Origin of the sequence: uncultured Bifidobacterium sp. (assembly GCF_959020155.1) — a bacterium.
Lineage (GTDB): Bacteria > Actinomycetota > Actinomycetes > Actinomycetales > Bifidobacteriaceae > Bifidobacterium.
Genome location: NZ_CAUERC010000013.1, coordinates 1 through 45,364, shown reverse-complemented (window position 1 = coordinate 45,364; position 45,364 = coordinate 1). Strand labels below are relative to the sequence as shown.

Below are 45,364 nucleotides of genomic sequence, written 5' to 3'. Positions count from 1 at the left end.
GTGAAGATAGGCCCCATTTCGTGAAAACCGTACGCTTACGACGACTCAGCGTACGTTCTTCACGAGATGAGACCCCATTTCGTGAAAACCGTACGCTTACGACGACTCAGCGTACGATTTCCGCGACATGAGGCCATACCTCGTGAAAACCGTACGCTCAGAACAAGGCCGTCAGAAGGTCGACTAGACAACCTCTTAACTACCGAATGGTATCTAAAGAACGGCGATATTCCGCCAGAAACGCCGAGAGCGGAATAGTCCCCTTGCGTTTGTCATCGGACTGCGTTATTCTGAAACCGGTTTCAGAAAGAAGCCGATAAACAAAACTCAAAGCCCCAAGGTTTTGACCAACGAAAGGAAACATGATGTCTCTCAAGGATTCCATGATTCGCGGTCTGGCTGTGTACGGCCTGAGCTCCATGAGCCAGTGCGGTCGCGCCAACAGCAGCACGCTCGTCGACCTGATCAACGAAGCCAACAAGAACGCTCGCTGAGCCATCGGCTCCGGTCCGGCAATCCAATCAGATTAGCCACGGACCCCATAACAACAAAGCTTAAACAACAATCGCAAAGCCGCTCACGGCGATGCGCAAACGAAAGGTAATGATTATGTCTCTCAAGGATTCCATGATTCGCGGTCTCGCCCTCTCCGGTATGGATGCCATCGCCCGCGCCGGCTACGCCGACTCCAAGATGTTCGCCGACATCATCAACGCCGCCAACAAGGACGCTCGCTGAATCTAGCGAACAATCCCGTTCATGAGATTGCACGACACATACGAAGGCAATCCCCCTCAGGCCGCAATCGGCCGGCACACCACAATAATTGAATAACGCAATAATTCAACACAGTAAAACTGAACAATAACCGGGACAACGGGGTCCATATATTCTTTCTTTTCCCATCGTGCGTACGCCGCGCCAGCACAGGTTCACATACGATGCACACGGCCGCCAATACACGATGCGTCATCATCAACGCCCTCACCGCATCATGAGATACTCCCCCGCCCGTTGTCCACACTGTTGCCTCTACAATGCCTGTGATGCACGCCGAACGGCATCCTGCACAGTGACTGAAGAACGAAACACCAAGGGACGGAAATGGATAACGAACTCTTCGAAAAGGCGCCGATTCCGGAGGCGTATTTCTCGCTGGCGATGCCCGTGGTGCTCAGCATGCTGGTCACCTTGGTGTACAACATGGTCGACACCTATTTCATCGCGCATACGGGAAACACCGATATGGTGGCGGGCGTCTCCCTCACCGCGCCAGTGTTCACCGTGATGATCGCCCTCGGCGACATCTTCGGCCTCGGCGGCAGTTCGGTCATCTCGCGCTTGTTCGGCCAACACCGGTTCGCCGACGGCAAGCGACTCAGCGCGTTCTGCTTCTATGCCGCCATCGCCACCGGCCTGCTGATTCTGGTGCTGGGCCTGGCGTTCCGCGACCCGATGCTCGCGCTGCTCGGCGCCACTGACGACACTTGGCAGTATGCCTCCGACTTCTACACGCTGATCATCGTCGGCTCGCCGTTCATCATCGTGTCGATGACGCCGTCCAACCTGCTGCGCACCGAAGGCCACGCCGTGCAGTCCATGATCGGTTCGGTGGCCGGCACGGCGGTCAACATCGTGCTCAATCCCCTGTTCATCCACGGGTTCGGCTGGGGTGCTGCGGGTTCGGCCGGTGCCACCGTGATCGCCAACATCTGCACCGACGCCTATTTCGTCTGGTTCATGCTGCGTCACAGCAGCAACCTGTCCATCGACCCGCGGACCGTCATCGACCGCGCGCGCCGGCGTCTGGCGGTCACGGCCCGGGAGGTCGGGAGCATCCTCGCCATCGGCATCCCCTCGGCGATCACGAACCTCACGCAGAGCGTCGGCATCGTCATGATCAACCTGTTCCTGCTCCCCTACGGTACCGACGCGGTGGCCGCGATGGGCATCGCGCTGAAAGTCATCATGATCGCGGTGCTGGTTTTCGTGGGATTCGCGTTCGGCGCACAGCCGCTGATCGGCTACAACTACGGCGCCCGCAATATGCCTCGACTGCGCGGCATTCTGCGTTTTTCCTACCTGTTCCTGTCCCTGTTCGCCCTGGTGATGACCGTGGTGCTCAGCCTGTCCGACCGTCTGCTGATGGGATTCTTCATCGAGGACGCCACCATCATCACGCTGGGCGCCGGCATGCTGCGGGTTCAGCTGCTGAGCCTGGTGTGCGTAGCCGTCGTGATGGTCACGACCTGCACCTTCCAGTCCGCGGGCAAGGCGGTCGGCGCCTTTGTGCTGTCGATCAGCAGGCAGGGTGTGATGCTGGCGATTACCCTGTTCGTCGGCTCCCGGCTGGCCGGCTATCAGGGTGTAATCGCCGCGCAGGCCATCGCCGATCTGCTGACCGCGATTGTGGCGGTCATCCTGTTCGTCGTGATGTTGCCTGAGCTGCGCAGTCGGAAAGCTCGCTGATAGAGCAACACGAGGTTTAGCAGACACGCATTCGGAGAGCCAATACGCTGCGTAATATTGCGCGCGATATTGCGCAATGGGAGGCGGTGCCGTTTTGTTGGACTCATCGTTGATTCCATCACCACCAATCATGTCACAAGACCGAGCTCGCGTCGACGATCCATGATACCAGTTCCACGATGCCGGTGTCGCTGTCTTTGCGATACACGGCGGTCAGTTCGCCGCAGCTCACGGTTCCCAGTGTGGCGCGCACGTCTTCCTTTCCGGTACTCGCTCCCGCTGCGGGAGCTGTCTCGCATAGCGAGACTGAGGGTGGTTCTCAGCGCTGCCCCCCAGTCGGGCGAAGCCCGCCAGCCCCCGCCAGCGGGAGCCTGCTCACAGTTGTAGGGTTCGTACGATTTGTTCGGTGGTGCGGGTCACGTTGGCGGCCGCATCGGCCAACAGCTCACTAAGGCTGGCGGCTCCGGGCGCGATGCCGAATACCGCGTCGATGCCGACCTCATGCAGCTCATCGATGCCGGTGCCAATATGCCCGGCTACTGCGATGACCGGCTTGCCGTGGCGCTTGGCGGTTTCGGCCACGCCGGCCGGCGTCTTGCCGAACTTGGTCTGGAAGTCGATGGAGCCTTCGCCGGTGAACACCACGTCAGCCCATTGCGCGGCCGCATCGAGTCCGGATTGTTCGATGACGATGGCGATGCCCGGGCGGAATTCGGCGTTTAGGAAGCCCTTCAGCGCTGCACCGATGCCACCGGCCGCGCCGGCACCCGGCACGTCGTTCACGGCAACGCCGAGCTGGCTGTCGATTACCTGCGCAAAATGCGCGAGGGCGGCGTCCAATGTGGCGACATCATCTTTGGACGCACCTTTCTGCGGGCCGAACACGGCGCTGGCGCCGGTGGGGCCGGTCAGCGGGTTGGTCACGTCGCAGGCGGCGGTGATGGCGACGTTCTTGAGAGCCGGGTCCATCGTGCTGATATCGATGGTGGTCAGATTGGCGAGGGCCGCTCCCCCGTGTGCCAAGTCGTTACCGTTCTTGTCCAGAAGACGAACGCCGAGGGCCTGCAGAAGTCCGGCACCGGCGTCGTTGGTGGCGCTGCCGCCGAGCCCGACGATGATGCGCTTGGCTCCGGAACGGACGGCGGCGAGCATGAGTTCGCCGGTGCCGTAGGAGGAGGCGATCAACGGGTTGCGTTCTTTGGCTTCAAGCAGTGCCAGTCCGCTGGCTTCGGCTGTCTCGACCACGGCGGTCGTGCCGTCGGCGAGCAGACCGAAGTGGCCTTCGACAGGCCGGCCGAGCGGGTCGTGGACCGGCACGGCGCGCATCGATCCGCCGGTGGCGTCGACAAGCGCGCGTGCGGTGCCTTCACCGCCGTCGGCCATGGGAAGGCAACGGACCTCGGCATCGTGGTCGGCATTCTCAATCCCCTGAGCCATCGCCCGGGCCGCCTCCATGGCGGTCAGGCTCTCTTTGAAGGAGTCAGGGGCGCATAAGTATCGCGTCATGCTTCGAGCATACCGCACGACACGACGAAACGGTAAACGTTTTCCGTAATTCGCGTGATTATTTTTTTGTTCAGAATTCAGGCTTTCCAATCCACAATGCTACTATTGCAAGCAAAAATGCGATATCGTTGCGGTAAACGTTTAGACACGTTTTCCGTTTCAGGGAAGAAAAGGATCGATTCGATCGTGGCTGTACAGAACGATAAGGCGCAATCGCCAGCGACATTGATGGATGTCGCCAAAGAAGCCCAAGTCTCCATCGCCACCGCATCCCGCGTGCTCAACGGCAGCACCCGCAAGGTACGCAACCAATCGTATGTCAAGGTGATGGAAGCAGCCACCAAGCTCAACTATCGCCCCAACGCCTATGCTCAGGCAGTGGCCAAAGGCACCGCACCGAACATCGTGCTGCTGGTCTCCGATATCTCCGATCCCTACTTCGCATCCGTATCGCAAGGCGTGGTCAAGGCGGCGGCCGAACGCGGCATTTCCGTGACCATCGGCGTGGCAGCCACCCCGCACGAAGAGTTGGAGGCGGTGCGTAAGTCCGTATCCACCAGGCCGCGCGGCATCATCATCTCCGAAAGTGAATACACCGACGCGCCGGAACGCCAGGCGTTGCAGACGGAACTCACCCAGTACGAAGCATCCGGCGGACGTGCCGTGTTCGTGCTCAACCGCAACCTGCCCTTCCCGGCCGTGGACGTGGCGAACGATGTCGGCGCGCGCGCCATCGCAAAGCTGATCGTCGATTCCGGGTATACGCGCCCTGCGATTCTCAAGGGCGATGACGCACATCGCTCCTCCAAAGAACGACTGGCCGGCGTGATGGAAGTGTTGGACGAGGCAGGCATCACCGTGGATCCGAAAGCCGTGGCGAATGGTAAGTTCAGCCGTACCGACGGCTATGCGGCCGTCATGCAAATGGCCCGATCCGGACTGCTGAAGCCGGGCGAAGGCGCACTGTACGACGGCAAAGGCATCGATTCAATCATCGCGCTCAACGACGTGATGGCCATCGGTGCGATGACCGCGTTGCGCGCCAACGGCATCGAGCCGGGTCGGGAAATCGGCGTCACCGGTTTCGGCGACATCCCCTACTCCGCCGACGTGTTTCCGCCACTGACCACCGTGCATCTGCCGCTGGCCGAAATGGGCCAGGCCGCCGTGGACAGCATCCTGTCCAACCGCGATGACGGGGAGGCCACCGGCGGCACTGCCAACCGCCTGATCTACGTGCAAAGCGCCCCGGACGTAGTCCTACGCGGTTCCCTCCCCCGCCGGTAAAACAAAAATAGCTCCCTCTGACGGTGTAACCACAACTAGCGAACAGGTAATGGCGACTGCCGCGCACCATACCACCGACTCATACACCGACGAAATCGAAGAACTGTTCGATTACCGAGTCATTGAGCAACCGGCCACGACGAGTGGGCACCACTCGATGATTATCGGATACGGTAATCAGGCCTTCGCTGACCATTGGGGCGAGTTGGTCAAGGGAAACATTACGGAGAGTCTGGGGCGTGCTGCTCATACCCGCATCGTTGATGGCGCGGTTGATGCGGTCGAGGTCAAGGCCCTCGTGCAGGCGCAGCCCGAGCATGATGAGCTCTTCGAGGTTTTCCTCGGGAGTGATCGTCTCGCTATCGGCCCACGGCACACGGTTCTCGTTGATGGCCGTGCCCCACAAACGCGGGTGCGCGATGTCCCAGCTGCGCAGACCGTGTGAGACAGAAACCACCCCCAGTCCGGCATCCGCCGGACAACCCCCGCCAGCGGGGGCATGAATTTCTTGGGAGTTGTTCCCATGCGCGTTGATCATACCTAGTTCGGCGTTGGCCTGTCCATCAGCTGAGGCAGAGGCAATGGCTTCGGACTTGCCCCCGCCAGCGGGGGCTGTCAGCGAAGCCGACTGGGGGTGGTCAGCCTCGGTCACCGCGTTGTAGTGGGAGTGGGCACCTGGCCCTAGACCGGCCCAATCAACGTTGCGCCAGTAGCCGAGGTTGTGCTGGCTTTCGTATCCGGGGCGAGCCCAGTTGGAGACCTCATACCATTCGAGGCCGGCGGCGGCGAACAGGTCGTCAGCGATCTCGTATTTAGCGGCCTCGTCATCGTCATTGGGCTTGGGCAGAGTGCCGGCCGCGATTTGACGGCCCATTTTCGTGGTGGGTTCCACGGTCAATGCGTAGGCGGAGATGTGGTTTACGCCAAGATCGATGGCGGTCGTGACCGAGGTGCGCCAATCGTCAAGGCTCTCCCCCGGAGCGCCGTAAATCAGATCCACGCTTGAGCGCAGCCCAGCCTTGTTCGCCGCATTGACGCCTGCGGCCACGTTGGCCGGCGTATGCGTGCGGTCGAGGGTTTTGAGCACATGTGGTACGGCGGACTGCATACCGAAGGAAACACGGGTGAAGCCGCCGGCAGCGAGCTCATTGATGTAATACTCGTTGACCGTGTCCGGATTGGCTTCGGTAGTGATTTCCGCGTCGGGCGCGATGCCCCAGATCTTGCGGACGGCATCGAGCATGGCGACCAGATCGCGGGCGGCGAGAATTGTGGGGGTGCCGCCGCCGAAGAACACGGTGGAGACCGGCGGCTCCGCGATGCCGTGATCGAGCTGCCACTGCTTGGTCAATTTCATTTCCCGAATGACCATATTGGCATAGTTGCCGCGCGAGGCCCCCGCACCAAGATCCGTAGCCGTGTAGGTGTTGAAGTCGCAGTAACCGCAGCGCCGCAAGCAGAACGGGACGTGGATGTAGACCTCGAACACTAGCCCTCGGTCTTCTGAGCGGCACGAATCTTGTCTTTGGTGTCGCGGTCGTTGGAGTCCTCGCCGGTGGACAGGGCTGCGATGAACGCCTCCTGCGGCACCTCCACATGGCCGAGCATCTTCATGCGCTTCTTGCCAGCCTTCTGCTTTTCGAGCAACTTGCGCTTACGGGTGATGTCGCCGCCGTAGCACTTGGCGAGCACGTCCTTGCGTAACGCACGAATGTTCTCACGTGCGATGATGCGCGAACCAATCGCAGCCTGAATCGGAATCTCAAACTGCTGACGCGGAATCAGACTACGCAGTTTCTTGGTCATCATCACACCGTACGAATACGCCTTATCGCGGTGAACGATGGCACTGAACGCATCGACCTTCTCGCCCTGAATAAGGATGTCCACCTTGACCAAATCGGCGGACTGCTCGCCATCCTCATGGTAATCGAGGGAAGCGTAGCCCTTGGTGCGGGACTTGAGCTGGTCGAAGAAGTCGAACACGATTTCCGCCAGCGGAATGCGGTAGTGCATCTCGACACGATCGGTGGAGATGTACTCCATCGTGCCCATAATGCCACGGTGGTCCTGGCACAGATCCATCACCGCACCGATGAATTCCTTGGGCGTGATGATGTCGGCGGCAACCATCGGCTCGACAATCTTCTTGATCTTGCCGTCCGGGAATTCGCTCGGGTTGGTCACATGATGCTGGCTGCCGTCCTCGGCGGTCACGTCGTAGGTGACGTTCGGGGCGGTCTGGATCAGGTCGAGGCCGAACTCGCGGGAGAGTCGCTCGTTGACGATTTCCATGTGCAGCAGACCCAGGAAGCCGCAGCGGAAGCCGAAGCCTAGGGCCACGGAGGTTTCCGGCGTGTAGATCAGGGCGGCGTCGTTGAGCTTGAGCTTGTCGAGTGCATCACGCAGTTCGGGGAACTGGGCGTTGTCGATCGGGAACAAACCGGCGTAGACCATCGGCTTCGGGTCGCGATAGCCAGGCAACGGCTCGGCAGCCGGGCGGACGGCCGAAGTCAGGGTGTCGCCCACCTTGGACTGACTCACATCTTTCGCACCGGTGATGATGTAGCCAACCTCGCCGGCACCGAGTGCCTTGGTGCGGGTCATATCGGGGCTGATCACGCCGATTTCAATGGGATCGTGGGTCATGCCAATGCCCATCATGTGGACCTTTTCGCGGTCATGCAGTTCGCCGTCCTCCATACGGATGTAGGTGACGATGCCGCGGTAGGAGTCGTAGACGGAGTCGAAGATCAGCGCGCGGGCGGGGGCCTCGGGGTCGCCGTGCGGGGCGGGCACGTCCATGACGATCTGGTCGAGCAGGTCGGCCACGCCTTCGCCGGTTTTGCCGGAGACGCGCAGCACGTCGCTCGGCTCGCAGCCGATCAGACCTGCGATCTCCTCGGCATGCTTGTCCGGCTCGGCGGACGGCAGGTCGATTTTGTTGAGCACGGGGATGATGGCCAGATCATGGTCGATGGCCATATACAGATTGGACAGGGTCTGCGCCTCGATGCCCTGGGTGGCGTCGACGAGCAGCACCGCGCCTTCGCAGGCGGCCAGTGCGCGGGACACCTCATAGGTGAAGTCCACGTGGCCGGGGGTGTCGATCATACCGAGCGTGTATTCGGTGCCGTCAAAGGTCCATGGCACGCGCACGGCCTGGGATTTGATGGTGATGCCACGCTCCTGCTCGATATCCATACGGTCGAGGAAGCGATCGCGCATCTCTCGCTCTGGCACAATGCCGCTCAACTGCAGGATGCGGTCGGCCACGGTCGACTTGCCGTGGTCGATGTGTGCGATGATACAGAAGTTGCGAATCACCGACTGATCCGTGGAACCCGGCTGATTGTGTTGGACGACCAACGCATTCCTCCTCTTGGCATATACTCAAACTTCACCTAGTGTAGCCGAGGGACTGTATTCGGCGTGGCATTGCGCGGGTTTTTCCGGGGTTCATGCTATCCTCTAACTTTTGTATGTCCTTATAACACACATCGTTTGGAGTAAACGTGGCAAACATTAAGTCGCAGAAGAAGCGCGTGCTCACCAATGAGAAGGCGCACCTTCGCAACGTGGCTGTGAAGTCCGGCCTGAAGACCGCCATCCGCGCCACCCGCGAAGCCATCGCCGCCGGTGACAAGGCTGCCGCCGAGGCCGCCTACAAGGTTGCCGCCCAGAAGCTCGACAAGGCTGCTGGCGCTGGCGTGATCCACAAGAACCAGGCCGCCAACCGCAAGTCCGGCCTCGCTGTTGCGATCAACGCTCTGTGAGCATAAGCCTCTTAAGGTTTTAGAAAGTCCCGCAAGTCATCTGGCTTGCGGGACTTTTTGTATCTCCGTTCAAAGAGGTACATTGGCGGTCTTGCGAAATGACATCTCCGTTCAGAGAGGTACCGAATACGGGAAAAACCAACTATAAACGCCATCATTGCAACACTTATACTCAGCGTTTCGTGCTTCAGGTACCTCTTTGAAAGCAGTTAGCATTCTGCAGAAGGCCAGATGTACCTCTTTGAAGACAGTTAGCCCTGAGACGGCCTTGAACCATCCTGAGGCTTGTCTTCTTCGTCCTTGGTGGTATCGCCGGGATCGACGGTATCGGCGTGCGGATGGATGACCGGGCGCTTGAGATATCGGCTTTCGCTGGGCAGGTAGACGCGATGACGTTCGACGGCTCCGGGCAGAGTGACGTTGAAGCCTACCGAGAGCAGTCGCAGCGCCACCACGATGATGACGATCAGCACGTCGAGCAGCATTTCCGAGCGCATGTCGAACCAGCCGTAGCCTACGCCGCGCCATACCAGCACGGTCAGGATGCAGCCGATGAACGAAGGCACAGCATAGAGGTGTTTGTCTCGAATAATCATTGGCACGTCGCCAATGAAGATGTCACGAATGAGGCCGCCGGCCAGTGCTGTGAACATGCCAAGGAATACGGCTGTCATGCCTGAGGAACCGTAGGCCAGAGCTTTTGCGGTGCCGCTGACTGCGAATAGTCCGAGGCCCAGAGCATCGATGACAGTCATCGTCCATTTGAGTTTGGTGATCTCCGGATGGGCCACCACCACGATAATGCCGGAAAACAGCGTGGTGAGCACATAGCCTTTGTCGGTGATGCCGACCGGCGGCAGGGCACCGAGCATCACGTCGCGCACAAGACCGCCGCCGAGTGCGGTAAGCCATCCGCACAGCATGATGGTGAAGATGTCGTAGCCCTTGCGAATGGCGGCAAGTCCGCCCGATAATCCCCAACACAGGATTGCTAAATACTCGATGACCACAAAAACGATGTTGTTCTCCAACGCCACCTGCATGAGCCACTCCCCTCTGGTACCGCTTCGGTTCGTCTCAGTCCGTCTTCGTTCTGTTCCCGTTCATCCTTATTCGGCGCTACAGCCCGTCGTACCCGAGCCTACAACAGGCCTTGCCTGAGTAGTATGGCCGGGGAGGAAGGGGCCACTAAGACGTGAATAGGATGGCAATGACGCCAGCTTGCCGGTAGTCGTTGGCAACTCAGCCCCTCTAGGTTTTACGATCTGTAATCAAAAAACATGTATGGACTTAATCGTTGTTGATTTCTGATTCAATCAAGGCGACTTTTTCTTCGACGTCACGCAAGCGATTGCGCAGTGCGGACTCGATATCGATGCCGTCAACGCGGGCCTTGCGCACGACGGCGAGGATTTCATCGGCGTAGGCATCGGCCTTCTCCCGTTCAGCGGAATTGTCGCCGCTTGATTCGGATTGGTTCGCCGCTTGAGGATGTACATCATCTCGCTGAGCATCAGCCGCAGCCGGCTCATCAAACGCCGCGAACAATCTATCAGCATTCGGCGATTTGGAGATGCGAGAAACGACTTTGGCCGCGCGAGGCAACGCACCTTGAGCGCGGGAAATGCCCTCAAGCACGGATTTACGATGCTTTTCCTGCTGTTTCATCTTTTCCCATAGAGCCAGCACAGCTTCCGGGGATTCGGGTTGGGCAGCTTCTCCCCCGTCGTTACTGTCAGCATCAAAAGCATCAGAAGAATCAGAGGAATTGCCGGCATCATCAGCCGCAAACACATGCGGATGCCGAGTGATGAGCTTGTTCACCAACCGATCGGCGACCTCATCAATACCGAACGGGTCCTCAGTATCCGATTCGCAGACCCGCGCCTGAAACACGGATTGCAGCAACACATCACCCAGTTCCTCGCGCATGTTGTCACGGTCGTGAGTCTCCACCGCGTCGACGTATTCGTAGGTTTCCTCGAGCAGATTCTTGAGCAGCGACTTGTTCGTCTGCTTGCCGTCCCACGGGCAGCCGCCCGGCGAATACAGCACATCCACCACGGCCTTGACCCGGTCCAGCGCCGTCGCTGCCTCAGCCACCGGCTTCAATTTCGAGCAGTGTTCGAAGCCTGACGGCAAACGGTAGGCTGAAGCATGGTATTCCGTCATGTCACTCATCTTGCTCATAGGTTTGCTCCTGTTCTCATCTGGATGAACCATAACCACCCCCCGCAACGTGCAGAAGACCTAGATCATATTATTTGTTGCGGAATGTTGCTAAATCCATCTGTATCTCTCTAGCCAAGAACATTTCCAATACGCCAAGACCCCTTGGAATTGTTGCTGTTCCAAGGGGTCTTAGTCAGAAACAAAAGGTGCTAGTTCAGCACACCTTCCACATCCAGTTGTGCGGGTCCTCGACTTCGCCGAGCTGGATGCCGAGCAGCTCGTCGCGCAGTTCGCAGGTGAGCTTGCCGGAGCCGCCGTCGGCGACGGTGACATCGAACTTCTCGGACTTGAAGCGACCGATCGGGGTGATGATGGCGGCGGTACCGCAAGCGAACACCTCGGTGACTTCGCCGGACTTGATGTCCTCGAGCAGCTGGTCGAGGGCAATCATGGTCTCGACTACGTCGTGGCCCTTGTCCTGCAGCAGCTGAATCAGGGAGCGACGGGTCACACCCGGCAGAATGTTACCGGTCAGGGACGGGGTCTCCACGTGGCCATCCTTGTGCACGGCCATCATGTTCATGCCACCGAGCTCTTCGAGGTAGGTCTTGGTGGCGGCGTCCACGAAGCACACCTGCTCGCAGCCATTCTCAACACCCTTGTACTCGCCGAGCAGAGAGGCGGCGTAGTTGCCGCCGCACTTGGCGAAACCAGTGCCGCCAGGGCCGGTGCGGAACCACTTGTCTTCAACCCAGATGCTCACCGGCTTGACGCCGCCCGGGAAGTACGGGCCGGACGGGGAGGCGATCACGCAGTAGTCGACCTCCTGCGGGGCGCGCACGCCGAGGAACGGCTCGGAAGCGAACATGAACGGACGCATGTACAGCGTGTACTCGCGGCGGGACGGCACCCAGTTGGCGTCGCGCTTGACCAGCGCGGCCACGGAACCGAGGAAGTCGTCAATCGGCAGCTCAGGCAGGTACAGACGCTTGGCGGAGTTCTGGAAACGCTCGGCGTTCGCATCCGGGCGGAACAGCCAGGTGGAGCCGTCGGCATGACGGTAAGCCTTGAGGCCCTCGAAGCACTCCTGTGCGTAGTGCAGCACGGAAGCACCCGGATCCATCTTGAGCGGTGCGTACGGTTCGACGCGGCGGTCGGACCAGCCTTCGCCCTTGGTCCAGGTCATGTGGGTCATGTTGTCGGAGAACACCTGGCCGAAAGCCGGCTTGTCGATGAGGGACTGACGCTTCTCATCGGATGCGGGGTTGTCGTTCGGCAGTACGGTGAACGGTTCGGCGAGCTTGTCGAGCGCTGCCGGATCGTGGTGCGTGTTTTCAGTCATTACTAGCTACTTCTTCTTGACTTTGGCGGCCCGAAAGCCACCATATGGGGTGTGTGCTGTGCGCTTGTGGCGCGAGCTCTGTTGCATACTTTTGCACACCCATGTGTTACTCGTGTAGCAGAGTTCACATGGTGAAAAACGAAGAAGCCCGCACCGTTCTCAACGGCTGCGGGCTTCCACGTTTCAGTTATGTTCTGAATTGTTCGCTATCGAAGCGATCGACTCACTTGGCGTCGGCAGCCGGAGCAGCAGCGTCGGCAGCCGGAGCAGCAGCTTCCGGAGCGGCGGTGGACTCAGAAGCATCTTCCGGCACCTCAACGGTGACGACGGACTCTTCCGGGTCCTCAACGTCGAGCTCAACGCCTTCAGGCAGAACAACGTCCTTAGCGAACACCTTGGTGCCGTCGGTTAGGCCCTCGACGCTCACAACGATCTTCTCAGGCAAGTTGGCGACGTCAGCGCGAACCTTGAGCTCCTGAATGTCGACGAATGCCACAGCAGCGCCCTTCGGGGTGCCTTCAACGAAGACCGGCACCTCGACGTCGATCTTCTCGCCGGCCTTGACCTCAAGGAAGTCAACGTGCTCGATGATGCGCTTGACCGGGTTCTTCTGCACGTCCTTGACGACGGCCATCTTGGTGTTGCCGTCGAAGGCGATGGTGAACAGGGCGTTGGTGTGACGCAGGGCCAGGGTGGTCTCGCGCATCGGCAAGGTCACGAAGGCGGGCTCTTCGCCGCCGGCGTAGATGGTGGCCGGAATCTTGTTGGCAACGCGCAGACGACGAGCAACGCCCTTGCCGAACTCGGAACGGGCCTCGCCCTCAAGCTTAATGGTGGTAGCCATAATGGATACTCCTTGTAGTTTCGTTTCGTACTGTCTCGCTCAGACGCCACGACGCGCCGAAAGACACCCTACAAGGAGTGAAATACGCCGAGTCGATAACGGAAGCTGTGTCATGTGTCAGCACGCACACTTCCCTCGCCAAAGCAACAATTGTCAAGTATACGCCAACTCCGGACTTTGGCGCGGTGATGCTTCGATGACACTGCATCCCGGCCGTCCCAGCCACGTCATCGTACGGTTTCCGCGAAATAATCCCTAACTTTGTGAAGAACGTACGCTTACCCGTTCTCATCGTACGGTTTTCACGAAATCGTCCGCCATTTCGTGAAAATCGTACGCTCAGCGACACTCAGTGTACGGTCTTTCACGAAGTTGGGGATGATTTCGAAAATAACGTACGATGGTGAGTACCGTATCGGGAGGTTGATATGACTCGTTCGGACGACGTCATCAATGAGGATGGCCATGACGTCATCGCCGCACACACTCGCGTTGTCAGGGGTATGGCTGCGGCACTTGCCGCGATAGCCGCCACAGGAGCCGGCGTCACAGCCGCAGCCGCCAACGTCATGTTCACGTTCGCGCTGGACACCAAGGCCAAACGTTCGATGTTCAACATGCCGCACGAGGAGACACCGAAAGGCATCGAATTCGACATGTCCGAGCAGCTTGAGGCCGCCCGGTGGTTCGAGGAGGCCAAGCAATCGGTCACGCTGCGCAGCCATGATGGATTGAAACTCCACGGCTGGCTGTTGGACCCGGATTGTTCCGACCCACAGCCGCATCTATACGCGATCTGCTGCCATGGCTATGCCGGAGAGCCCGCGGAAATGGCCAAATGGGCGCATCGCTATGCGCAACTCGGTTTTACGGTCCTGCTACCCGCGCAGCGCGCCCATGAGTTGAGCGAAGGGCGTTACGTGGGTATGGGATTGCTGGAAAGCGACGATCTGTTGGGCTGGGTTTCGCTGATCACCGCAGCTGATCCGGATGCACGCATTCTGTTGCATGGCAATTCGATGGGCGCCGCCACGGTGATGATGGCGGCCGGCGATGCGCGACTCCCCCGCAACGTCGTCGCCGCGATTTCCGATTGCGGATACAGTTCCGTGGTCTCGCAGTTTACGGATAATGCCGAGGCGATGTTCCGTTTGCCGCACTCGTTGGCCGTGCTGCTGGTCAAAGTGGCCAGTCATGTGTCTGAACGCAAGGCTGGATACCGGTTTGAGGACGCCTCCTGTGTGAAGGCATTACGGCACGCGACTATTCCGATGATGTTCATTCATGGCGGAGCGGATACTTTTGTCAATCCGAAGTATCTGGACATCAATTACAACGCCTGCGCCAGCATCGACCGCGAGAAGCTGCTGATTCCCGGCGCCGACCACACGATGAGCGCCAGCACCGATCCGGACCGCTATTGGCGTCGCGTTAACAGCTTTGTTAAGCGGGTGTTTGGGCTGTAGTAGATATAGAGCTCGGCTCCCCTCTGTGAGGGGAGCCGCCAGCGAAGCTGACTGAGGGGAGCACCCGCGTATGGGCTACTCCCCTCAGTCTCACTCCGTTCGACAGCTCCCCTCACAGAGGGGAGCCAAGAATGGTTACGCGAGCAATTCCTTGACGGCGGCGATGACGGACTGCAGACTCTTCTTCGCGTCACCGAACAGCATCTGGGTGTTGTCTTCGAAGTAGAGCTCGTTCTGGATGCCGGCGTAGCCCATACCGCGGCCGCGCTTCATGACCACGACGTTCTGGGACTTGTCGACGTCGAGAATCGGCATGCCGGAGACCGGGGTGCCGGGACGGCGAGCAGCCGGGTTGGTCACATCGTTGGCGCCGACGACCAGAGCCACGTTGGCCTGCGGGAACTGCGGGTTGATCTCATCGAGATCCACGAGCTCCTCGTAGGGCACGTTGGCCTCGGCCAGCAGCACGTTCATGTGGCCAGGCATACGGCCTGCGACCGGGTGGATGGCGTAGGAGACTTCCACGCCGTGGCCCTTGAGCAGTTCGCCGAGGTCGGCGAGCTCGCGCTGGGCCTGAGCCTGAGCCAGACCGAAGCCGGGCACGAAGATGACCTTCTGCGCGTAGACGAGCTGAACGGCCAGATCGTCCGGCGTGGTCTCCTTCATGGTGCCTTCCGGACCGTCGCCAGCAGCGGCGGCGTCAGCACCACCGCCGAAGCCACCGGCCAAGACGGAGAGCAGCGGGCGGTTCATGGCCTGAGCCATGAGGATGGACAGGGTCACACCTGCGGAACCGACGAGTGCGCCGGCCACGATCAGGGCGACGTTGTCAATCGCCAGACCGGACATAGCCACAGCCGTACCGGTGCAGGCGTTGAGCACGGAGATCACCACCGGCATATCGGCGCCGCCGATCGGAATCACGAAGACCAAGCCGTAGCACAGGGCGAACACGGTGGTCAGAATCGACCACAGCAGACGCTGTTCGGGCTGGACGCACAGCATGACCAGCGAGGCGACGGACAGCACGGCGAACAGAATGTTCCATACGCCCTTGCCCGGCAGGTTCAGCTTCTTGACCCACTTGATACCCTGCAGCTTGCCGGCAGCGATGAGCGAGCCGGTGAAGGTCACAGAACCGATGAGAATACCGAGACCAGCGGTGATGAGCACCACGATGTCCGGGGTGCCTTCCTTGGTCAGGATGTCGTTCAGGGCCACGAGTGCGGCGGCGCCACCACCCACGGTATTGAACACGGAGACCAGCTGCGGCATATCGGTCATCTTCACCTTCTTGGCGGAGACGACACCGGCCACGGCACCGATCAGGATGCCGACGACCAGCACCACCACGGCGACAATGTTCACGAAGCCCTTGGCGAAGAGCACGATGAACGCCATGAGCACGGCCACGACCATGCCGAACGCGGAGATCTGGTTACCCTTGCGGGCGGTCTTCGGCGAATTCATGAAATGCAGACCGACCACAAACAGGACGGCAGAGAACAGGTAGACGAACCAAGCGACGATGTCGATGGCGCCAACGGTTGCGGAGGTCATTACTTCGACTCCCCCTTCTTCTCGTTCTTGCTGGACTTGAACATCTCAAGCATGCGGTCGGTGACCACGTAGCCACCAACGACGTTCATGGTGCCCAGCACAGCGGCCAGGAAGATGAACACGTAGGCCAGCGGGCTATTGGCTTCAGCTGCCACGATCACAACGCCGACGATGACGATGCCGTGGATGGAGTTCGCGCCGGACATAAGCGGCGTGTGCAGGGTGGCGGGCACCTTGCCGATGACCTCGATGCCGATGAGCAGCGCGAGGACGAACAGGGTAATGGAAACGACGAGAGTAGGCATGGTATTCCTTCTTCCTTACTTCTCGGACTTCTCGGCATCGGCAGCAGCTGCCGGGGCGGCGGCGCGGCCGGCAACCACCAGCGCGTCGTCAAGTTCTTCGGTGAGATCCTGGCCGAGCTTGCCGTCACGCACGAAGTGCACGAGGATGTCGGCCACGTTGCGCGAAAGCAGGTTGGATGCGGTGGTGGCGACGCCGGAGGCCAGGTAGGGAGCGCCGATCAGCTTGACGCCGCCCTCGGTGACCTGCTCACCAACGGCGGAGCCCTCGACGTTGCCGCCGAGGTCGGATGCTGCGCAGTCCACGATCACGGCACCACGCTTGAGACCCTTGACGCCGGCTGCGGTGAGCAGCACCGGGGGCTTGCGGCCCGGGACCTTGGCGGTGGTGATGATGATGTCAAAGCCGGCGGCCTTTTCGTCGACGGCAGCCTGCTGCTGAGCCTGCTCTTCGGCGCTCAGCGCGCGGGCATAACCGCCCTCGCCCTGGCCCTTGGAGAAGTCAAGTCCCAGATCAAGGAACTTCGCGCCGAGGGACTCGACCTCGCCCTGGGAGGCGGGACGCACGTCGTACGCGGTGACGACCGCGCCAAGACGCTTCAGCGTACCGATGGCCTGCAGGCCGGCGATGCCGGCACCGAGCACCAGCGCCTTAGCCGGGCGAATCGTGCCGGCGGCGGTGGTCATCATCGGCAGGAAGGAACCGTAAGCATCGGCAGCGGTGATGGCTGCCTTGTAGCCCATCACGGAGTTCTGAGAGGTCATCTCATCCATGGACTGGGCGCTGGAAAGCTTACGGGGCAGCTTTTCGATGGCGATGCCCACCAGACCGGCCTTCTCGAGCGCGGCCACGTAATCGGCATCGGTGAAGGAACCGAGCATGCCAATGACCCACTGGCCGGCCTTGAGCTTGGCCACGGTCTCGGCGGACGGTCGGTCCACAAAACCGAGCGCGTCGGCTTCGGCGAGCACCTCGTCGCGGCTGGCCACCTTCGCACCGGCCTTTTCGTAATCCTCATCGGTGTAGTCGGCAGCAATGCCGGCACCTGCTTCAATCAGTGAGGAGACACCGCTCCTCTTCAGCCGGGTGACGATATCCGGCGTCAGCGCGACGCGGGATTCCGTTTCGGACGTTTCGTTCAAAACGCCGAACACCACGGTGGCTTCTGGGTTTTGCGCCATGAGAGCCCTTTCTTGTTCTACTTCAAAATGGACATGGTTATCCGCATGGTAAGTGTAGTCGAAAGGTAAAGACCATGACTTGAGATTCCGCCAATCGAAATAGAAACGAACCCGAAATTAGTAAGAAATACGAATGTGTCCATGTGCATTGCGGATGAATTGCTCGGAAGTCGTCCAACAATCACCCGGCATCGATCAGCAACCAACCGCTCAATAATTATCGACAATCGCCGTTTCGTAGCTCACGGTTACTCAACAATATCGGAACCTGTGCAATATTTTGCCACGCGCTCCCCTAACCCGCCAGAATCCTACGGTTGCGTAAGGTGACGAGTTCGGTTTGGACGATTACAATTTGAACTTTGAGAAGCGTTCGCCTCATGGCTGGACGACACTGAAAGGTTTACAGGAGCAAGACTTGTCGGTTATCAATTCCTTCACGCAGCACACTATCAATCTCACCCGTAAGGCGCTCAGGTTGGGATCCGACTTCGTCCACCCGGTCCACGACGACACTCCGGACGAGCCCGATTACCTGTCTAACGCCGACGTGCCGGTCGAGGCCAATATCGCTTTGCCTCACAGCGACGATTGGGACGACGGCCACCTGACCGTCACCGACATCGACCCCGTCACCGGCCTGCTCACCACCTCCACCGAAGGCAATCCGCCGCTGGACGAAGGTACGTCCATCTACGACCTGTATGCGGACCGCGCCGAACGTATGGGCGATGAGCCTCTGTACACCTACAAGTCCGGCAACGATTGGGTGACCGTCACCGCCAACGAGTTCCTGGCTGACGTGCGTGCCGTGGCCAAGGGCCTGATTCATTACGGCCTGAAGAAGGGCGATGCCGTGGCATTCATGTGCCGCACTTCCTACGACTGGGACCTGACCGACGCGGCGATCATGGCCTGCGGCGGTGTGCTGGCCACCGTCTACGACACCGATTCGGCCGAGCAGATTCGCAACATCGTCAATAATTCCGACGCCCGCCTGCTGATCGTGCAGGATACGGACATGCGCGAGAAGGCGGATGGATCCGTCGAGGAATGCCCGTCTTTGGAGCACATCATCACCATCGAGACCGGTGGCTTGGACGAAATCAAGGCCTATGGCGCCGGCATCTCGGACGAAGAACTGGACGAGCGCATCGACTCGGTCAAGAAGACCGATCTGTGCTCCATCGTGTACACCTCCGGTTCCACGGCCGCGCCGAAGGGCGTGGAAATGACCCATGAGCACTACTGCCAGACCGCGCTGAATCTGCCGACCTACATGCCCGAACTGCTGCACGACAAGAAAAACACCATCCTGTTGTTCCTGCCGCAGGCCCATTCCTTCGCCCGCGCCATCAACTACATCGTCGTGGCCTCGAACGTGCACATCTATATCGCAGCCGGCATCAAGACGCTGATCAGCGACCTGCAGGTGGCCAGGCCGTCCATCATGATCGTGGTGCCGCGTGTGCTGGAGAAGGTGTACAACGCCGCATCTCAGAAGGCCGGACACGGTCCAAAGGGCGTGGTGTTCGCCTCCGCCGTGGTGGCTGCGCAGAACTATATGAAGGAAGTCTCCGCCAATGGCAAGGCAGGTGCACTGACCCGCACCCGCCGCGCCGCCTTCGATCCGATTGTCTACTCTTCGCTGCGCGAAGTGCTCGGCGGTCGCGCCAAGTGGATTGTGGCCGGCGGTGCCCCGCTTGACCCGGAACTGCTGGCTTTCTTCCGTGGCGCGGGTGTGCCTGTATACGAGGGCTATGGTCTGACCGAGACCACCGCACCGTGCGCGTTCAACCCGCTGGGTACGCCGTTCCACGCTGGTTCCGTGGGCATCGCATTCCCCGGATTCTCCCTGCGCATCGCCGAGGACGGCGAAATTCAGGTCAAGGGTCGTGCCGTGTTCCCGCGCTATCACAAGAACGACGAGGCCACTGAGCTGTCGTTCACCGAAGATGGCTGGTATGTCACCGGCGACTTGGGCCGTATCGACAACGATGGCTTCCTGTACATCACCGGTCGTAAGAAGGATCTGATTATCACTGCAGGTGGTAAGAACGTCTCCCCCGGCCCGATCGAGGAAGTCATTCAGCGTTGCGAGTTCGTCTCCCAGGCGCTGGTGCTGGGTGATAAGCGTCCGTTCATCTCCGCATTGGTGACGCTGGACGAGGAGTCGCTGCGCCCGTGGCTGGCCGCCAAGGGCCTGGACGAGAACATGCCGCTGGAGGATGCCGCCAAGAACGCCGCCGTGCGCGCCGAAGTGCAGCAGTGGGTCGATCAGGCCAACGAGGGCGTCTCCCGCGCCGAGTCCGTGCGCAAGTTCATCATCCTGCCTGAAGAGTTCACTCAGGAGAACGGCCTCATGACCGCTTCCATGAAGGTGATTCGCCCCAAGGTCATCAAGCGCTACTCCGCCCTCCTCAACACCCAGATGTACACCAAGCGGAAGTAAACCGTATAGCAAAAGCTCCCTCTGACGAGGGAGCTTTTTTCGTCTATACGCCCTAGAAGCCGAGGCGTTCTAGTTGCTTGGGGTCGGACTGCCAGCCTTTGGCTACCTTGACGTGGAGGTCGAGCTTGGCTTTTTGGCCGACGATGCGGTTGACCGGGGTGCGCAGCTTCTTCTTGACGTAGGTGAGGTTCGAGGCGCCCTTGCCGATGATGATCGGCTTCTGGGAGTCACGCTCCACGTAAATGGACACGTTGACCTGCGCCTTGCCGTCATAGCCCTGACCGGTCTCGTTGTCTTCCGGATAGTCGATGGAATCAACCACCACGGCCAGCGAATGCGGCAGCTCGTCGTCCAGGGTCTCAAGGAACGCACCGCGCACGAGTTCGGCGATGGTGTCTTCCGGACGCTCCTCGCTGATCTGATCGTCCGGGTACATCTGCGGACCCTCGGGCGTGTGCTCAATGAGCACGTTCTTCACTTCAGCCAGATTGTCGTGCTTCAGGGCGCTCACCGGCACGATGTCCGAGAAATCGGCGAAATCGTTGATTTCGATGAGCTTGTTGATGAGTTGCTGACGGCCAAGCTCGTCGATCTTGGTGACGATGGCAATCAGCGGGATGCGCCACTTGAACGTACCGTCCTCACGCTTGGTGGCGAAGTCGGTACGCAGTCGGGAGAGAATACGCTTGTCGCCGGGGCCGATTTCCTGATCGGCGGGCAGCAGGAAGGCCACCACGTCCACATCGGCCAGAGATTCGTCGACCACGTCGTTCAGACGCTGGCCGAGCAACGTACGCGGACGGTGAATACCGGGCGTGTCCACGAGCACGAGCTGCGCGTGATCGGCGGTCAGGATGCCGCGAATCGCCTTACGGGTGGTTTCCGGGCGAGAGGATGCGATGGCAATCTGCTTGCCGATCAACGCGTTGATCAACGTGGATTTGCCGACGTTCGGGCGGCCCACCACGGCCACGAATCCGGAGCGATACGGCACGTCCTGCTTGGTCACGTTCTCCGTCTCACCGGTCGCGTCGACTTCGGCAACGCCGGCAACATCGGAAGCATCGGTAACGTCAATGTCATCGACGTCGTTCGTGCTGTTGTTCTGGTCGGTCATATCACTCCTTGCTGGCGGTATCATCGCCTTCGACGGGCTCGCCGTCAGTTTCCTCATGGGTCTTGTTATTTTCCTCGCCGCCCTCGACGTGCGCCGGTTCTACGACGATGGTGGACACCTTCTTGCGGCGTCCGGCGGAGTCCACGGCGGTCAGTCGCAGACCGCGCGTCACGGCCGAGGCACCGACAATCGGCACGCGGCCCAGAATCTTGGTCAGCAGGCCGTACACGGTATCGACATCGTCCTCATCAATGTCGATCTCGAAGATCTCCTCCAGATCGGCAATCGGCGTACGGGCGGGCATCTTCCACTTGTTGTCTCCGATTTTCTCCGGCTCAGTACGCTGGGTGCGGTCGTGCTCGTCTTCCAGCTCGCCGACGATCTGTTCGATGGCATCCTCGATAGTCACCATGCCGGCGATGCCGCCGTACTCATCGACCACCACGGCCACATGCTGGCGGGAACGCTGCATCTCATGGAACAGGTCGTCCACCGGCTTGGATTCGGGAACAAGCAGCGGCTGCCGGACGATGGATTCGACCGCGCGCTCCATGGCCGCCGGGTTGAAGGCGGTGGCACGCACGGCGTCCTTCAAATAGGCCACGCCGATCAGGTCATCCACATCCTCACCGATCACCGGCACGCGGGAGAAACCGGAGCGGGAGAACAGTTTCAGCGCGGAAGACAGTGTGGAGTCGCGCTCCATGCAGATCATATCGGTGCGCGGCACCATGATCTCGCGAGTCAACGTATCAGACAGGGTGAGCACGTTGCGCAACATTTCGGAGACTTCCGGATCGAAGTCGTTGGACTCCACCAGTCGGTCGATGGCGGCCTTGCCCTGCTCGAGCTGAATCTTCTCAAGCTCCTCGTCGTCGGACAGATCGGAGTCCTTGGAGCGGCGGCCCGGCCCCTTGGAACCGGACTTGTCGCCACCGATGCGTGCGAACGGCGTGAGCTTGGTGGCCAACGACACGATGCGCGAGTTGGAAATCATGATGCCGACCGGCTTGGCCATGCCGGCGGTGCGCGGGCGGACCAGTACGGAGACCACGGCTACGATAATCGCGAACAGGAATCCGGAGAGCAGTTCAATCCACAGTTCCGCACCCCACAGGGATGCGATGGAAGACACCAGTACGCCGTCGAGCACATTGCAGGCGATGCGGAAGAACGCACAGCTGCCGGCGGTGGCGTAACGGTCGGCGATGAGCCGTTGCACGCGATGAATCTTGTCGATCTTCTTCATCTTGAGGAACTGGCTTGCTTCGGAGTCGGTCTGCACCTCGAGGATGAGATTGTTAAGGCTGGCTCGCGTTACGCGGGCCACGGCGCCTTCAGCGGCGGCCATGGTCAGCGAGAGCCAGACGAACAGGGCCGCCACGAGTACAAGAATGACGGTGATGGCGATCGGCGTGGTACTGGAATACTCCATAATGATTTTTCGGTGTCCTTGAATGTCCTTGAACGGTATCGAATAATCCGGATTTGGTGTGATTGATTTGGGAGCTTATTTGGAATCGAGGTCGCGGCCAGCACCGTGCGCGGCGTCGTACAGGGCCAGCGCGTCGGGTGTGCCGGCGGGCAGCGTGGCCTGCACGTTGGCATCGTGGCGTAGGGCGAAGAAGGTGAGCAGCAGCTGTCGCTGCAGGCCGAACATCTGGCGCTCCTGCTCGGGGGTCACGTGGTCGTAGCCGAGCAGGTGCAGGATGCCGTGGATGGTGAGCAATAGCATCTCCTGCATGGTGCTGTGCCCGGCTGCGGCAGCCTGTTGGGCAGCGACCCACGGGCAGATGACGATGTCGCCGAGCACTCCTTCCATCACGGTTTTGCCGTCGCCGGGGCGCAGCTCGTCCATCGGGAAGCTCATCACGTCGGTCGGGCCTTCGAGGTTCATCCAACGCATGTGCAGTTCGGCGATGGGATCGGGATCCACGAACATGATGGTCAGGTCGGACTGGGTGCTCACGCGCATCTGGTCGAGTACCCAAATACCCAAATCGGAGAAGACCTTGGGGTCGATGACCCACTGGGTTTCATTGGTGACGTCAACGCTCATCGTCTGTCTCGCTTTGGTTGGTTGAATCCGCTTGCTGGCGGGCATCGAAGTCGGTATGGTTGCGGCGGCCCTTGCGTTCGATGTCGCGGTGGTCGCCGGCGATGGCGGAGTGACGGTCGTAGGCGGCCACGATCTGTCCGACCAGCTGGTGACGTACCACGTCCTCGGTTTTGAGATGCACGAATGCGATGTCGTTGATGCCGCCCAGGATGCGTTCGATGGTGGCCAGTCCCGAGCGAGGCACGGTCAGGTCCACCTGCGAGATATCGCCGGTGATGACCATCGTGGTGTTGAAGCCCAGACGGGTCAGGAACATCTTCATCTGCTGTTCGGTGGTGTTCTGAGCCTCGTCGAGGATCACGAACGCGTCGTTCAGCGTACGGCCGCGCATGTAGGCGAGCGGCGCCACTTCGATGGAGCCGTCGTCCATGTACCGCTTGAGCTGGTCGGCGCCGAGCATGTCGCCAAGCGCGTCGTACAGCGGGCGCAGATACGGGTCAACCTTGTCATTCAGCGTGCCGGGCAGAAAGCCGAGGCTTTCGCCGGCCTCCACGGCCGGGCGCGTGAGGATGATGCGGCGAATCTGCTTGTCCTGGAAGGCACGCACAGCCTTGGCCACGGCCAGATACGTCTTGCCGGTGCCTGCGGGGCCAATGCCGAAGGTGATGGTGTGCGATTCGATGGCGTTCACGTAGGCCACTTGTCCGGCGGTTTTCGCACGGACCGGCACGCCGGCAGCAAAGGTGATGACGCCGGGAACCGTGGGCTTGCGGTACGTCGGGTCGTGGGAGCCGGCAGAACGTGCATGGGCGCGTTCGTTTGAGGTCGATTGCGCCAGTTTGTCACGCACCGGGCCGTGACCGGGATGTTCGAGGCGCACGTGGTTCTTGAGCACGTTCTGGTCGAGCATGCGACGCACGGTGTCGGCGTCCATAGGCGCGGTGTAGGCGGCTTGGATGATGGTATTGACCAAATCCTCGGCCTGTGCGGCCTGGGCTTCGGTCTGCTTGGAGCGGGAGACGATCGCCACGCGGTTGCCGCGCACGATAATCGTCAGGTCCGGAAAGGCGCGCTCTACCTCGCGAATGACCTCGTCAACCGGGCCGAGCACGGCGACGGGGTCAAGTTGGGGCGGGATGGTGATGGTACGTGTAGTCGTTGCCACGAAGCGGATATTCCCCTACTACTCGTCGAGCTTTTCGCCGGTCATCACGTGCGCGTGCACGTGGAAGACGGTCTGGCCGGCGTCGAGACCGGTGTTGAACACCAGTCGGTAGGCGCCGTGAAATTCCTTGTCGGCGATGTTCTGCGCAATGGAGACGATGTGGGCCAGCTCGGTCGGGTCGTCGGCGGCAAGTTCGGCGACGTTGGCGTAGTGCTTCTTGGGCACCACGAGCACGTGGACCTTGGCCTTGGGATTGATGTCGTTGAATGCGTAGGTCGTCTCGTCCTCGTAGACCTTGCTGCTGGGAATCTGCCCTGCGATGATCTTGCAGAACAGGCAATCGTCGGATTCGCTCATCATGCTCCTTGGTTTGATGTTGCTACGCACCAGCTTAGCGCGTGGGCGTTACTCGTAACGTCCCAACACCCGAGACAACAGCGACAACGCTACAGGACCGGCCGTCGCGGCTCTCAGAATATTGCGCCCCAGTACGCAGCTCACCGCTCCGGCCTTGACGAAATCAGCTACCTCCTGCTCACTGATGCCGCCCTCAGGCCCGACCACCACACTGACAGTCCGCGGCCGGCCGTCCTGGAGCGTGCGTTCCACCAACTGCGCAACCTTCTCCTCCACGCCGGACCACGTATCGGTAGCATCCTGATGCAGCACAATCACCACATCGCCATGCACGCAGGCCCTGCGGCAGATGGCCTCGACCTCCTTGCTGGACGCGCACGCCTCCAGTTGCGGCTTAAAGGCGCGCCGCGACTGCTCGGTGGCGGCATCCAGTACCGAATTCCACTTCTTGTCTGTACGGCCGACCTTCCACTTGGCAATGGATCGGTCCGCCTGCCATGGCACCACTTGGTCGACGCCGATCTGAGTAGCCATATCGATGGCCTGCTCATCATGGCCGGTTTTCGCCAATGCCTGAATCAGCGCCAAACGGGTGAGCGGCTCGGGTTCGCGCCCCACTTCCACGACTTCAGCCAGTCCGGCTTCAGGATCGGCCATCACTGCCTGGATTCTCAAGCCGTTGCCGTCGGAAAGTTGCAGGCTGTCCCCTGCCTTGAGTCGCATGGCCTGCACGGCATGGCGCTTGATGTGAGCGGGCAGGGTTAGCTTCCAGCCGGCGTGGAGTTCGTCGCTGTTCACCGGGACGTCGTCGACCTGCGGGTCGAAAAGAAAAAGGGCATCAGTCATGACTTCAAGGCTACACGCGACACGCCGGGCACACGCGCGAATTGCATCCCTGTAATTTCATGCTAAGCTATCTACTCGTTGTCCAAACGACACCTGCCCGGGTGGCGGAATGGTAGACGCGCTAGCTTGAGGTGCTAGTGCCTATTTTATACAGGCGTACGGGTTCAAGTCCCGTCTCGGGCACAGATAAACCCCTTGCATTGCAAGGGGTTTTTCGTTATCTGCACACACGAAAGGCCACCAATGCAGTTCATCACGCTGGACACCGTCGACGACCCGCGCGTCGAAGCGTATGTGAGCCTCACCGAAATGCAGTTGCGTAATCGCTTGGAACCAGCCAAGGGCGTGTTCATCGCCGAGTCCCCCAAGGTTATCGACCGCGCGCTGGCCGCTGACCGCGAACCGCTGTCACTGCTGGTCGAGGAACCTTGGCTGGAGGGCATGAAAGACACCTTCGACTTCATCGACGGGCGCTGGGGCGCGGATATTCCCGTCTACGTGGCCTCACCTGAGCAGCTCAAGCGTCTGACCGGCTACCGTTTGCATCGCGGCGCCCTATGCGCGATGCGACGCTGGCCGTTGCCCTCCGTAGCCGAGGTCTGCAGGAGCGCCCGCCGCGTGGCAGTAATGGAAAACATCGTGGACCACACCAATGTGGGCGCACTGATGCGTTCGGCGGCCGCGCTCGATGTGGATGCCGTGCTGGTCACACCCTCCTGCGGTGATCCGCTGTACCGACGCGCCGCCCGCGTGTCGATGGGCACCGTATTCCAGATTCCGTGGACCCGTATCACCGGGTTCAACGACGACGGCACCGAAAACAAGCATTACTGGCCGTTCCAGGGCATCGACGAGTTGAAGTCGCTGGGCTTCACCACCGTGGCCATGGCATTGGAGGATCGTTCGATTTCGTTGGACGAACTGACACGCCGTCTGCACGCGCCTGCCGAAGATCCGACGCATATCGACAAGCTCGCGCTGATCTTCGGTACCGAGGGCGACGGCCTGTCCCACCATACGATTGCCCGCGCCGATTTGACCGTGAAGATTCCGATGAGCCACGGCGTGGATAGCCTGAACGTGGCGGCATCCAGCGCAGTGGCGTTCTACGCGACACGCTAAGGAATCGCACGCGCTCCGAAAAGGCCGGATCCTTAACAAATCTACGAAACTGTTCATCGCAAGTTCACGGCACGCGGGGGCGAAAGCCTTGCATGTTCGTTTTTTTCTGCAATTATTAACTATGTAAACCGAATGCAAGGAAGCATCCGGCCCGGCAGTGCGGTGTCGAAAGACGCTCAGTAACAGAGAGGACAGTTACGATGACCAAGAATCCCAAGATTCTGTCGATTGTGCTTGCAGGTGGTGAGGGGACCCGCCTGATGCCGTTAACCCGTGATCGCGCGAAGCCCGCCGTTCCCTTCGGTGGTGTGTATCGTCTGATCGATTTCCCGTTGAGCAACCTGGTGAACTCCGGGTACCGTCAGGTCGTGGTGCTCACCCAGTACAAGTCTCACTCGCTTGACCGCCACATCTCCCAGGTCTGGCGTTTCTCCCCGCTGCTTGGCTCGTACGTCTCCCCTGTGCCCGCGCAGCAGCGTCTCGGCAAGCACTGGTATCTCGGCTCCGCCGACGCCATCTACCAGACCATCAACATCATCGAGGATGTCCAGCCGGACATCGTGGTGATCGTGGGTGCCGATCACGTCTACCGCATGGACTTCGAACAGATGGTACAGCAGCACATCGAGTCCGGCGCCGAGTTCACCGTGGCCGGTATCCGCCAGCCCATCGAGGAATCGAACCAGTTCGGTGTGATTGAGGTCGATCCCGATCACCCGAACATGATCAAGAACTTCCAGGAGAAGCCGCCCACCACCACCGGTCTGCCGGACAATCCGAACCAGATTCTGGCCTCCATGGGTAACTACGTCGCCAACACCAAGGCCCTGTTCGAGGCTCTGGCTCTCGATGAGAAGGCTGCCGACACCAAGCACGACATGGGCGGCGACATCGCCCCGTACTTCGCTTCCCGCAACGAAGCCGGCGTCTACGACTTCAACTCGAACGAGATTCCGGGCTCCACGGCCACTGATCACGCTTACTGGCGCGACGTCGGTACGATTAAGCAGTTCTACGATGCGCACATGGATCTGATCGCCTATGTGCCCGAGTTCAACCTGTACAACCAGGATTGGCCGATTTACACGATGTCCGGCAACCTGCCGCCGGCCAAGTTCGTGCACGCCGGCCGCGACCGTCTGGGCCACGCCACCGATTCGATCGTCTCCCCCGGTGTGATCGTCTCCGGCGGTGAAGTGCACCACTCCGTGCTCTCCCCCAATGTGCGTATCCACTCGTGGGCACAGATTGTCGATTCCGTGCTGTTCGACGGTGTAGTCATCAACCGCCGCGCCCGCGTGTACAAGGCGATTCTTGACAAGAACGTGGTGCTCACCGAGAACTCCACTGTCGGCATCGATACCGAGCACGATCTGGCCCGTGGCTTCACCGTCACGCCGGATGGCATCACGGTTGTCCCGAAGAACACCATCGTCGATGACTGATTGACCAGTCCAGACATGGAAAAGCCCCGCATCATGCGGGGCTTTTCTCGTATAGAGCTCCCTCTGATGAGGGAACTTACTAAGCGCTATCAGTACTTTGGCATATTGTCGAAGCTGAAGCCTAGGGCGGCGAGCTGGTCGCGGCCTTCGGGCGTGATGCGCTCCATGGTCCAGCGCGGATCCCACGTCCAGTCGATGCGGAACTCCTCGACCAGACCGGCCAGCGTGGATGCGCATTCGTCCTCGATAAGGTCGGTCAGCGGGCAGGCCGGCGTGGTCAGCGTCATCGTAATAATGGCGCGGCCTAGCTCATCGATCTCAATGCCGTAGACCAGACCCAAATCGATCACGTCGATGCCAAGCTCCGGATCAATCACCTGATGCAGTGCCTCGCGCACGTCTTCGGCAGTGGCGCGGCCGATATCGTCAATCGCCTTGATCGGAATCTCGCTGCCATCGGACTGTTCGTCATCCTGGCAACCGCATTTGCCGTGGTGACCGCCACACGCACAGGTGTCATCGCCGGACGCAGCAGAGTGCTCGATCGGGCGTCCGTTCGGGAAGCCCTTGGCCAAGGCCGGGTTGGCCATCACGCGGCGAGCGGCCTCCTCGTCCTGCAGGACGCCGTTGACGGCATCGAAAACGGACGGCTGTGGTTCGGGAACCAAATTATCGTTGGACATATTTCCTCAGTTCTTTGCAGCGAGGGCTTTGGCGATGGAGTCCTTCAGCCCTTCCCAGCCTAGCAGAGCGCATTTGATGCGCATAGGGTATTTCGACACGCCTTGGAATACCACGGCGTCGCCGAGCTTTTCTTCCAGGTTCTCGTCGTCCAGACCGGCACCGCGCGATTCCATCAGCTTGTGGAATGTCTGTTCCAGATCCATGGCCTCGTCAACGGTTTTGCCGTCCACCAGATCGACCATCACCGACAGGCTGGCCTGCGAAATGGAGCAGCCGTGGCCGTCCCACACCAATCGCTTGATGGTGTGCGGTTCGTCATCGGAGACTTCGACATGGATGGTCGCCTCGTCGCCGCAGGTCGGGTTGAACTGGTGCGATTCACCGGGCGTGCAGTATTCGTGGCTGGCTTGTACGGTGACATTGGCCGCTGCGTCCGCGGACTGTTCGACCGCTGCGTTGGGCGCAAAGGATTCCTTGCCATGCGGATGTTTCGACGCCTCGAGGATGACCTCTTGGTACATCTGTTCGAGGTCATCCCCGCTCATACCGAATTCGTTCATGGTGTTCTGTTTTACTCCACTCCAAAGAACTTACGGATGCCCTTGGCCGCTTCGACCAACGCTTGGGCATCTTCGACCGAATTGTAGACACCGGAGGAGGCACGGTTGGATGCGTATAGGCCGAAGTGGCGGTGTACCGGCTGGGCGCAGTGGTGTCCCACGCGAATCGCGATGCCCTGGGCGTCGATGAACTGGCCCACATCGTGCGGATGCACGCCGGCCACGTCGAACGCCACGGTGCCGATGCGGTCCACGTTTTCGCGCGGCCCGAGGATGCGAATGCCATCGACGTCGCCGAGCTTGAGCAGTTCGGCGGCGATGGTCTTCTCATGGGCTTCGATGTTCTCGAGCCCGATGTTCATCATCCATTCGGCGGCGACGCCTGCGGCTACCACTTGGGCGACCGGCTGGGTGCCGGCCTCGAAGCGGGCCGGAGGGGCCATGTATTGGGCCTCGTGGTCCATGTAGGCGAGCTCGACCATGGAGCCGCCGAAGTTGGCCGGCGGCAGGGCTTCGAGCAGGTCGCGCTTACCGTACAGGAAACCGACGCCGGTAGGACCGTACATCTTGTGCGCGCTCCAGACGGCGAAGTCCACATCAAGCGCGTGGAAATCGACCTTGAGGTGCGGTACGGACTGGCAAGCGTCCAAGATGAAGATCGAACCTACTTCATGCGCACGCTTGACGATAGGGGCGATGTTGGTGATGGCACCCGTGGTGTTGCCCACGTGGGTGACGGCCACGACCTTGGTACGCTCGGTGATGACTTCGTCGAGGTTGTCCGTACGCACACGGCCGTCCTCGGTCAGGTCGATCCACTTGAAGGTGGCACCGGTACGGTAGGCCAGCTCCTGGAACGGCAGCAGCACCGAATGATGTTCCGCACGCGAGACGACGATCTCATCGCCCGGCTTCAGGGCAAAACGCTTGGCGGCTTCTCCCCCACGCCCCAGCGATGCATTGCCGAATGCGGTGGCGAGCAGGTTCAGTCCGGCCGTGGCACCACCGGTGACGACGACCTCCTCTTCACCTTCGGCCGCATTCGCACCGACCAGCTTGGCGACCTTGACACGGGCCTCTTCGAAGGCCACGGTACTACGGGCCGCCAGCTCGTGGGCACCGCGGTGCACGCCGGCGTTAATTGTACGGTAGAAGTTCGCCTCGGCGTCGATCACCGCATTCGGCTTCTGCGAGGTGGCCGCAGAATCCAGGTACACGAGCGGGTGCCCGTGAATCTCCTGATCCAGAATCGGGAACTCGCCCCGAATCTCCTTAAAATCAACCATTATGTTCCCCCTACTTACGTAACAATTGTACGAAACGAGTGGGAGTCTGACATGGCCTGTTCGCGACAGCAAAGACTTGGCCTGAGCGGCCCGGAGCGTGTCGAGAATAGGGCATGTCAGACTCCCACGGTCACGGACTCAGGCCAGTGCGGACTCGGAGTCGGCGCCTTCGGGCAGGTACTGGTCGTAGCCGTTCTCTTCGAGTTCGTCGGCCAGCTCAGGGCCGCCGGTCTTGACGAAGTGGCCGTCGGCGAACACGTGCACGATGTCCGGCTTGATGTACTTCAAGATACGGGTGTAGTGCGTGACCATGAGGATGCCGAACTGGTTGGCTTCCTTGGCGCGGTTCACGCCTTCGGACACGATGCGCAGGGCGTCCACGTCCAAGCCGGAGTCGGTTTCGTCAAGGACGGCAAACTTCGGCTTCAGCAGTTCGAGCTGCAGCACTTCGGCGCGCTTCTTTTCACCGCCGGAGAAGCCTTCGTTCACGGAACGGGAGGCGAACTTCGGGTCCATCTTGAGGCGCTTCATGGCTGCGGACAGGTCCTTGGCCCACTGGCGAATACCGGGAGCCTCGCCGTCGATTTCGGTCTTGGCGGTGCGCAAGAAGTTGGTCATGGACACGCCCGGTATTTCGACCGGGTACTGCATGGCCAGGAACAGGCCGGCCTTGGCGCGCTCGTCCGGAGTCATCTTGAGGATGTCCTTGCCGTCGAGGAGGGCCTCGCCGGAGTCGACCACGTACTTGGGGTGGCCGGCCAACGTGTAGGCGAGAGTGGACTTGCCGGAACCGTTGGGGCCCATGATGGCGTGGGTTTCGCCGGAGTGGACGGTCAGGGTGGCACCCTTCAGGATCGGCTTGATGCCTTCCTTGGTTTCGACGTGGACGTGCAGGTCCTTGATTTCGAGTGTTGACATTGTTGTGCTCCTAAAAATGCTGTTCTTACTTGTCTTCGAGGACCTGTGCCATGGCGTCGTTTTCGCCACGGGCCAGTCGGCGGTCAATCACGGTCATCAGATGTTCGGAGATGGCGGGAATGCCGATTTCCTCGACGAGTTCGCCGAAGAAGCCGCGCACCACGAGCTTGCGGGCGTCGGTTTCGGGGATGCCGCGGGATTCGAGGTAGAACAGTTCCTCGTCGTCGAAGCGGCCCACCGAAGAGGCGTGACCGGCACCGATGATGTTGCCGTTTTCGATTTCGAGGTTCGGCTCGGAATCGGCGATGGCGCCCGGGGTCAGGACCAGGTTGCGGTTGAGCTCGTAGGAGTCGGTGCCGGGGGCGGTGGGCTGGATGAGCGCGTTGCCCACCCAAGTGGAGTGCGCGCCCTTGCCGTCAAGCGCGCCCTTGTAGACCACGCGGGACTTGCAGTCGGGGTGGTTGTGTACCACCATCGTGCGGTGTTCGATGTGCTCGCCGGGGTCCACGAAGTAGATGCCGAGCATGTTGAGGTCGCCCTGTTCGCCGCCGAAGTCCTGATCCATGCGGATGCGGACGATGTCGCCGCCCAAGGTCACGACGGAGTGGCGCAGGGATGCGCCTTCGCCGACATGGATGCGGTGGTTGGCCACATGCTTGGCGGTTTTGGCCCATTCCTGAACGAACGTGGTGGAGACGTGCGAGTCCTTGCCGGTGGTGATTTCCACGCCTTCGGCCAGTCGTGCGTCACCGTCGTGTTCCACGACGACGTCCGCATGAGCCTTGTCGGCGGCGGCGATCACCAGATGGAAGGCGTCGAGGTCCTCCCCCGCGCCGTGCACCTTGACGAGCACGGGCTGGGCGATCTCACCGGACAGTTCCAGAATGGTTGCGGTGTGGCCGGATTCCCATTCGACTGCGGAGACGCGGTCATTGGGCTTGGACACAGTGCCGGACAGGCCCTCACCGAGCTTGATCTGGCTGAGCTTCACGCCTTCGGCCAACGGCGAGCCGTCAATCATGGAGACTTCGATCTGCGTTTCGCCGGAAGGCTTGAACACGGTGAAGAACTCGTTGATGCGCTCGATAGGCGTGTAGCGCCATTCGTCCTGCTTGCGGCTGGGCTCCGGGTAGTCGCCTGCGTTGAACGAACGCACGGCATGGTCCACGGAGGACGGCATGGCGGCCGGAATCGCGTACGGGTCGTTGGGGTCGGCGACCGGAATCTTGATTTCCTTGACGGGTGTTGCGTTGTCGGTCATCGGAATCAGCCCACCGATCCTTCCATCTGAAGTTCCACAAGTCTGTTGAGTTCAAGCGCGTATTCCATCGGCAGCTCGCGGCTGATCGGTTCGACGAAGCCGCGAACGATCATGCCTCGCGCCTCTTCCTCCGTGAGTCCTCGGCTCATCAGGTAGAAGAGCTGGTCTTCGGAAATCTTGGAAACGGTGGCTTCGTGGGCCATCGAAACGTCGTCTTCGCGAACGTCGACGTGCGGGTAGGTATCGGAGCGGGAGAAGTCGTCGACCAGCAGGGCATCGCACACGGTCGAGTTGGACGAACCGTACGCGCCCTTGACGATTTTGACCAGACCGCGGTAGGCGGAGCGGCCGCCGCCGCGCGAGATGGACTTGGCGACGATGGTGGAGCTGGTGTGCGGGGCGAGGTGAATCATCTTCGCGCCCGTGTCCTGGTACTGGCCCTTGCCGGCGAAGCCGAGGGACATGGTGGATGCCTTGGCGTACGGTTCGGCGAGGATGCAGGCCGGGTACTTCATGGTGGCCTTGGAACCGATGTTGCCGTCGACCCATTCCATCGTGCCGCCCTCACGCACGTAGGCACGCTGGGTGACGAGGTTGTAGACGTTGTTCGACCAGTTCTGCACGGTGGTGTAGCGCACGCGGGCGTGCTTTTCGACGATGATCTCGACGATGGCGGCGTGCAGCGAGTCCTCGGACCAGATCGGGGCGGTGCAGCCTTCCACGTAGTGCACGTAGGAGCCTTCGTCCGCGATAATCAGCGTGCGTTCGAACTGACCCATGGCCGGGGTGTTGATGCGGAAGTATGCCTGCAACGGGATGTCCACGTGCACGCCCTTCGGCACGTATACGAACGAGCCGCCGGACCATGCCGCGGTGTTGAGGGCGCCGAACTTGTTGTCCTCCGGGGGCACGACGGTGCCGAAGTACTTCTTGACGAGTTCAGGGTATTCGCGCACAGCGGTGTCCGTGTCGACGAAGATCACACCCTGCTTCTTCAGGTCCTCACGAATGGAGTTGTAGATTACCTCGGACTCGTACTGGGCAGCCACGCCGGAGACGAGGCGGTTCTTCTCCGCCTCCGGGATGCCAAGGCGATCGTAGGTGTTGCGGATGTCGTCCGGCAGCTCCTCCCACGACTTCGCCTGCTTCTCGATCGGCTTGACGTAGTACTTGAAGTCGTCGGCGTTGAAGCCGGAGAGATCCACACCCCAATCGGGCATGGGCTTTTCGAGGAACGCCTTGAATCCACGCAGACGCATGTCGAGCATCCACTGCGGCTCGCCTTTGTCGGCGCTGATCGCGCGTACGACGTTCTCATCAATGCCTCGTTTTGCGGCTTCGCCGGCGGCATCAGAATCATGCCAACCATAGTTGTAGTCGCCGAACTGGCTGATGATCTCGTCATCCTTCTTGATCTTGTCCTCGTTGACGCGGGTACGATCAGCCACATACTGGCTCATCTCCACGTCAGCGGCGGCGTTTGGTGCTGTGTTTTCGGTCACCATCCTGCCTTCCTTGTATCACACTTAACCCTATGAAAACCTAGCAGAACCCAAGTGCAAACACTAGCTGCCCTGACGCATATTGGCTGTGGGCTTGATTACATGCGGGCGCCATCGGGCCATGCGGCATCACGGATGGCGCCAAACGGCGAAGGCGTGGCGGCGAAGCATCCTGAGATGCCGTGCCGTCACGCCTTCATCGTGCGCGGACCGACCGCGCGGGATCCACGGTCAGCGCGCCGCCTGATGGTCGAGCGCGGCCTTGACCAGGCCGGCGAACAGCGGGTGCGGCTTGGTCGGGCGAGACTTGAACTCCGGGTGAGCCTGGGTGGCCACATAGAACGGGTGCACGTCCTGCGGCAGTTCCACGAACTCGGTGAGCTCGCCGTCCGGGCTTTGGCCGGAAATGCGCAGGCCTCCTTCACGTAGGCGATCCTTGTAGGCCACGTTGACTTCGTAACGATGACGATGACGCTCGGTGACGTGCGTGGTGCCGTACAGTTCGGCGACCAGCGAGCCTTCCTCCAGCTCGGCCGGGTAGGAGCCAAGACGCATGGTGTGGCCCATGTCGCCCTTGCCGGCCACGATGTCCTTCTGCTCTTCCATGGTGGCGATCACCGGGTTGGCGCAATCGGGCTCGAACTCGGAAGAGTTCGCGTCTTCAATGCCCAGCACGTGGCGGGAGTATTCGATGACCATGGACTGCAGGCCCAGGCACAGGCCAAGGGCGGGCAGCTTGGTTTCACGGGCGAACTTCAGGGCGCCGATCTTGCCATCGATGCCGCGGATGCCAAAGCCGCCGGGGATCACGATGCCGTCGACGTTGTCGAGAGCGGCGGCCGCACCTTCGGTGGTTTCGCAACGGTCGGCCGCAACCCACTTGACGTTGACCTTGGCCCAGTTGGCAAAGCCTCCGGCCTTGATGGCCTCGGTGACAGACAGGTAGGCGTCCGGCAGATCGATGTACTTGCCGACGATGGCGATGTTGACTTCATGCTTGGGGTGGTGGACGCGCTCAAGCAGGTCTGCCCATTCATCCCAATCGACATCGTGGAACGGCAGGCCGAGCTCACGCACCACGTAAGCATCAAGGCCCTCTTCAAACAGAATCTTCGGCACATCGTAGATGCTCGGCGCATCCACGCAGTTGACCACGCCTTCGGCATCGACGTCGCACATCAGGGAGATCTTGTCTTTGATGGACTGGTTGAGCGGGCGGTCGGAACGCAGCACCAGCGCATCCGGGGAGATGCCGAGCTGACGCAGCATCATCACGGAGTGCTGGGTGGGCTTGGTCTTGAGCTCGTGGGCGGCGGAAATGTACGGCACCAGGGAAACGTGCACGAACATGCAGTTGTCCGGGCCGAGATCGCGGCGCACTTCGCGGGCTGCCTCAAGGAAGGGCTGGGACTCGATGTCGCCGACGGTACCACCGATTTCGGTGATGATCACATCCACGTCATCGGAAGCCTGGGCGCGCATACGAGACTTGATCTCGTTGGTGATGTGAGGGATGACCTGCACGCACTGGCCGAGGTATTCACCGGCGCGCTCCTTGCGCAGCACTTCCTGATAGATCTGACCGGTGGTGACGTTGGCCTTCTGGCTCAGGAAGACGTCGAGGAAACGCTCGTAGTGGCCGATGTCGAGATCGGTTTCAGCACCGTCTTCGGTCACGTAGACCTCACCATGCTGGAACGGGTTCATGGTGCCCGGGTCGACGTTGATGTACGGATCGAGCTTTTGCTGCAGAACATGGATGCCGCGGCTGCGCAGCAGGCGGCCGAGGGAGGATGCGGTCAGGCCCTTGCCGAGAGAGGAAACAACGCCGCCAGTGACGAAAATATGCTTGGTGACGTGTTCTTGAGAATTACCATGTGTTCTTCTAACCATGGAATTCCACTCTATCATCCGTGTATGACCCGGCGTGTTCATGACGTGGCCGGTGTAGTCGCGCGTAGGCGGCCCGTCTCGTCCTGCCTTGGCCAGCATATGGTCGAATACACGGCGCACTTCAGGTCCATAGGGCGCACCAGGACGAGGATTCTGGTCCGATTCGTCGGAACAGGAATCCCGGGCTCAACGTCGACTGATACCCGGGATTGGCTGGAGGCTTGGTTCTATTCGCTCAGCAAGTGCGCCACAGCATCGAGCGCGAGCTTGTAGCCGTAGAAACCCATGCCGGTGATGGTGCCGGTGGCCACAGGGCTGATTACGGAACGCTTGCGGAACTCGTCGCGGGCGGACGGGTTGGAAATATGGACTTCCATAAGTGGCAGGTTCTCATCAATGACCATGTGCGCGGCGTCGGCGAGAGCATACGAATAGTGCGTGAAAGCGGCGGGGTTCATGACCACCGGGGTTTTCTCGTCGGCGGCTTGGTGCATCCAGCGCACCATTTCGGCTTCGTCGTCGGTCTGACGCACCTCGACTTCGAGGCCGAGGTCCTTGCCCCATTCGGCGCAGAGCTTGCGCAGGGTGTCGAGGTCTTGACGACCGTAGACGTCGGGCTGGCGGACGCCGAGACGTCCGAGGTTAGGGCCATTGACAACGATGACTTTGGTCATCGGGACTCCTTTTGTTTGTGCTTCTCTCCCTCCGCCCCTTCTGGGCACCTCCCTCATCAGAGGGAGGAAGAAGGTAGATCCGACTCCGGGGCACCTCCGTTAGAGGGGAGCCAAGTACTTTTTTCTGAGGGGATGGCGAACGGCACGGCCTGTGGCCGTTCAATTATTGCTGGATACGACGGAAGGCTTCTTCTACGGCGTCGGCGGGCGGGTTGTCAAGGTGTACGACGTGACCAATCTCGTCAAGGACCACGAAACGCAGTTCGTTGCCACGGGCTTTCTTGTCGCGATGCATCAATGCGAGCACGTCGTCGAACGAGCCGCCATGCCACGACGTCGGCAGACCCAGCGAAGCGAGCAACGAGCGGTGATAGTCAACCAGATCCTGATCGATGTAACCGATCAGATGGGCCAGCTCGGCGGCATACACCATACCGACGGCCACCGCATTGCCATGCCTCCAGCGGAAGTGCTCGAGCTTTTCGATGGCATGGCCCATCGTGTGCCCGTAGTTGAGGAATTCACGAAGACCCTTCTCCTTCAAATCGGAGGAGACGTGGTAGACCTTGACCTTTACCGTGCGCTCAATGAGCTCGGCAACCACGTCTTCGAGCGGCGAGCCGAGGAATGTAGAGCCGTCGAAAGCGCGCAGTTCAGCTGCGTGGTCTTCGAGGATATGCAGGATTTCGGGATCGCGGATGAAACCGGATTTGGCGACTTCGCCGAGACCCTCGATGAAGATGTCATTGGGTAGAGTAGCCAGCGTCTTGGTGTCGGCCAGCACACCGGCAGGCGTGTAGAACGAGCCGACGAGGTTCTTGCCCTGCGGGGTGTTGATGCCGGTTTTGCCACCGGTGGAGGCATCGACCATGGCCAGCAGCGAGGTCGGGCAGTTTACATAGCGCACGCCACGCATCCACGTGGCAGCCACGAAACCGGCCAAATCGGTTGCGGCACCGCCGCCAAGCCCCACCACGGCATCGGATCGGGTGAAACCTTCGTTGCCAAGGCGTTCCCAAATGCCGTTGGCCACGGTAATGGTCTTGCCGGGTTCGGCATCCGGAATCACGATGTCGGAAACCTCATAGCCGCCCTGACGCAACAGAGCGCGGGCACGATCGGAGTGTCGCTGCACCGACTGAGTGTGGATAAGCGCGATTTTGGCGGGTTTGGGTCCCAGCACATCGGCCAGATGGTTCATGGCACCTTCGCCAATGACCACATCATACGGCTCAATTGCCGCTCCGGTAACATGCACTGCTCGCTCAGATATCATATCAATCACTTTCTTCGCTGCGCCCTGAGGCGTAAGCCCCCGGGTATGGACATGAACGTTGGCGACCTCGCGGAATACCGGGTCACGCTGCTTGAACAGTTTCTTCCAACGGGAGTTGGCATTGCCATTGAGCATGGGCCGGCCTCCCCCGCGGTTCGCGCGTTCCATGGCCTCCGCCGGATCGGCGTCAAGGTAGACCACACGACCGCCATGGTCGATGTATGAGGCGAGGGCATGCTGGGTGGATGGCGTCATGGGAGCGCCACCGCCCAGCGAAAAGATACCGTCGAAATCCTCAAGCATATCGGCGATGAGATCGGCCTCGACCTCGCGGAATGCCGGCTCACCGTATTCCTCGAAGTAGGAGGGAATCTTCATGCCCACTTCACGTTCGATCTCCACATCGGCATCGGCGAACGGCAGACGCAACATATGCGCCACTTCCTTACCGACACGTGTTTTGCCGGCTCCCATCATGCCGATGATGACGGCGCGGGGGCGTGCGGTCATAATCTACGAATCCTCTCGACGATTGGTGGGTACAGTTGCTGATGGTTCCGTGGCAGTCGTCACGAAACCATACGCCCTTCGTTCAGCGCATGTGCTCCGGCCACGAGGCGAGATACGACTCAAGGTTGCGCCGTGTTTCGGCAACACTGTCTCCACCGAACTTATCCAGCGCGTACTTCGCCAAAGTCAGACGCACCATGGCCTCGGCCACCACGGATGCCGCAGGCACGGCGGTGCTGTCGGAACGCTGGTTGATGGCTTGTGCGGATTCGCCGGTCAGCACGTCGACCGTACGCAGGGCCTTGGGGATGGACGGAATCGGCTTCATGGCACCGCGTACGCGAATCACCTGGCCATTGGACATACCGCCTTCAATGCCGCCTGCACGGTTGGACAGACGGTCGATGCGGCCGTCGGCGTTGACCACGATCTCATCGTGCGCCTGCGAACCGGGGCGGGAGGCCTCCAGGAAGCCGTCGCCGATCTCCACACCCTTGAACGCCTGAATGCCCATAATCGCGGAGGCCAGAGCCGCGTCCAGTCGGCGGTCGGACTCCACATACGTGCCGATGCCGGCAGGCACACCGTAAGCCAGCACTTCAATCACGCCGCCCAACGTATCGGCGGCCTTCTTGGCTTCATTGATGCGTTCGATGATACGGACCTCGGCCTCTTTATCCAACGTACGCACGGGAGAGGCATCCAACGCTTCCAGATCGTCAGGTGTGGGCAACGGCAAATCAGGGTTGGTCTGCACGCCACCGAGCGCCACCACGTGGGCTACGGTGCGGATGCCGAACGCCTGATCCAGGAACTGCTTGGCCACCTCGCCCAAGGCCACACGGGAGGCGGTCTCACGGGCGCTGGAGCGCTCCAGTACCGGGCGGGCGTCGTCAAAACCATACTTGCGCATGCCGGTCAGATCGGCGTGGCCCGGGCGCGGGCGGCTCAGCGGCGCATTGCGGCCTTCGCGCGGCAGGTCATGGTCGAGTGCATCGGCGCTCATGACCTCGGTCCACTTCGGCCATTCGGTGTTGGCGATTTCGATGGCCACCGGCGAGCCGAGGGTCAGGCCGTGGCGTACACCGGTCAGCAGACGGACCTTGTCTTGCTCGAACTTCATGCGGGCACCGCGACCATATCCAAGTCGACGGCGTGCCAGTGCGGAAACGATATCGTCCGTGCTAATACGCACGCCGGCCGGCAACCCTTCAATCATGGCCACCAATGCTTCTCCGTGCGACTCCCCTGCCGTCTGCCAACGCAGCATAACTTCCCTCGTTTCATGTGTGTACGTCTATGTGTACGTCTAACTAGGGGTTAATGTTAAGCTATGCCATACCTGTTCACGCTACCCGGTCTGCTATGTGGGCTTGCACTGTCCATTGAGGATGTTCGTCATCGGCGGGTGCCGATCGCATGGGTGGCCGTGGGCGCGTTAATCCAGTTGGCCGCCGATTTCGCGTATGGAGTGGTGGCGAACGACCTGTTCGTGCTGTTGCAGGCACTGTTGTTCACCGTGCTATGTTGCCTGATCCAGTTCGCGTTGGCGTTGCTGGTGCCGCGGTCATTGGGATTCGGCGATGTGACCGCCTTGATACCTATGGGATTGTCTGTCGGACTGTTTGGCCTGTTGCCTATGGTGGTCTGGTGGCTGGCGATGGGCGTTGCCGGCATCACATGGATTGCCTTGTGGACGCGATTCGACCCACAACGCACATCACCGGCACATGCGGGCAAGGTGCCGTATGTGCCGGTGATATTGGCGGGCGCGATTGTGGCGGTGGTGGTTGGGGTGTTATCCTAGATTTCTCCTCCATCCGCTTTGCGGGAGCCCCGGGCTTAAGTCGAGCGTTACATTCCCCGCAGTGCTCCCCTCAGTCCGCTTTGCGGACAGCTCCCCTCGGCGAGGGAGCCAATGAAGAGACTAATGTCCGATCAGCTTCCCCAAGCGAAGGAAGCTAACGGGATGACTACTGGTTTTCGGCTTGCCACTTGCGTAGTTCGGCCACGTTCTGGTCATGTTCATCGGCGGTTGCGGCGAACTTGGTTTCGCCGGTGTCCAGATTGACCGTGCAGAAGTACAGCCAATTGCCGCTTTCGGGGTGCAGTGCCGCTTGAATGGCGCTATCGCCGGGATTGCTGATCGGCGTAGGTGGCAGGCCGGAGATCTTGTACGTGTTGTACGGGTTGGACTCGTCCTGGGTCATCTCGGTGGTCACCTGCGCGGGCTTGACGTTATTGCCATAGGCCACGGTGGAATCCATGCCCAACGACATGCCCTGCTCCAAACGGTTCTCGATGACTCGCGTCACTTTGCCGTAGTAATCGGCTTTGTTGACCTCGGCCTCGGCGATAGAGGCGATGATCATCACCCGTTCGCGGTCACTGCCGGTCGGCACGCCCAATTCATCCAACTTGGCGATACGCTTATCGACCATGGCCTTGAGGATTTCCGAAGCGCTCTTCATGCTCTTGACGTTGTAGGTTCCCGGCTCCAGCCATCCCTCAAAGCTACCGCCCGCTTCATTGGGCAGAATATCCTTACCCTTGTTCTTGATAATCGTGTCGAATTCGCTTTGGGAAATGCCGGAAAGCTTCGCGGCGTCGGCGAACACATCGGTGGCACGTTCACCGGGATGAACCTCAAGGAAGCCCGCCGCCTGGTTGGTATCGGAGAGAACGGCGATCACATCGGATGCGGCCATATGCTTCTTCAATGTGAACGTTCCAGGATAGAGTGTCGAGCTATTGGCGTTGACCACGCTGGTGAACGCGGCAGTGGACTTGATGACTTCGGCCTTGAGCAGATTATCGGCGATCTCCGCAGCGCCTTGGCCTTCGCTCACGGTGAATTCGACCTCGCCATAGCCCGGTCCCGGATAGTCCGCGATGGCCGTCGACTGGTTACTCCGGCTGTCGCGCCATGCGATGAGCTTGGTTACGCCGAAATAGCCGCCGCCGATAAGCAGGGCGACGATGGCGATAGCGATGATAATGCCACTGATACGCTTGCGCTTGCGATGTGCACGTCGCTTGCGCATCTCCTTGCGGGATTTCGGCGGTTCTGGCGGCTTGGCCCCGCGCATTGGTTCTGACCCCTGTTCGACCCAATGCGTGTTGTCATCAAAGAACTCGTTAAAATCATCGGTCATAACCGATACCTCACTACTCCCGGGTACGGTCGAGTGCCGTCTGCAAAATCACCACTGCCGACTGCTGGTCAACCACCGGCCTGTGCTTGTTCGAAGCTTTATGGGCCTCGAACAGTTGACGATGCGCACTGACTGTTGTTAATCTCTCATCTATCAATGACACCTGCGGAATCTGATACTCCGTAGAATCACTGTCTTCACTCTCTGCTTGCAGCCTCTTCTCCAGATTGGCCGCCCACCTGCGCGCTTTTTTGGCGCTTTTGCCTTCTGTACCGTCCATCTGCAGGGGCAATCCGACGATTACATGGTCCACATGTTCGTCTTCGATGACGTTCAGGACCTCGTCAATAGCAAAGAAATAGTCGCCGGCAACATGAATGTTGCCAGCAGGGTGTGCAAAGGTAAGCTCCGGGTCGGACAGTGCCAGTCCGACCCGGGCATTACCCAAATCAACGCCTAACCACACCACTGGCGGAATCAGGCTTTCTGCGCCTCGTGCTTGAGCGCTTCGAGGGCCTCACCGATCTTGGAGGCATCGACACCGCCACCCTGGGCGAAGTCCGGCTTGCCGCCGCCACCGCCGCCGAGGACCTTGGCTGCGCCACGCACCAGATCACCGGCCTTGATGCCGGCCTTGCGGGCGGCCTCGTTGGTGGCCACGGCGACCATCGGCTTGTCATCCTCGTTCACGCCGGCGAGGGCCACCACCACGGGGGCGTCTTCACCGAGTTGTGCGCGCACATCGAGCACGGTCTTGCGCAGGGCGTCGACCGCGCCGAAGTGGCCCACGTTCTTGACGGCCACCTTGACCGGGGCCGCGGAGTTCTTGGTGTCAGCAACCAGCGCCGGAACCGAGGCGGCCAGCTGGGACTCGTACATGGAGGCCAAGCGACGATCGGATTCCTTGAGCTTGGCGAGCAGGGCGTTCACACGCTCGGCGAGCTCGTCCGGGCGAGCGTTGAGCTTGTCGGACAGCTGGGAGACCAGCGCGTGCTCACGAGCGTTGAAGTCATAGGCACCCTGGCCCACAACGGCGTCGACACGACGCACGCCGGAGCCGATGGAGGCTTCGGACAGGATATTGACCATGCCGATCTTGCCAACGTGGTCCACGTGGGTACCACCACACAGCTCGCGGCTCCAGCCGTCTTCGCCGATGGAGACCACGCGCACGATGTCGCCATATTTCTCGCCGAACAGGTGCATAGCACCGAGGGCGATGGCATCGTCGAACTTCATTTCCTTGGTGGTCACGGCGAGGTTGTCGCGCAGCTTGTCGTTGACACGCTCCTCGACTGCGGAGATCACGGACTTGGCCGGGGCCTTGGACCACTGGAAGTCGAAGCGCAGACGGTTCGGGGCGTCTTCGGAGCCGCGCTGGGTGGCCTGCGGGCCAAGCTCCTCACGCAGCGCCTTGTGCACCATGTGCGTGGCGGTGTGCGAGCGGGCGATGGCGCCACGGCGGGCCAGGTCGATGTTGGCGTTGACTTCGGCGCCGACGACCAGCGTGCCTTCGGTCAGACGGCATTGGTGGACGATGAGGTCCTTGATGGGCTTCTGCACATCGTCGACTTCGAGCACGGCGCCGTCGTCGGACAGGATCTCGCCCTGGTCGGCGAGCTGGCCGCCGGCCTCCGCGTAGAACGGGGTGCGGTCGAGGATGACCTCGACGTTGGCCGGGCCGGTCACGGCGGGCACGGAACCCTTGCCTTCCTGCATGATGCCGATCACCTTGGCGCGGGCGGACATGTCGGTGTAGCCGAGGAAGTCGATCGGGCTGACGAGCGTCTTCTTGAAGTCGTCGTAAACGGAAAGATCCACGTTGTGACGCTTCTTGAGGGCGTCGGCGCGGGCGCGGGACTTCTGCTCGGCCATGAGTTCGCGGAACTTGGCCTCGTCCACCTTCACGCCCTGTTCGGCGGCCATCTCGAGGGTCAGCTCAATCGGGAAGCCGTAGGTGTCGTGCAGCTTGAAGGCGTCCTCGCCGGCCACGACGGGCTCGGCGGAATCGCTCTTGGCCTTGTTGACGGCCACGTCGAGAATCGTGGTGCCGGTCTCAAGGGTGCGGCGGAAGGCGTCTTCCTCGCCATACGCGGATTCGGACACCTCATGGAAGGTGTCGTTGAGCTCCGGGTAGCTGGCCTCCATGGCGGCCTTGGAGGTCGGGAAGAGGGTGGGCAGCACCGGATCGGTCACGCCGAGCATGCGCATGGAGCGCACGGTGCGGCGCAGCAGGCGGCGCAGCACGTAGCCACGGCCCACGTTGGACGGGCGCACGCCGTCGGACATGATCATCAGGGCGGAGCGCACGTGGTCAGCGACCACGCGGAAGCGCACGTCGGCGTCCTCGTTCTCGCCGTACTTCAGGCCGGAGAGCTGCTCGGCGGCCTCGATGACCGGGAAGACCTCATCGGTCTCGTAGATGTTGTTCTTGCCCTGCAGCAGGTAGGCCAGACGTTCCAAGCCGGCACCGGTATCGATGTTCTTGTTCTCAAGCTCGCCCACGATGTGCAGGTCGGTCTTGGACTTGACGTTGTCGACCTCGTAGTTCTCGAACACGAGGTCCCAGATCTCGATGTAGCGGTTCTCGTCGGCAATCGGGCCGCCTTCCTTGCCGAAGGCGGGGCCGCGGTCCACGTAGATTTCGGAGCAGGGGCCGCCGGGTCCGGGGCCACCGGTGGTCCAAAAGTTGTCTTCCATGCCCATCTTCTGGATGTGCTCGGGGTCCACGCCCTCGTTGATCCACATGGAACGGGCTTCGTCATCGTCGGTGAACGTGGTCATCCACAGCTTCTCGGGGTCGAAGCCGTAGCCGCCCTCATCCTGCGAGGTGGTGAGCAGCTCCCAGGCGTAGTGGATGGCCTCTTCCTTGAAGTAGTCGCCGAAGGAGAAGTTGCCGAGCATCTGGAAGAAGGTGCCGTGGCGGGTGGTCTTGCCGACCTCGTCGATGTCGAGCGTACGCACGCACTTCTGGTTGGAGGCCATGCGGCGCTTCGGCGGGGTCTGCTCACCCATCAGGTACGGGATGAACGGCACCATGCCGGCGATGGTGAAAAGCGTGGTGGGGTTCGGGGAAATCAGGGATGCCGAGGGCACGATGAGATGGTCGTGCTTGGCAAAATAATCGAGGTATCGCTTTGCGATGTCCGCAGTGCGCATGAGCGGATGAACTCCTT

At 60.7% G+C, this 45,364-nt stretch carries 39 protein-coding genes and 1 tRNA gene; 11 read left to right on the top strand and 29 right to left on the bottom strand.

Annotation, left to right across the window (positions count from 1 at the left end; genetic code table 11):
• Positions 1–362 precede the first annotated feature (362 nt).
• The 3 genes from Q5H31_RS05030 (at position 363) to Q5H31_RS05020 (ending at position 2,469) form a co-directional block, all read left to right on the top strand.
• The gene (locus tag Q5H31_RS05030) at positions 363–494 is read left to right on the top strand and encodes a hypothetical protein (protein WP_015512252.1); all 132 of its coding nucleotides are present in this window, start codon (positions 363–365) and stop codon (positions 492–494) included.
• A 115-nt stretch (positions 495–609) separates the two neighbouring features.
• Entirely contained in the window at positions 610–738 is a 129-nt protein-coding gene (locus tag Q5H31_RS05025; protein ID WP_007056674.1) for a hypothetical protein, read from the top strand.
• Between the two features lie 366 nt (positions 739–1,104).
• Positions 1,105–2,469 (top strand): MATE family efflux transporter, encoded by a 1,365-nt coding sequence (locus Q5H31_RS05020; RefSeq protein ID WP_131221827.1) that lies wholly within the window; start codon positions 1,105–1,107, stop codon positions 2,467–2,469.
• A 375-nt stretch (positions 2,470–2,844) separates the two neighbouring features.
• Here Q5H31_RS05020 and Q5H31_RS05015 read toward each other — a convergent pair whose 3' ends face one another.
• Positions 2,845–3,975: a glycerate kinase gene (locus Q5H31_RS05015; protein ID WP_081291469.1), complete on the bottom strand. Its 1,131-nt coding sequence runs from the start codon at positions 3,973–3,975 to the stop codon at positions 2,845–2,847.
• A 186-nt stretch (positions 3,976–4,161) separates the two neighbouring features.
• Between Q5H31_RS05015 and Q5H31_RS05010 the strand changes: the two genes are divergently transcribed.
• Positions 4,162–5,262 (top strand): LacI family DNA-binding transcriptional regulator, encoded by a 1,101-nt coding sequence (locus Q5H31_RS05010; RefSeq protein WP_015713551.1) that lies wholly within the window; start codon positions 4,162–4,164, stop codon positions 5,260–5,262.
• A 79-nt stretch (positions 5,263–5,341) separates the two neighbouring features.
• Here Q5H31_RS05010 and hemW read toward each other — a convergent pair whose 3' ends face one another.
• Together hemW and lepA are read right to left on the bottom strand one after the other, a co-directional pair.
• On the bottom strand, positions 5,342–6,751 hold the full coding sequence (gene hemW / locus Q5H31_RS05005; RefSeq protein ID WP_015713550.1) for a radical SAM family heme chaperone HemW: 1,410 nt from the start codon (positions 6,749–6,751) through the stop codon (positions 5,342–5,344).
• Positions 6,751–8,631: a translation elongation factor 4 gene (gene lepA / locus Q5H31_RS05000; protein ID WP_007055521.1), complete on the bottom strand. Its 1,881-nt coding sequence runs from the start codon at positions 8,629–8,631 to the stop codon at positions 6,751–6,753. Before lepA ends, hemW begins: the two co-directional genes overlap by 1 nt.
• A gap of 146 nt (positions 8,632–8,777) precedes the next feature.
• Between lepA and rpsT the strand changes: the two genes are divergently transcribed.
• On the top strand, positions 8,778–9,038 hold the full coding sequence (gene rpsT / locus Q5H31_RS04995; RefSeq protein ID WP_007052167.1) for a 30S ribosomal protein S20: 261 nt from the start codon (positions 8,778–8,780) through the stop codon (positions 9,036–9,038).
• Between the two features lie 251 nt (positions 9,039–9,289).
• Here the strand turns inward: rpsT and Q5H31_RS04990 are convergent, their stop codons facing one another.
• The 4 genes from Q5H31_RS04990 to Q5H31_RS04975 form a co-directional block, all read right to left on the bottom strand.
• Positions 9,290–10,081, bottom strand: coding sequence for a trimeric intracellular cation channel family protein (locus Q5H31_RS04990; RefSeq protein WP_302457550.1), 792 nt, complete (start codon positions 10,079–10,081; stop codon positions 9,290–9,292).
• A 247-nt stretch (positions 10,082–10,328) separates the two neighbouring features.
• The gene (locus tag Q5H31_RS04985) at positions 10,329–11,228 is read right to left on the bottom strand and encodes a MazG nucleotide pyrophosphohydrolase domain-containing protein (protein WP_007052165.1); all 900 of its coding nucleotides are present in this window, start codon (positions 11,226–11,228) and stop codon (positions 10,329–10,331) included.
• A 196-nt stretch (positions 11,229–11,424) separates the two neighbouring features.
• Complete coding sequence (locus Q5H31_RS04980; RefSeq protein ID WP_007052164.1) at positions 11,425–12,552, bottom strand: branched-chain amino acid aminotransferase; 1,128 nt, start codon at positions 12,550–12,552, stop codon at positions 11,425–11,427.
• A gap of 223 nt (positions 12,553–12,775) precedes the next feature.
• Positions 12,776–13,396 (bottom strand): 50S ribosomal protein L25/general stress protein Ctc, encoded by a 621-nt coding sequence (locus tag Q5H31_RS04975; RefSeq protein WP_007052163.1) that lies wholly within the window; start codon positions 13,394–13,396, stop codon positions 12,776–12,778.
• A gap of 428 nt (positions 13,397–13,824) precedes the next feature.
• On the opposite strand from Q5H31_RS04975, the gene Q5H31_RS04970 reads away from it, so the two are divergent.
• Positions 13,825–14,862: an alpha/beta hydrolase gene (locus Q5H31_RS04970; protein WP_007053364.1), complete on the top strand. Its 1,038-nt coding sequence runs from the start codon at positions 13,825–13,827 to the stop codon at positions 14,860–14,862.
• 135 nt (positions 14,863–14,997) lie between these two features.
• Here Q5H31_RS04970 and Q5H31_RS04965 read toward each other — a convergent pair whose 3' ends face one another.
• The 3 genes from Q5H31_RS04965 to Q5H31_RS04955 are packed head-to-tail and all read right to left on the bottom strand — an operon-like array spanning position 14,998 to position 17,906.
• Positions 14,998–16,422 (bottom strand): NAD(P)(+) transhydrogenase (Re/Si-specific) subunit beta, encoded by a 1,425-nt coding sequence (locus Q5H31_RS04965; RefSeq protein WP_007053365.1) that lies wholly within the window; start codon positions 16,420–16,422, stop codon positions 14,998–15,000.
• On the bottom strand, positions 16,422–16,727 hold the full coding sequence (locus tag Q5H31_RS04960; protein ID WP_007053366.1) for an NAD(P) transhydrogenase subunit alpha: 306 nt from the start codon (positions 16,725–16,727) through the stop codon (positions 16,422–16,424). The genes Q5H31_RS04965 and Q5H31_RS04960 overlap by 1 nt, the downstream gene beginning before the upstream one ends.
• Before the next feature lie 15 nt (positions 16,728–16,742).
• Complete coding sequence (locus Q5H31_RS04955) at positions 16,743–17,906, bottom strand: NAD(P) transhydrogenase subunit alpha (RefSeq protein ID WP_131234398.1); 1,164 nt, start codon at positions 17,904–17,906, stop codon at positions 16,743–16,745.
• 418 nt (positions 17,907–18,324) lie between these two features.
• Between Q5H31_RS04955 and Q5H31_RS04950 the strand changes: the two genes are divergently transcribed.
• Positions 18,325–20,358: a long-chain fatty acid--CoA ligase gene (locus Q5H31_RS04950; RefSeq protein ID WP_302457549.1), complete on the top strand. Its 2,034-nt coding sequence runs from the start codon at positions 18,325–18,327 to the stop codon at positions 20,356–20,358.
• Between the two features lie 52 nt (positions 20,359–20,410).
• Here Q5H31_RS04950 and era read toward each other — a convergent pair whose 3' ends face one another.
• The 6 genes from era to Q5H31_RS04920 form a co-directional block, all read right to left on the bottom strand.
• Complete coding sequence (gene era, locus Q5H31_RS04945) at positions 20,411–21,475, bottom strand: GTPase Era (protein WP_007052158.1); 1,065 nt, start codon at positions 21,473–21,475, stop codon at positions 20,411–20,413.
• A gap of 1 nt (position 21,476) precedes the next feature.
• Complete coding sequence (locus Q5H31_RS04940; RefSeq protein ID WP_007052157.1) at positions 21,477–22,910, bottom strand: hemolysin family protein; 1,434 nt, start codon at positions 22,908–22,910, stop codon at positions 21,477–21,479.
• A 75-nt stretch (positions 22,911–22,985) separates the two neighbouring features.
• On the bottom strand, positions 22,986–23,534 hold the full coding sequence (gene ybeY, locus Q5H31_RS04935; protein ID WP_007052156.1) for an rRNA maturation RNase YbeY: 549 nt from the start codon (positions 23,532–23,534) through the stop codon (positions 22,986–22,988).
• A complete protein-coding gene (locus Q5H31_RS04930; protein WP_007052155.1) occupies positions 23,524–24,699 on the bottom strand; it encodes a PhoH family protein in 1,176 nt (391 codons plus the stop codon). Before Q5H31_RS04930 ends, ybeY begins: the two co-directional genes overlap by 11 nt.
• Positions 24,700–24,717: 18 nt before the next feature.
• Positions 24,718–25,056, bottom strand: a complete 339-nt coding sequence (locus tag Q5H31_RS04925; RefSeq protein ID WP_007055091.1) for a histidine triad nucleotide-binding protein — start codon at positions 25,054–25,056, stop codon at positions 24,718–24,720.
• A 48-nt stretch (positions 25,057–25,104) separates the two neighbouring features.
• Positions 25,105–25,902, bottom strand: a complete 798-nt coding sequence (locus Q5H31_RS04920) for a 16S rRNA (uracil(1498)-N(3))-methyltransferase (RefSeq protein WP_302457548.1) — start codon at positions 25,900–25,902, stop codon at positions 25,105–25,107.
• Positions 25,903–25,997: 95 nt separating this feature from the next.
• On the opposite strand from Q5H31_RS04920, the gene Q5H31_RS04915 reads away from it, so the two are divergent.
• The 3 genes from Q5H31_RS04915 to glgC all read left to right on the top strand — a co-directional run bounded on the left by Q5H31_RS04915 (position 25,998) and on the right by glgC (position 28,469).
• Positions 25,998–26,085 (top strand) — tRNA-Leu (locus Q5H31_RS04915).
• Between the two features lie 60 nt (positions 26,086–26,145).
• Positions 26,146–27,024, top strand: coding sequence for an RNA methyltransferase (locus Q5H31_RS04910; protein ID WP_007052152.1), 879 nt, complete (start codon positions 26,146–26,148; stop codon positions 27,022–27,024).
• A gap of 200 nt (positions 27,025–27,224) precedes the next feature.
• On the top strand, positions 27,225–28,469 hold the full coding sequence (gene glgC / locus Q5H31_RS04905) for a glucose-1-phosphate adenylyltransferase (RefSeq protein WP_007052151.1): 1,245 nt from the start codon (positions 27,225–27,227) through the stop codon (positions 28,467–28,469).
• Between the two features lie 89 nt (positions 28,470–28,558).
• On the opposite strand, the gene Q5H31_RS04900 is transcribed toward glgC, so the two are convergent.
• The 10 genes from Q5H31_RS04900 to aroC all read right to left on the bottom strand — a co-directional run bounded on the left by Q5H31_RS04900 (position 28,559) and on the right by aroC (position 40,303).
• Complete coding sequence (locus Q5H31_RS04900; protein ID WP_007052150.1) at positions 28,559–29,152, bottom strand: metal-sulfur cluster assembly factor; 594 nt, start codon at positions 29,150–29,152, stop codon at positions 28,559–28,561.
• 6 nt (positions 29,153–29,158) lie between these two features.
• On the bottom strand, positions 29,159–29,713 hold the full coding sequence (gene sufU / locus Q5H31_RS04895) for a Fe-S cluster assembly sulfur transfer protein SufU (protein ID WP_007052149.1): 555 nt from the start codon (positions 29,711–29,713) through the stop codon (positions 29,159–29,161).
• Between the two features lie 11 nt (positions 29,714–29,724).
• Entirely contained in the window at positions 29,725–30,999 is a 1,275-nt protein-coding gene (locus Q5H31_RS04890; protein WP_302457547.1) for a cysteine desulfurase, read from the bottom strand.
• A 138-nt stretch (positions 31,000–31,137) separates the two neighbouring features.
• A complete protein-coding gene (gene sufC, locus Q5H31_RS04885; protein ID WP_007053376.1) occupies positions 31,138–31,917 on the bottom strand; it encodes a Fe-S cluster assembly ATPase SufC in 780 nt (259 codons plus the stop codon).
• Between the two features lie 25 nt (positions 31,918–31,942).
• Positions 31,943–33,178 carry a Fe-S cluster assembly protein SufD gene (gene sufD, locus Q5H31_RS04880; RefSeq protein WP_013140642.1) on the bottom strand — a complete coding sequence of 412 codons (1,236 nt, stop codon included), beginning with the start codon at positions 33,176–33,178 and terminating at the stop codon, positions 31,943–31,945.
• Positions 33,179–33,183: 5 nt separating this feature from the next.
• A complete protein-coding gene (sufB, locus tag Q5H31_RS04875) occupies positions 33,184–34,683 on the bottom strand; it encodes a Fe-S cluster assembly protein SufB (RefSeq protein WP_012577909.1) in 1,500 nt (499 codons plus the stop codon).
• 228 nt (positions 34,684–34,911) lie between these two features.
• Positions 34,912–36,573 (bottom strand): CTP synthase, encoded by a 1,662-nt coding sequence (locus tag Q5H31_RS04870; protein WP_007052143.1) that lies wholly within the window; start codon positions 36,571–36,573, stop codon positions 34,912–34,914.
• Between the two features lie 227 nt (positions 36,574–36,800).
• Positions 36,801–37,247 (bottom strand): type II 3-dehydroquinate dehydratase, encoded by a 447-nt coding sequence (gene aroQ, locus Q5H31_RS04865; protein WP_012577911.1) that lies wholly within the window; start codon positions 37,245–37,247, stop codon positions 36,801–36,803.
• Positions 37,248–37,410: 163 nt separating this feature from the next.
• On the bottom strand, positions 37,411–39,033 hold the full coding sequence (locus Q5H31_RS04860) for a bifunctional shikimate kinase/3-dehydroquinate synthase (RefSeq protein ID WP_060621164.1): 1,623 nt from the start codon (positions 39,031–39,033) through the stop codon (positions 37,411–37,413).
• A gap of 82 nt (positions 39,034–39,115) precedes the next feature.
• Complete coding sequence (gene aroC / locus Q5H31_RS04855) at positions 39,116–40,303, bottom strand: chorismate synthase (RefSeq protein WP_023658228.1); 1,188 nt, start codon at positions 40,301–40,303, stop codon at positions 39,116–39,118.
• 63 nt (positions 40,304–40,366) lie between these two features.
• On the opposite strand from aroC, the gene Q5H31_RS04850 reads away from it, so the two are divergent.
• On the top strand, positions 40,367–40,840 hold the full coding sequence (locus tag Q5H31_RS04850; RefSeq protein WP_161972109.1) for a peptidase A24: 474 nt from the start codon (positions 40,367–40,369) through the stop codon (positions 40,838–40,840).
• Between the two features lie 166 nt (positions 40,841–41,006).
• On the opposite strand, the gene mltG is transcribed toward Q5H31_RS04850, so the two are convergent.
• From mltG to alaS, 3 genes are read right to left on the bottom strand one after another with little or no spacing between them, the layout of a single operon-like run.
• The gene (gene mltG, locus Q5H31_RS04845) at positions 41,007–42,188 is read right to left on the bottom strand and encodes an endolytic transglycosylase MltG (RefSeq protein ID WP_109087473.1); all 1,182 of its coding nucleotides are present in this window, start codon (positions 42,186–42,188) and stop codon (positions 41,007–41,009) included.
• 13 nt (positions 42,189–42,201) lie between these two features.
• Entirely contained in the window at positions 42,202–42,657 is a 456-nt protein-coding gene (gene ruvX, locus Q5H31_RS04840) for a Holliday junction resolvase RuvX (RefSeq protein ID WP_012577916.1), read from the bottom strand.
• An 8-nt stretch (positions 42,658–42,665) separates the two neighbouring features.
• Positions 42,666–45,347 carry an alanine--tRNA ligase gene (gene alaS / locus Q5H31_RS04835; protein WP_022527564.1) on the bottom strand — a complete coding sequence of 894 codons (2,682 nt, stop codon included), beginning with the start codon at positions 45,345–45,347 and terminating at the stop codon, positions 42,666–42,668.
• Positions 45,348–45,364: the final 17 nt, after the last annotated feature.

Coding starts and splice junctions, on each gene's coding strand:
- Q5H31_RS05030 (WP_015512252.1), top strand. CDS start 363: ATGATGTCTCTCAAGGATTCCATGATTCGCGGTCTGGCTGTGTACGGC.
- Q5H31_RS05025 (WP_007056674.1), top strand. CDS start 610: ATGTCTCTCAAGGATTCCATGATTCGCGGTCTCGCCCTCTCCGGTATG.
- Q5H31_RS05020 (WP_131221827.1), top strand. CDS start 1,105: ATGGATAACGAACTCTTCGAAAAGGCGCCGATTCCGGAGGCGTATTTC.
- Q5H31_RS05015 (WP_081291469.1), bottom strand. CDS start 3,975: ATGACGCGATACTTATGCGCCCCTGACTCCTTCAAAGAGAGCCTGACC.
- Q5H31_RS04990 (WP_302457550.1), bottom strand. CDS start 10,081: ATGCAGGTGGCGTTGGAGAACAACATCGTTTTTGTGGTCATCGAGTAT.
- Q5H31_RS04985 (WP_007052165.1), bottom strand. CDS start 11,228: ATGAGCAAGATGAGTGACATGACGGAATACCATGCTTCAGCCTACCGT.
- Q5H31_RS04980 (WP_007052164.1), bottom strand. CDS start 12,552: ATGACTGAAAACACGCACCACGATCCGGCAGCGCTCGACAAGCTCGCC.
- Q5H31_RS04975 (WP_007052163.1), bottom strand. CDS start 13,396: ATGGCTACCACCATTAAGCTTGAGGGCGAGGCCCGTTCCGAGTTCGGC.
- Q5H31_RS04970 (WP_007053364.1), top strand. CDS start 13,825: ATGACTCGTTCGGACGACGTCATCAATGAGGATGGCCATGACGTCATC.
- Q5H31_RS04965 (WP_007053365.1), bottom strand. CDS start 16,422: ATGACCTCCGCAACCGTTGGCGCCATCGACATCGTCGCTTGGTTCGTC.
- Q5H31_RS04960 (WP_007053366.1), bottom strand. CDS start 16,727: ATGCCTACTCTCGTCGTTTCCATTACCCTGTTCGTCCTCGCGCTGCTC.
- Q5H31_RS04955 (WP_131234398.1), bottom strand. CDS start 17,906: ATGGCGCAAAACCCAGAAGCCACCGTGGTGTTCGGCGTTTTGAACGAA.
- era (WP_007052158.1), bottom strand. CDS start 21,475: ATGACCGACCAGAACAACAGCACGAACGACGTCGATGACATTGACGTT.
- Q5H31_RS04940 (WP_007052157.1), bottom strand. CDS start 22,910: ATGGAGTATTCCAGTACCACGCCGATCGCCATCACCGTCATTCTTGTA.
- ybeY (WP_007052156.1), bottom strand. CDS start 23,534: ATGAGCGTTGACGTCACCAATGAAACCCAGTGGGTCATCGACCCCAAG.
- Q5H31_RS04925 (WP_007055091.1), bottom strand. CDS start 25,056: ATGAGCGAATCCGACGATTGCCTGTTCTGCAAGATCATCGCAGGGCAG.
- Q5H31_RS04920 (WP_302457548.1), bottom strand. CDS start 25,902: ATGACTGATGCCCTTTTTCTTTTCGACCCGCAGGTCGACGACGTCCCG.
- Q5H31_RS04910 (WP_007052152.1), top strand. CDS start 26,146: ATGCAGTTCATCACGCTGGACACCGTCGACGACCCGCGCGTCGAAGCG.
- glgC (WP_007052151.1), top strand. CDS start 27,225: ATGACCAAGAATCCCAAGATTCTGTCGATTGTGCTTGCAGGTGGTGAG.
- Q5H31_RS04900 (WP_007052150.1), bottom strand. CDS start 29,152: ATGTCCAACGATAATTTGGTTCCCGAACCACAGCCGTCCGTTTTCGAT.
- sufU (WP_007052149.1), bottom strand. CDS start 29,713: ATGAACGAATTCGGTATGAGCGGGGATGACCTCGAACAGATGTACCAA.
- Q5H31_RS04890 (WP_302457547.1), bottom strand. CDS start 30,999: ATGGTTGATTTTAAGGAGATTCGGGGCGAGTTCCCGATTCTGGATCAG.
- sufC (WP_007053376.1), bottom strand. CDS start 31,917: ATGTCAACACTCGAAATCAAGGACCTGCACGTCCACGTCGAAACCAAG.
- sufD (WP_013140642.1), bottom strand. CDS start 33,178: ATGACCGACAACGCAACACCCGTCAAGGAAATCAAGATTCCGGTCGCC.
- sufB (WP_012577909.1), bottom strand. CDS start 34,683: ATGGTGACCGAAAACACAGCACCAAACGCCGCCGCTGACGTGGAGATG.
- Q5H31_RS04870 (WP_007052143.1), bottom strand. CDS start 36,573: ATGGTTAGAAGAACACATGGTAATTCTCAAGAACACGTCACCAAGCAT.
- aroQ (WP_012577911.1), bottom strand. CDS start 37,247: ATGACCAAAGTCATCGTTGTCAATGGCCCTAACCTCGGACGTCTCGGC.
- Q5H31_RS04860 (WP_060621164.1), bottom strand. CDS start 39,033: ATGACCGCACGCCCCCGCGCCGTCATCATCGGCATGATGGGAGCCGGC.
- aroC (WP_023658228.1), bottom strand. CDS start 40,303: ATGCTGCGTTGGCAGACGGCAGGGGAGTCGCACGGAGAAGCATTGGTG.
- Q5H31_RS04850 (WP_161972109.1), top strand. CDS start 40,367: ATGCCATACCTGTTCACGCTACCCGGTCTGCTATGTGGGCTTGCACTG.
- mltG (WP_109087473.1), bottom strand. CDS start 42,188: ATGACCGATGATTTTAACGAGTTCTTTGATGACAACACGCATTGGGTC.
- alaS (WP_022527564.1), bottom strand. CDS start 45,347: ATGCGCACTGCGGACATCGCAAAGCGATACCTCGATTATTTTGCCAAG.